General features: G+C 59.0%; 45 protein-coding genes and 2 pseudogenes (1 of these 47 running past the window's edge). 23 read left to right on the top strand and 24 right to left on the bottom strand.

Translation table 11 applies throughout. The annotated features are described in order from the left end of the window. The 3 genes from QWE_RS07270 to QWE_RS07260 all read right to left on the bottom strand — a co-directional run. Window positions 1-936, bottom strand: partial view of a carbohydrate ABC transporter permease gene (locus tag QWE_RS07270; RefSeq protein WP_006725456.1) — the 5' portion only. The gene continues 9 nt to the left of window position 1, outside the view; only the first 936 of its 945 coding nucleotides appear in the window; it begins with the start codon at window positions 934-936; its stop codon lies off the left edge, out of view. Then, a complete protein-coding gene (locus QWE_RS07265; RefSeq protein WP_006725455.1) occupies window positions 933-1,880 on the bottom strand; it encodes a carbohydrate ABC transporter permease in 948 nt (315 codons plus the stop codon). Before QWE_RS07265 ends, QWE_RS07270 begins: the two co-directional genes overlap by 4 nt. A 206-nt stretch (window positions 1,881-2,086) precedes the next feature. Next, a complete protein-coding gene (locus QWE_RS07260) occupies window positions 2,087-3,430 on the bottom strand; it encodes an ABC transporter substrate-binding protein (RefSeq protein ID WP_006725454.1) in 1,344 nt (447 codons plus the stop codon). Window positions 3,431-3,689: 259 nt separating this feature from the next. Here QWE_RS07260 and QWE_RS07255 point away from each other — a divergent pair, with 259 nt between their 5' ends. Then, window positions 3,690-4,712: a LacI family DNA-binding transcriptional regulator gene (locus tag QWE_RS07255; RefSeq protein WP_006725453.1), complete on the top strand. Its 1,023-nt coding sequence runs from the start codon at window positions 3,690-3,692 to the stop codon at window positions 4,710-4,712. A gap of 128 nt (window positions 4,713-4,840) precedes the next feature. Here the strand turns inward: QWE_RS07255 and QWE_RS07250 are convergent. Both QWE_RS07250 and QWE_RS07245 read right to left on the bottom strand, forming a co-directional pair. After that, a pseudogene (locus QWE_RS07250) lies at window positions 4,841-5,915 on the bottom strand (type II toxin-antitoxin system HipA family toxin); the annotation flags it as partial. Beyond that, on the bottom strand, window positions 5,905-6,240 hold the full coding sequence (locus tag QWE_RS07245) for a helix-turn-helix transcriptional regulator (RefSeq protein ID WP_052018094.1): 336 nt from the start codon (window positions 6,238-6,240) through the stop codon (window positions 5,905-5,907). The pseudogene QWE_RS07250 and the gene QWE_RS07245, both read right to left, overlap by 11 nt. A 970-nt stretch (window positions 6,241-7,210) precedes the next feature. Between QWE_RS07245 and QWE_RS07235 the strand changes: the two genes are divergently transcribed. Further along, window positions 7,211-8,152: a LysR family transcriptional regulator gene (locus QWE_RS07235; RefSeq protein ID WP_040299788.1), complete on the top strand. Its 942-nt coding sequence runs from the start codon at window positions 7,211-7,213 to the stop codon at window positions 8,150-8,152. Here QWE_RS07235 and QWE_RS07230 read toward each other — a convergent pair. From QWE_RS07230 to QWE_RS07195, 8 genes are all read right to left on the bottom strand, one after another. After that, window positions 8,149-9,102 carry an NmrA/HSCARG family protein gene (locus QWE_RS07230; RefSeq protein ID WP_006725449.1) on the bottom strand — a complete coding sequence of 318 codons (954 nt, stop codon included), beginning with the start codon at window positions 9,100-9,102 and terminating at the stop codon, window positions 8,149-8,151. The genes QWE_RS07235 and QWE_RS07230 overlap by 4 nt on opposite strands. 511 nt (window positions 9,103-9,613) lie before the next feature. Next, a complete protein-coding gene (locus QWE_RS07225) occupies window positions 9,614-10,543 on the bottom strand; it encodes a phosphotransferase family protein (RefSeq protein ID WP_006725448.1) in 930 nt (309 codons plus the stop codon). Further along, on the bottom strand, window positions 10,540-12,957 hold the full coding sequence (locus QWE_RS07220; protein ID WP_006725447.1) for a GcvT family protein: 2,418 nt from the start codon (window positions 12,955-12,957) through the stop codon (window positions 10,540-10,542). The genes QWE_RS07225 and QWE_RS07220 overlap by 4 nt, the downstream gene beginning before the upstream one ends. Window positions 12,958-12,966: 9 nt before the next feature. Beyond that, window positions 12,967-15,408: a GcvT family protein gene (locus QWE_RS07215; RefSeq protein WP_006725446.1), complete on the bottom strand. Its 2,442-nt coding sequence runs from the start codon at window positions 15,406-15,408 to the stop codon at window positions 12,967-12,969. Continuing rightward, window positions 15,405-16,313: a choline/ethanolamine kinase family protein gene (locus tag QWE_RS07210; RefSeq protein WP_006725445.1), complete on the bottom strand. Its 909-nt coding sequence runs from the start codon at window positions 16,311-16,313 to the stop codon at window positions 15,405-15,407. The genes QWE_RS07215 and QWE_RS07210 overlap by 4 nt, the downstream gene beginning before the upstream one ends. Beyond that, window positions 16,310-18,334 (bottom strand): ABC transporter permease, encoded by a 2,025-nt coding sequence (locus QWE_RS07205; protein ID WP_083872858.1) that lies wholly within the window; start codon window positions 18,332-18,334, stop codon window positions 16,310-16,312. Before QWE_RS07205 ends, QWE_RS07210 begins: the two co-directional genes overlap by 4 nt. 4 nt (window positions 18,335-18,338) lie before the next feature. Then, window positions 18,339-19,355: a quaternary amine ABC transporter ATP-binding protein gene (locus QWE_RS07200; RefSeq protein WP_006725443.1), complete on the bottom strand. Its 1,017-nt coding sequence runs from the start codon at window positions 19,353-19,355 to the stop codon at window positions 18,339-18,341. Window positions 19,356-19,455: 100 nt separating this feature from the next. Continuing rightward, on the bottom strand, window positions 19,456-20,421 hold the full coding sequence (locus QWE_RS07195; RefSeq protein ID WP_006725442.1) for an ABC transporter substrate-binding protein: 966 nt from the start codon (window positions 20,419-20,421) through the stop codon (window positions 19,456-19,458). Window positions 20,422-20,664: 243 nt separating this feature from the next. On the opposite strand from QWE_RS07195, the gene QWE_RS07190 reads away from it, so the two are divergent. From QWE_RS07190 to QWE_RS07180, 3 genes are all read left to right on the top strand, one after another. Then, window positions 20,665-21,420, top strand: a complete 756-nt coding sequence (locus QWE_RS07190; RefSeq protein ID WP_040299719.1) for a DeoR/GlpR family DNA-binding transcription regulator — start codon at window positions 20,665-20,667, stop codon at window positions 21,418-21,420. Between the two features lie 558 nt (window positions 21,421-21,978). After that, window positions 21,979-22,980 carry a TAXI family TRAP transporter solute-binding subunit gene (locus QWE_RS07185; RefSeq protein WP_006725440.1) on the top strand — a complete coding sequence of 334 codons (1,002 nt, stop codon included), beginning with the start codon at window positions 21,979-21,981 and terminating at the stop codon, window positions 22,978-22,980. A gap of 101 nt (window positions 22,981-23,081) precedes the next feature. Then, window positions 23,082-25,163: a TRAP transporter permease gene (locus tag QWE_RS07180; RefSeq protein ID WP_006725439.1), complete on the top strand. Its 2,082-nt coding sequence runs from the start codon at window positions 23,082-23,084 to the stop codon at window positions 25,161-25,163. Between the two features lie 82 nt (window positions 25,164-25,245). Here QWE_RS07180 and QWE_RS07175 read toward each other — a convergent pair whose 3' ends face one another. Both QWE_RS07175 and QWE_RS07170 read right to left on the bottom strand, forming a co-directional pair. Then, window positions 25,246-28,716, bottom strand: coding sequence for an AAA family ATPase (locus tag QWE_RS07175; RefSeq protein ID WP_006725438.1), 3,471 nt, complete (start codon window positions 28,714-28,716; stop codon window positions 25,246-25,248). Continuing rightward, complete coding sequence (locus tag QWE_RS07170; RefSeq protein ID WP_006725437.1) at window positions 28,716-29,984, bottom strand: metallophosphoesterase family protein; 1,269 nt, start codon at window positions 29,982-29,984, stop codon at window positions 28,716-28,718. The genes QWE_RS07175 and QWE_RS07170 overlap by 1 nt, the downstream gene beginning before the upstream one ends. A 422-nt stretch (window positions 29,985-30,406) precedes the next feature. On the opposite strand from QWE_RS07170, the gene QWE_RS07165 reads away from it, so the two are divergent. After that, window positions 30,407-31,333, top strand: a complete 927-nt coding sequence (locus tag QWE_RS07165) for an ArdC family protein (protein ID WP_006725436.1) — start codon at window positions 30,407-30,409, stop codon at window positions 31,331-31,333. A gap of 10 nt (window positions 31,334-31,343) precedes the next feature. Here the strand turns inward: QWE_RS07165 and QWE_RS07160 are convergent, their stop codons facing one another. Genes QWE_RS07160 through QWE_RS07150 form a run of 3 tightly spaced genes read right to left on the bottom strand, consistent with a single transcriptional unit; the run spans window position 31,344 to window position 33,632 of the window. Beyond that, window positions 31,344-32,579 carry a type II toxin-antitoxin system HipA family toxin gene (locus tag QWE_RS07160; RefSeq protein ID WP_006725435.1) on the bottom strand — a complete coding sequence of 412 codons (1,236 nt, stop codon included), beginning with the start codon at window positions 32,577-32,579 and terminating at the stop codon, window positions 31,344-31,346. After that, window positions 32,572-33,168 (bottom strand): helix-turn-helix domain-containing protein, encoded by a 597-nt coding sequence (locus tag QWE_RS07155; protein ID WP_006725434.1) that lies wholly within the window; start codon window positions 33,166-33,168, stop codon window positions 32,572-32,574. The genes QWE_RS07160 and QWE_RS07155 overlap by 8 nt, the downstream gene beginning before the upstream one ends. A 56-nt stretch (window positions 33,169-33,224) precedes the next feature. After that, entirely contained in the window at window positions 33,225-33,632 is a 408-nt protein-coding gene (locus QWE_RS07150) for a transporter substrate-binding protein (protein WP_040299715.1), read from the bottom strand. 365 nt (window positions 33,633-33,997) lie between these two features. Between QWE_RS07150 and QWE_RS07145 the strand changes: the two genes are divergently transcribed. The 6 genes from QWE_RS07145 to QWE_RS07120 are packed head-to-tail and all read left to right on the top strand — an operon-like array spanning window position 33,998 to window position 39,691. Then, window positions 33,998-35,020, top strand: coding sequence for a LacI family DNA-binding transcriptional regulator (locus QWE_RS07145; protein ID WP_006725432.1), 1,023 nt, complete (start codon window positions 33,998-34,000; stop codon window positions 35,018-35,020). A 37-nt stretch (window positions 35,021-35,057) separates the two neighbouring features. Beyond that, window positions 35,058-36,008 carry a substrate-binding domain-containing protein gene (locus QWE_RS07140; RefSeq protein ID WP_006725431.1) on the top strand — a complete coding sequence of 317 codons (951 nt, stop codon included), beginning with the start codon at window positions 35,058-35,060 and terminating at the stop codon, window positions 36,006-36,008. Further along, a complete protein-coding gene (locus QWE_RS07135) occupies window positions 36,005-36,823 on the top strand; it encodes an ATP-binding cassette domain-containing protein (protein WP_006725430.1) in 819 nt (272 codons plus the stop codon). Before QWE_RS07140 ends, QWE_RS07135 begins: the two co-directional genes overlap by 4 nt. Further along, on the top strand, window positions 36,820-37,821 hold the full coding sequence (locus QWE_RS07130; RefSeq protein ID WP_006725429.1) for an ABC transporter permease: 1,002 nt from the start codon (window positions 36,820-36,822) through the stop codon (window positions 37,819-37,821). Before QWE_RS07135 ends, QWE_RS07130 begins: the two co-directional genes overlap by 4 nt. A 5-nt stretch (window positions 37,822-37,826) precedes the next feature. Beyond that, window positions 37,827-38,891, top strand: coding sequence for a phosphotriesterase family protein (locus tag QWE_RS07125; RefSeq protein ID WP_006725428.1), 1,065 nt, complete (start codon window positions 37,827-37,829; stop codon window positions 38,889-38,891). 29 nt (window positions 38,892-38,920) lie between these two features. Then, a complete protein-coding gene (locus tag QWE_RS07120; RefSeq protein WP_006725427.1) occupies window positions 38,921-39,691 on the top strand; it encodes a glutamine amidotransferase in 771 nt (256 codons plus the stop codon). 27 nt (window positions 39,692-39,718) lie between these two features. Here the strand turns inward: QWE_RS07120 and QWE_RS07115 are convergent, their stop codons facing one another. Further along, window positions 39,719-40,630 (bottom strand): ribokinase, encoded by a 912-nt coding sequence (locus tag QWE_RS07115; RefSeq protein ID WP_006725426.1) that lies wholly within the window; start codon window positions 40,628-40,630, stop codon window positions 39,719-39,721. A 25-nt stretch (window positions 40,631-40,655) separates the two neighbouring features. Here QWE_RS07115 and QWE_RS07110 point away from each other — a divergent pair, with 25 nt between their 5' ends. The 10 genes from QWE_RS07110 (at window position 40,656) to QWE_RS07065 (ending at window position 50,643) form a co-directional block, all read left to right on the top strand. Further along, window positions 40,656-41,498 carry a BtpA family protein gene (locus QWE_RS07110; protein ID WP_006725425.1) on the top strand — a complete coding sequence of 281 codons (843 nt, stop codon included), beginning with the start codon at window positions 40,656-40,658 and terminating at the stop codon, window positions 41,496-41,498. A 1-nt stretch (window position 41,499) separates the two neighbouring features. Continuing rightward, a complete protein-coding gene (locus QWE_RS07105) occupies window positions 41,500-42,144 on the top strand; it encodes a TenA family protein (protein ID WP_006725424.1) in 645 nt (214 codons plus the stop codon). 12 nt (window positions 42,145-42,156) lie between these two features. Further along, the gene (locus QWE_RS07100) at window positions 42,157-43,419 is read left to right on the top strand and encodes a Zn-dependent hydrolase (RefSeq protein ID WP_006725423.1); all 1,263 of its coding nucleotides are present in this window, start codon (window positions 42,157-42,159) and stop codon (window positions 43,417-43,419) included. A gap of 157 nt (window positions 43,420-43,576) precedes the next feature. Further along, on the top strand, window positions 43,577-44,755 hold the full coding sequence (locus QWE_RS07095; RefSeq protein ID WP_006725422.1) for a carbohydrate kinase family protein: 1,179 nt from the start codon (window positions 43,577-43,579) through the stop codon (window positions 44,753-44,755). 35 nt (window positions 44,756-44,790) lie between these two features. Beyond that, the gene (locus QWE_RS07090; protein WP_006725421.1) at window positions 44,791-45,564 is read left to right on the top strand and encodes a glutamine amidotransferase; all 774 of its coding nucleotides are present in this window, start codon (window positions 44,791-44,793) and stop codon (window positions 45,562-45,564) included. Window positions 45,565-45,584: 20 nt separating this feature from the next. Further along, window positions 45,585-46,358 carry an ATP-binding cassette domain-containing protein gene (locus tag QWE_RS07085; RefSeq protein ID WP_006725420.1) on the top strand — a complete coding sequence of 258 codons (774 nt, stop codon included), beginning with the start codon at window positions 45,585-45,587 and terminating at the stop codon, window positions 46,356-46,358. Continuing rightward, complete coding sequence (locus QWE_RS07080) at window positions 46,339-47,376, top strand: autoinducer 2 ABC transporter substrate-binding protein (protein ID WP_240532511.1); 1,038 nt, start codon at window positions 46,339-46,341, stop codon at window positions 47,374-47,376. Before QWE_RS07085 ends, QWE_RS07080 begins: the two co-directional genes overlap by 20 nt. A gap of 17 nt (window positions 47,377-47,393) precedes the next feature. After that, complete coding sequence (locus QWE_RS07075; RefSeq protein ID WP_052018092.1) at window positions 47,394-48,371, top strand: ABC transporter permease; 978 nt, start codon at window positions 47,394-47,396, stop codon at window positions 48,369-48,371. Next, window positions 48,368-49,324 carry an ABC transporter permease gene (locus QWE_RS07070; RefSeq protein ID WP_006725417.1) on the top strand — a complete coding sequence of 319 codons (957 nt, stop codon included), beginning with the start codon at window positions 48,368-48,370 and terminating at the stop codon, window positions 49,322-49,324. Before QWE_RS07075 ends, QWE_RS07070 begins: the two co-directional genes overlap by 4 nt. 2 nt (window positions 49,325-49,326) lie before the next feature. Further along, window positions 49,327-50,643 (top strand): M20 family metallopeptidase, encoded by a 1,317-nt coding sequence (locus QWE_RS07065; protein ID WP_006725416.1) that lies wholly within the window; start codon window positions 49,327-49,329, stop codon window positions 50,641-50,643. 255 nt (window positions 50,644-50,898) lie between these two features. On the opposite strand, the gene QWE_RS07060 is transcribed toward QWE_RS07065, so the two are convergent. Genes QWE_RS07060 through QWE_RS07050 form a run of 3 tightly spaced genes read right to left on the bottom strand, consistent with a single transcriptional unit; the run spans window position 50,899 to window position 55,042 of the window. Beyond that, complete coding sequence (locus QWE_RS07060) at window positions 50,899-51,795, bottom strand: amino acid ABC transporter substrate-binding protein (RefSeq protein ID WP_040299784.1); 897 nt, start codon at window positions 51,793-51,795, stop codon at window positions 50,899-50,901. Between the two features lie 46 nt (window positions 51,796-51,841). Further along, window positions 51,842-52,738: an amino acid ABC transporter substrate-binding protein gene (locus tag QWE_RS07055; protein WP_006725414.1), complete on the bottom strand. Its 897-nt coding sequence runs from the start codon at window positions 52,736-52,738 to the stop codon at window positions 51,842-51,844. A gap of 48 nt (window positions 52,739-52,786) precedes the next feature. Next, window positions 52,787-55,042 (bottom strand): putative bifunctional diguanylate cyclase/phosphodiesterase, encoded by a 2,256-nt coding sequence (locus QWE_RS07050; RefSeq protein ID WP_100220863.1) that lies wholly within the window; start codon window positions 55,040-55,042, stop codon window positions 52,787-52,789. Window positions 55,043-55,451: 409 nt separating this feature from the next. Between QWE_RS07050 and QWE_RS07045 the strand changes: the two genes are divergently transcribed. Then, window positions 55,452-56,396, top strand: a complete 945-nt coding sequence (locus tag QWE_RS07045; RefSeq protein WP_006725412.1) for an RHE_PE00001 family protein — start codon at window positions 55,452-55,454, stop codon at window positions 56,394-56,396. Here the strand turns inward: QWE_RS07045 and QWE_RS25975 are convergent. After that, the gene (locus QWE_RS25975) at window positions 56,391-56,696 is read right to left on the bottom strand and encodes a hypothetical protein (protein ID WP_006725411.1); all 306 of its coding nucleotides are present in this window, start codon (window positions 56,694-56,696) and stop codon (window positions 56,391-56,393) included. The genes QWE_RS07045 and QWE_RS25975 overlap by 6 nt on opposite strands. Next, window positions 56,696-57,671, bottom strand: a pseudogene (locus QWE_RS07035) (IS66-like element ISRel19 family transposase); the annotation flags it as partial. The pseudogene QWE_RS07035 and the gene QWE_RS25975, both read right to left, overlap by 1 nt.

Here is a 57,671-nt window from a genome sequence, read left to right as displayed (position 1 = left end):
TACGGCTCCAAAGGTGATGCCGCGGAGCAGATGCTTGCGCAGCAAAACGGTGAAGACGACCACGGGCAGCAAGAACAGCGTTGCCGCAGCCGCAACGGCCGGCCAGTCGATCCCGCCTCCGACTGAGAGGATGGTGGGGATAAAGGGAGGTGCGGTCTGGGCATTGCCGCTCGTCAGAAGGACTGCGAAGGCATATTCATTCCAGGCAAAGATCAGGCAGAAGATCGCGGTCGAGGCGATACCTGTCGCCGCCTGCGGCAGGACGACCTTGTAGAAGGCCTGGAAGCGGGTGTAGCCATCGATCAGTGCCGCTTCCTCGTATTCGCGCGGGATTTCGTCGATGAAGCCCTTGAGCAGCCAGACCGACAGCGACAGGTTGACCGCCGTATAGAGCAGGATCATGCCGAGATGGGTGTCGGATAGCCCAAGCTGTCTGAACATCAGATAGATTGGGATCGCGACCGCAATCGGCGGCATCATTCTGGTCGAAAGGATGAAAAACAGAAGGTCGTCCTTCAGCGGTACCTTGAAGCGGCTGAAAGCATAAGCGGCGAGCGTTCCAAGGAAGATAGACAGGAATGTCGAGCCGAAGCCGATGATGACAGAGTTCAGGAACCTCTGTCCGAAGCGCGAAGGACCCGAGATGATCATGCCCCTGTCACGGGTGATCTTGTCATACCAGGTGGTGGGCGGCGGCAGTTTGGCAAGGTCTGCTGCGGATGGGCGCGATTGTGTCGTAAAGAGGTTCACATAGCCTTCAAGCGTCGGCTGAAAGACCACTTTCGGCGGATAGCTGATCGAGTCTGGGCCAGACTTGAAGCTCGTCGAAATGATCCACAGCAACGGGATCAACGTGATCAGTGCGTAAAGTCCAACCAGGATGCCGGCAATCCACTTGGAGACGGTCGACGGTTCGGTGACGGAATGTGCGCTCATCGTTCCTTAACCTTGTTCAGTGCCTTGACGTAGATGGAGGCGAGGCCGAAGACCGTGACGAACAGGATGATTGCATAGGCGCTGGAATAGCCGGTCCGCCACTTCTCGAAGGCTTCGCGCTTGAGGTCGATCGAGGCGAGCAGCGTTTCGTCCCCCGGCCCGCCACCTGTGAGAAGGACCACGAGGTCGAACATCCGGAAATTCTCGATGCCGCGGAACAGGACCGCAAGCATCAGGAACGGAAGCGCCATCGGCAGGGTGATCGTCCAGAACTGCCGCCACTTCGATGCGCGGTCGACCTCCGCTGCCTCATAGATGTAGTCGGGGATGGAACGCAGACCGGCAAGGCAGATCAGCATGACGAAGGGCGTCCACATCCAGGTGTCGACGATGACGATCGCCCAGCGTGCCCAGCCGCCGGGGCCAAGCATCGAGAAGCTGTCGGCAGGAATGCCGGTTAAGAATTCGACGGCATAGTTCACGAGGCCGATCTGCGGCTGGTAGAGAAAGGTCCAGAAATTGCCGACCACGGCGGGCGAGAGCATCATCGGGATGACGATCAATGTCGTCACCAGGTCATTGCCCTTGAACTTTCGGTTGATCAGCCATGCCAGGGAAAAGCCGATCAGCACCTGGAAGGTGATCGTCCAGATGAGGAAGTGGGCTGTTGTCTGCATGTTCGCCCAGGTGTCTGCGTCTGTCAGGATGCGCGTATAATTGCGCAATCCGACCCACTGCACTTGCGCATTCGGCTTGTTGGCGGCGAAGTTCGTAAACGACAGGCGGATCGTCCAGATCAGCGGGAAAATGTTGATGGACAAAAGCAGGAAGATCGTCGGCGCGACGAAAATCCAGGCAATGGCTCTATCGCTCAGACCCCGGATTCGTTTTGCAACCGGTTCTGGTGTCGCGCGGGCGAGGCGGGCTGCAGCTTTGTCGGTCATCGTCCGGATCCGTTTAACGTTTCCAAATGGGCAGCCGGGACCTTATGCCTTGTCGCAACGAGGCAAGGTTCTACTGGTGCCGGCAGGCTTCAAGGCTTTGAAAGATTGGTGCCGGCGGCAGCGCTGGCTTTGTGTCTCTCCCCCGGCATTGCCGAGGGAGAGGGCAGGAGGGCTAAGCCCAGTCAGGGCGCCAGGCTCAGCTTGTGTCAGAGCTTGCCTTCGTCCTCGAAGGTTTCCGTCCAGTCGGCGATCAGCCCGTCAAGCGCTTCTTTTGCGGTGCCATTGCCTGCGACGACATAATCGTGGAAGCGTTTCTGCGATGCCTGAAGCAGCGACGCATAGGCCGGCTCTGCCCAGAAATCCTTCACGATCGCCATGCTGTCGAGGAAGGTCTGCGCATAGGGCTGACTCTTGGCGAAGTTCGGGTCTTCGACCACGGCGCGAAGGCATGAAAAGCCGCCCATGGACCACCATTTGTCCTGTACATCCTTCTGGGCGAACCACTTGATGTAGGCCAGCGCGCCGTCCATGTTGTCTGTATTGGCGACCACTGAAATGCCCTGACCGCCGAGTTGGGCGAACTGTTCGCCGCCGGGGCCTGCCGGATTGACGAGATAGCCCGTCTTGCCGCCACCAACGTTCGGATCGGCCTCAAAGCCCGGCCAGGTGAAGGCGAAGTTCATCTGCATGGCCACCTGGCCCGATTTGTAGGCGTCGATACCTTCACCCATGTAGGTGTTGGATGTGCCCGGCGCGACGCAGCAGTCATAGAGCGACTTGTAGAATTCAAGGCCCTTCACCGCACCGTCCGAATTCACGAAGCCTTCCATATCATAGGGCTTTTCCGGGTTGTCGTACTTGAAGCCATAGCTGTAAAGCACGTCCATCACGCCCATCGTGATGCCCTCGGAGCCACGCTCGGTGTAGATGGAGGCGCCGTAAACGGTCTTGCCGTCGATCTCGCGGCCCTGGAAGAATTCGGCGACCTGCTTGAGTTCGTCGAAGGTTGCAGGCGGCGTCAGGTCGCGACCGTACTTTTCCTTGAAGGCCGACTGGATTTCCGGGCGTTCGAACCAGTCTTTGCGGTAGGTCCAGCCGACAACGTCGCCGAATGCCGGCAGCGACCAGTAGTTCGGGCTATTCTTCGGCCATTCCGAATAGCCCGTGACCGTTGCCGGTACGAAGGCATCCATGCTGATGCCTTCCTCGTCGAAGAAGTCGTTGAGCTTCACATACCAGCCGTTTTCGGCGGCACCACCAATCCACTGGCTGTCGCCGATCATCAGGTCGCAGAGTTTGCCGCCGGAATTGAGCTCGTTGAGCATGCGGTCGGCGAAGTTCGGCCACGGCACAAACTCGAATTTCATCTTGATGCCGGACGAGGCCTCAAAATCCTTGCTGAGTTCGACCAGCGCGTTTGCTGGGTCCCAGGTTGCCCAGCAGAGCGTCAGTTCCTTTTCATTGGCATGCGCCACAAGAGCGCCAAAGCTCATTGAAGATGCAACTGTCGCGGCAGCAAGCAGGCCTTTCACGTAAAGCGATGTCATCATGTCATCCTCCCAGCGCCGTCCGGTCTCCAACGGATGGCGAAACGCCCTTGCGGGCAAAATGCCGGCTCCGGACCCTCATCCCTGGCCGGCCTCCTCCAGCGGATCGGGCTGCGTTGAACGCGCTACCCTGACCCAAGAACAAAGCTAATTGATGTGCGCACCTCAAAGCAAGCCGTTTTTGAGGTGCGCACATCATTTCTTGCGTTTTGCCGCGTTTTGAAGGAAAGCTCTGCCAGACGGAAATCAGCAGGAAGTCACTATGCGTCCAACAGCGAAGGATCTGGCTGAGGCTGCGGGCGTCAGCCTTGCGACTGTGGACCGTGTCTTGAATGAGCGGCCGAATGTGAGCCCAAAGGCCGCCCGGCTGGTCAATGACGCGATCGAGCGGATCGGCTTCGTTCGCAACCCGGCAGCTGTCAGTCTTGCCCGGAACAAGCTTTACCGTTTCCTGTTCCTGCTGCCGGGCAGCGGCGATCTGTACCTCACCGAACTCAGGCGCCACGTAGAAGAGCTCACCGCTGCGCTGAAGGGCGACCTCACTGAAATCACCTGCCGCCAGATTGCGACAGACGATGCCCATGGCGTAGCAAAGCTCCTCTCCAGTCTGGACAAGGAGAGTGTTGATGGCGTTGCGGTGATGGCGCCCGAGTCTCCGCAGGTGCGCGATGCCATGGCCAGGCTTCTCGAGCGCAATATCAAGGTTGTGCAGTTTCTTTCGGGTCAGGAGAAACTGCCTGAGGCTGATTTCGTCGGCATTGACAACTTCGCGGCCGGCGCAACCGCTGGCAAGCTGATGGGCATGCTGGCCGGACCTCAGCCTGGGAAAGTCCTGGTGATTGCAGAAACCATGCAATCGCTCGACAGTATCCAGCGCCGTCTCGGTTTCGATCAGGTCATCAATCGCGCCTTTCCGCACCTGACCTGTCTGCCCTCGATCGAAACCCATGCGGATGAGGCGCGCACCCGGCAGGTGATCGGCCGCGTCCTGGCTGGCAACCGCGACGTTTCAGGCATCTATGTGCTGAGCGCAGAGGCTCGCGTGCCGATCCTTGCTGCAGCCGGAAATGTCGAACTGAGCGGGATTGCAGTGGTGGTGCACGAGCGTACGCCCTTTACCGAGCAGGCGCTTCGTGACGACCTCATCGATGCCGTTATCGCGCAGGATCCGGGCCATGCGGTGCGCAGCGCCATTCGCATCATGCGTGCCCGCTCGGATGGTCGCGAGCCGCTGGCGGCACAGGAAAAGATCCGCATCGAAATCCTTCTCAAGGAAAATCTCTGAGCGAGCAGACACAGAGATGGAGCCTTGTGCGCGCCAGCTACAACGACGCATCCAATCCCCAAACCTCTCAGCGGCTAATGAATGCGTTCTGTGCGTTGCTGTAGGCATCCCTGAGGGCGGAATGACCATGCGAGGCATGCCGCAAGCGTGCTGGCGCGAATGTCGCCCTTGATCAGCATGGCCTGTGTGGCCTCGCTGCCAGTGCGACTTTGCCGGCATATGTCGTATGCAGGCGTCAGCGTCAGCTGTCTGCCATCCCAGAATGCTGCGTGATTGCCGGCGTGGTCGTCGGTATTGCTGCAAAGGACATTGAAGCAGATCCGGCCATAGAGTTCCCGTAGCGTTTGCTTCGGCTCGCTGAAGCGGTGCCGATCCAGCTCTGCCAGATCTTCATAGGAGGCATAGCGTGCCATCATCTCATCGAGCCCAAGCAAAGTCAGTGCCGAGACCATGGCGCGACGTGTCCAGCCCATTGCACTATGAAGCCGGTCGAATCGTTCGATCAGCAGGACATCCTTGTGCGCGGCGCGGGTTATCGAGACAGGAGCAGTTTTGAGGCCGCAGGCTGACGCCAACCGCATCGCGATGAATTCCGCCTTCACGACGCTATAGGTGTGGTTGCTGGCGGAAAATTTTGCGATGAATTTTTTGTCGTTGTCGTCAATGAGTGCCTTCGGTCGCGTACCGTCAATTGATGTGCGTGGTTGAGTACCTGGTCCAGCACAGGTGTCAGCGCATCCACTTTTCAACAAGCGTCGCAGCTCCGACCAATTGGTCGAGCGCTGCTTGGGCCGCAAGGCGGGGAACGTACTCGGTCGCAGATGCCTGGAAATCGAGCGCTCCAATGCGGTCCGATCCGGATTGCAGCAAAAATGTCAGTTCACTCAAGTCAGGCACGCCCACGGCATCGGGCCTCTTCCCCGTCAGCCTGTTCATGATCACGCGGCGCCCAAAGGCGTCAGGTGAGCCATCACGGATTGAGCTTGGCATCTTCAGCCCGTTGGCAGGCGCGGTGATTCCCTCCTTTAGGCTCAGTTCTGGATCTTAGATCGAGATTGCCTTGTCGCGACGGCGATAACTTGCACCATAGGTGAAGAGTAGCCGGTCGCCATCGGAATCGAGACGGCCTGCCACAACTGGTTCTATCGCTCCCGGCAGCCAAATCCAGACAGAGGCTGCTGTGGCTTCTGCCTTAGAAGGCATCGTCAATATCCTCCACGCTGTGCCGAACGCTTTTTGGAAGGAGGGTCAGTTTTTCATCAAGTTGGGTGATGCGCTCTTTCAGCGTATTGCGTTCGTCGTAGTCGAACAGACGAACACCGACGATCGATGCGACTTCGAAAACGATGCCGATTTCGGGGCTTGGCGAACCCTTCTCAATGTTGGACAACGTTGTCCTGCTGATCCCCGCGCGGTCAGCCAGCTCTTGCGCCGTCAGTCCGCGTTCTGTTCGGTTGACGCGGATCAGCTTTCCCAGCGCGAGAAGAACGTCGCGTGTAACTCTGGCGTAACTCCTGATACGTGGCATCTTGTCCTGCCGTGTTCATTCTGCTGAACGTATAACGCTGTTATGTTCATAATTATGAACATCGTGGCGCGCAGCGGTTTGCTGTCAATTCGTGTTCATTCCGCCGAAGCAATGCCTCTTCAAAGGTCATAAATATGAACTGAAAGTGAGGTCGATCTTCAAGAAGCCGGCCACAGATACGTCATGTACGGAGATGTCCATTCGATCGCCCTGCCGCACGAACATGCGGGATCAGGCTGCGGTGTCTGACTGTGATCGCTAATCGCTTTCGGCAGACGGGAGCCCGCACCAGACGCCGCTTGCTGGCACAATGGCCGACCGACGATTTGATAGAACCGCGTAGCGCTCCTGCAGGCGTAGGCTTATGCGGCTGCCGATGGCATTTCGCGCAAGGTCACGCTGATTGGCATCAATTCCTGCCCATTCGCGCGCCTCAGCATCGGAGACGCTCTGCAAAACGACCTCGATGTGTCGTGTTATGCGGCTCAGGATCACTGCGGCGCCGTCTTTCTCAAAATGGAGCGAGGATGTCACGTGGTGAGCGACAGCCTCTGCCATGGACGGGATCAAGTGCAGATCGCGACGGCGGCTTTGTCCGCGGCCGGCATAGCTTCTGATTGTTGTGCGCCTGAGGCAGCCAAGGGCAATAACGACATGGAGTTCCAGGATCTTTGCGGGATCGTGTTGCATAAGAGGACGAGCCTTTGCTGCCGGTGAGAGCGGAAAATGTTCCTATTATGTTCTCACTTGGCGGCTGGTCAACAACTTGTTGCGCGATATTGGTTTGGCATGCATCTGGACTGCGCCGAATGAAAAAGCTTGGGCTGTTCGCTTCCACTATGGTCGAATGGCGCCCAGCCGCGACGACCGCTTTGCGCCCTTGCGGTCATCTGCAGTCGTCAGCAACACGGCTATGGCCAACGATCGTCTTCCAGACTACAAGGGAGCATTAGTAACATTCTGCCGAAAAATGGATAATAATCACGTTTCCCTGGATCGCATGCGCACCTTCGTGCGTGTTGCCCAACGTGGCAGTCTGTCGGCGACCGCACGAGAGCTGGGGATCGGTCAATCGACAGTAACTCGTCACATTAATGAGCTTGAGCAGGCGGTTGGGGTCCCGTTGCTTGGGCGCACGACTCGTCGCGTTACTCTGACGGAGGAAGGCAATCGATACTATACGAACTGCCTGCAGATCCTGCGCCTCGTAGAACAGGCGTCGGAAGAGGTCAGAGACGCTCGGCGGGTTCCTCTGGGCGCGGTGCGCCTTTCCTGCACCGCGGCGCTCGGCGTGCTGCACGTTACGCGCATCATCTTCGCTTTTCAGGACAAATATCCGGATATCCGGATAGACCTCAATCTTACAGACGAGCGCATTGATCTCGCACGCGAGGGCGTGGACATAGCTTTGCGCCTAGGACCCATCATCGACGGAGGAATGAAACTTGTCACAGTTGGGGCCAGTATCCGGAAACTCGTGGGGTCGCCCGACTACTTCTCCAACCATGGAAGACCCACGCGTCCGTCAGAATTGACGCACCACAACGGCGTCGTCATGTCCAACGTTGCCGGAAGCGATCAACTCTTTATCTCTGGTCCCGATGGGACACGTTTTATCGCACCCATGAACGGAACCTTACGCGTGGACCACGGCCTAGCCGCCCGAGCCGCTGTTGCCGCCGGCCGCGGCATAGCGCCGGCACATCTATGGCTAGTTCAGGATTTGCTCGACGCAGGCAAACTCGAAACTGTCCTTGACGATTACGACCTGGAGGCGGTTCCTGCGAGCCTGCTCGTTGTTCCGGAACGGGCAGGGATCACCCGCGTTCGATTGCTGGCCGATTTCCTTGTTGAAGAAATCAGGAAATTGCCCGGGATCACCTCGCACCAATCGTCGACCGGTTCGAGTTAAATCCCGAAGGACTGTTGGGTTCCCCGCCATCCTGTTGTTCTTAGGAATTGCTCCCAATTCAACGTTGACGGGTTCAGCCTGCGGCTCCATTCTAGGTCACTGGCCTCGCTGAAATAACCGTATTCGACGGCATATTGAACCATGCCAAGAAGCTCCTTCACTAACAGGTCGTTGCTGGCGAAAGCCGGAAAATTCTCGAGCAGCCCATCCCGAGTGAAGGCATTGCGATATTCGGCCCTGATACCTGTCACCCGCTGAAAGGTCTCCACCATCTCACGCGGAGAAATGATGTCGCCAACAATTGGAAGCGTCCTGCCAGCATAAATCGCCGGATTGGAGAAGATCTCCAGTACGACAGGGCCCGTAGCCGTTAACGGATCTACGAACGGAGCGCGGAAATTCTCGGGAAGATAGATCGGCAGGAGCAGCCTGTCTCCATCATAGCGGGGAACATAGTACTCTAACAAGTTCGTGTAGAAGAAAGCGAGCATAACGAAAGAGTGCGAAACGGGCAGGCCACGAATGTAGTCGGCGACCTTGGCCTTGTCGGTGAAATGCGGTGCATACTTCGACCCATTTGAAATCGCGTCAACATTCTCCAGTGTGCTGAAGACGATGTGCTGGACGCCGGCCGCCACTGCCGCATCAGCCAGCTGCCGGCCAAGGGGCGCCTCGCTCGTATCGGGTGGAGCGACAGGAGGGGTCATCAGGAAAACGCCCAAGGCGCCTTCGAAAGCGCGCACGAGGTCATTCGTGCGGCCAAGCTCCAGTGGAACATTGGCGATCTCTGCGCCCATATCCGCAAGTCTTCGTGCCGCCGGAGAATCGCTGCTACGGGTCAGTGCACGAACGCGGAAGCGTTGACTACCAAGAAGCGTCTCCGCGACGCTCCGGCCCTGCTTGCTTGTAGCGCCCACGATTGCGACCAATGGTTTCGCGTCTTGTGTCATGACTGCCTCCAATCTTGATCCGAGCGCCGTCGCTGCGATCGGTATAAGAGGAGATAGCTGATCGGGTTCAACAGCACTATGCGCTGTTGCCGGATTAAATTATGCCGATTTCCGGATAAATCTTTGAGCGTCTGGGTCACTCGACTTCGAAGGAATGAGTGAGGGCTTCGGGTCGACAGGCGTCATTATGGCGTCATAGCTCAGAAGCGGTCATTGACCGGTATGTCGGGGTTTCGACATCGTATAGTCCCATTCAAAAGCAAACGAGGGAACCATGCAACGCAGGGCGCTATTTCCGGCTGGGGCGCGGGCAACCGCTGACAAAATGAGGCTTTCGCCGGGTATCATCTCCGGTGACCAAGTTTTTCCAACAGGCATGACAGGTAGCGGGCCGGGCGGCGAGATGCCGAGAAATCTGGAAGACTAGCTTCGTCAGGCGTTTGAAAAGACTGCTGCGGTCCTCATTGGATAACCCGTCAACAATCGTGGGGCAAAAGGACCTTTTGGTCAGTCATGTGTCGGTCGACTTGGATGTCGCAACAGCCTCTAATGCCTCTGCGAACTGGCTTGTACCCATCAGAGATCTGCAACGGGCGAAGCGGTTGTCGGCATAGCTGCGGAAGTCGTCTGCAGGATTGTCGTTTGCGAGCTGTATCAAACCCCAGAGCGTCCATAGAAGGTCGCACATTGCCTTGTAGATGATGATGCGCCCACGCTCGGCGGCAGATGGCTCACCGCCGAAATAGGCAAGGATCATTTCTTCCTCCTGCTTGCTGTCAAATTCACCTTCTACACTGAGGTCGCCGAGATCCCACATCGGATCGTTCATGCCGGAATACTCCCAGTCGACAATCCACATCCTGTGGCCAGTGTCGATGAAGTTCTCGCATAACGGATCGCAGTGGCAGGCGACATTCGGCAAAGGATGGGCAGACAAGGCGGCTCGGACGGCTTCTGCAGCTTTGAGCACGTCGCCATACCCGTTCGGAAGAGCAACGGACTTTGTGGCGATGAGGCCGAGGTAGCTGTCGATCATCGAGAAGAGTTCGAACCGCGCGGGAAAGACCGCGCCGCTGGCGTGGAGTTTTCGAAATGCCTGGCCGGCACGCGCGGGAGCGCCCTCAATGCTGCGGAACAGGGCAGGGGTCATGGTAACGCCACCGCGTACGAAGCGGGAGACGAAGATGCCGCTCGAGGCGTCCGCATAAAGCACATCCGGGCCGACGCCAGCATGGGCGGCTGCCTCTGTCGCAATCATTTCGTTGATCCGGTCAATGTACTCCTCTGTGCCCTTGCCTGGGATGCGCAGGCAGTGATCGCCAACGCGGAAAACGAGATTGGTCAGTCCGCCCAGGCGTTCGACCGGGCCGTCGTGACCGGCCAGCAGGGGGATCCTCTTCACTGTCTCGCGGGCAAGCGCGATCTCGGCCTCTTCGCTCATGCCTTCAGCCTCTCCATTTTCGCATCGTAGAGGGTGCGGGCGCCCCGGCGGGCTTCATAGGTCCTGCCGAAGGCCTCGATCTGGAACTGCTCGCCAGCGGCGATCTCGCTGGGCAGGTAACCGAAGGCGATGGTCTTGCCGAGCGTATATCCGTAACCGGTGCTGGCCGTGGAGCCCACCACCTTGCCATCGAGCAAAACCGCCTCGCCGCCGTGAAAAGGCGCGTAACCCTCGACGGTATAGGAGACGAGCTTGCGCTTCACCCCGGCGGCCTTGATCGTCGCCAGAGCCTCCCGGCCGATGAAGTCGCCCTTGTCGAGCGCGACGCAGAAGCCGAGACCAGCCTCAAACGGATTGTAGTCGGGCGTGATGTCCCCGGACCAGTAGAGATAGCCCTTTTCCATGCGGGCCGCATCGATCGCCCGGTAGCCGACATCGGTGATGCCGAAGGATTCTCCGGCCGTCTTCAGCGTGTCGTAGACATGGGACGCATATTCCTGGTCGATATAGAGTTCATAGCCGAGTTCGCCGACATAACCGATGCGAACCGCAAGCGCCGAGGCTGAGCCGATGTCGATGCGTCTGGCGGCCAGGAATGGCAGCGCCTCGTTCGAGAGGTCGTCGTCTGAGGTGCTTTGCAAGACGTCACGCGCCCGCGGTCCGCAAATGTTGACGGTGGCGAAGCGATTTGTGACGTCGCGCAGGCAGACACCTGCCGGCAGGTGGCGGGAGACCCAGTTTCCGTCTCGGACCCCGAAGCCGGACCCGGTGATCAGGTAGAGCAGATCGTCGGCGAGATGAAGGATCGTCACGTCAGCCTCGATGCCGCCGCGCTCGTTGCAGAGCTGGGTGTACACGGCCTTGCCCGGCGGACCGGACAGATCATTGGCCGCGATCCGCTGCATGGCGGCCCAAGCACCTTGCCCGCTGATCTCGAACTTGGAGAATGAGGACTGATCGATCAGCGCCACGCCTTCGCGGATCGCCTTTACCTCGTCTGCAACGGCGTCGAACCAGTTCGGCTTGCCCTCGAAGGAGGGGATGTCCCGATCGTCGGCGCCCCCTTTTGAAAACCAGTTGGGGCGTTCCCAACCGAATTTGGAGCCGAAGATGGCGCCGTTCTTCGCGAGGGTCTCATGCAGGGGCGATCGGCGCAGACCCCTGACGGCCTGGACTTCCTCGCCAGGCCAATGGACCTTGTAATAGGCGCCATAAGCCTCGATGGCGCGTTGTTCGAGATAACGCCCCTGCGCATGCACCGCCCCGAAACGCCTGACGTCAAAAGGCCACAGGTCCATGCCGGCATCGCCGTGCAGGATGAGGTTCGAAAGCGCAAGGCCAGCACCGCCAGAGGCGGCGATACCGGCCGTAAAACCGCAGGCGACATAGAAGTTATCGAGCTCAGGAGCGAGCCCCATGATCGGCTCGCCGTCGAAGGAGACGGGGATCGGGCCATTGATCACCGTCTGGATGCCGATCTGGTTGAGTGTGGGAATGCGGGTGGCGGTGGGCAGGGCAAAGAGTTCCAGTCGCTCCCAGCTCGGCTCGAAGAGTTCGCGGCCGAAGTCGAGTGGGGGCTTGCCGCGCCAGCAACCTTTTGTGCCGTCTTCCCAGCCGCCGATGGCAAAGGAGCCGGTGTCCGGCTTCAGATAGAAATTGTTGTCGGGATCGCGCAAGGTCGTCAGATCCGGCGGCAGGGTGAGTTTCTTCTCCGTGAGGAAATACTGGTGTTCCACGACGCCCGCGGCCAGCGAGACGCCGGCCATCTCGCCAACGCGTTTCGCCCAGAGCCCGGCGCAATTGACGAGAATATCGCAGGAAATCGTCCCACCATTCGTCACGACGCCGACGGCCCGTCGGTTCTCGATGACGATCTCCTTGACCGTCACCCCTTCCTCGATCTTGGCGCCGTTCATTCGAGCGCCCTTGGCATAGGCCATGGTCAGGGAATAGGGATCGATATAGCCGTCACCGGGGATAAAGGCGGCACCCTCGATACCCTCCTTGACGATGTAAGGAAAACGCTTCGCTGCCTCATCCGCGGAGAGGGAGTAGCACTCGACGCCAAAGCTCTTTGCCTGGGTCATCGAACGGCGGATTTCGCTCCAGCGCTCTGGGCTTCCGGCAAGCCTGAGCGAGCCCACCTTCTTCCAGGCAATGTGCTGGCCCGTTTCCTCTTCCAGGCGGTCGAAGACCGCCACGGAATTCTGCATCAGCCTGGTGAGGTTTCGCTTGCCGCGAAGCTGGCCCACCAGACCTGCCGCATGCCAGGTACAGCCATGGGTGAGCATGGCCTTTTCGACAAGAAGGACATCGCTGGCACCGTCGCGGGCGAGGTGGTAGGCGACAGACGTGCCGATCGCACCGCCGCCGATGATGAGAATGTGGACGTGCCGATCTGCGCGAAATGACATGGGCATACCTCAGGCCTTGATCTTGTCCATGGCCGGGTCGAACATCGGCCCGAAGTGGAGGATGGCAGGTGTCTTTTCCGCCGCGACCACGAGCTCGTAACTTCCGCTCTTCAGATACTCATCGCTGACGCCCTCAGTGTTGCGGACATAGCCGTAGCCAATGTTCTTACCGAGCGTGTAGCCATAGCCGCCGCTGGTGAGATAGCCGACAGGCTCGCCGTATCTGAGGATTGTCTCGCGTCCGGCGAGCACGATCGACGGGTCGTCGACAGTGAAACCCATCAACCGCTTCTTGAGCGGCTGACCGGCCAGGCTCTCCAGCGCTCTGCGACCGAGAAAATCGGTGTTCTTGCGAAGTTTTACCGCCCAGCCAAGGCCCGCCTCGAAGGGCGTGTCGTTTGGTGTGATGTCGGAACTCCAGGCACGGTAGCCTTTTTCGAGGCGCAGGGATTCCAAAGCGCGGTAGCCGATCGGACGGATGTGATGGTCTTTTCCCGCTGCCATCAGGGCGTCATAGACATCGCCGAGAGCCTTGATCGGGATATGAAGCTCCCAGCCGAGTTCGCCGACATAGGTAACCCGGAGCGCCCGAACAGCGGCGCCGGCGATCTCGATTTCGCGGACATGGCCGAAGGGGAAAGCCTCATTCGAGACATCTGCGGTCGTGACGCCGGCAAGCACGGCTCGGGCCGATGGTCCCATAAGCGAAAGCGTGCCCCAGTCTTCGGTAATGTCTGAGAGCCTGCAGTCCAGACCGGCGGGAATATGGTCTGATATCCAGCCAAAATCGTGGGTGCGGAAGCCTGTGCCGGTAACGATGTAGAATTTCTCGTCGGCGACGCGCGCGACGGTCAGGTCCGCCTCGATCCCGCCTCGTGTGTTGAGGAGCTGGGTATAGGTCAGACGTCCGACGGGCTTCGCCACGTCGTTGGCGCAAATCCAGTCGAGTGCCTTGAGGGCATCGGGCCCTGAAAGCTCGTATTTCGCAAAGGACGACTGGTCAAAGACCCCGACTGCCTCACGCACATGACGGTGTTCCTCACCGACCGAATTGAACCAGTTCTGCCGGCCCATCGAATAGATGTCCTTGGGCTCCGTTCCGGAGGGCGCGAACCAGTTGGGGCGCTCCCAGCCCAGCTTGGAGCCGAAGACGGCGCCGGATGCCTGCAAGCGGTCAAAGAGCGGCGAGACGAGGCGAGGGCGACCGCTGTCGTATTCCTCGTGCGGGAAGGCGACGGTGTAATGCTTGCCATAGGCTTCGAGCGTCCGGTCGCAGACCCATTGGCGGTCGCGATGCATTGCGGCGAAACGCCTGATATCGACAACCCAGAGATCGAGCGGGGCCTCACCGTCGACCACCCATTGCGCCAGCACCCAGCCAGCACCTCCACCGGACGCGATGCCGAAGGCGTTGAAGCCGGCGCCGACGAACATGTTCTTGCATTCGGGGGCTGCGCCGAGGATGAAGTTGCCGTCGGGCGTGAAGCTCTCCGGGCCATTGATCATCTGCTTCACGCCAACCGTCTCGAGAGCAGGAACGCGTTCGACGGCCTGAATCATGTGCTGTTCGAAATGGTCGAAATCATCGTCGAACAGGCGGAAGGCCCAGTCGTTTGGCAAGTCGCCGGTGAGCCAGGGTTGCGGGTTGGGCTCATAGCCGCCCATCACAAGCCCACCAACCTCTTCCTTGTAGTAGGTTCGTCTGTCAGGGTCGCGAATTGTCGGGGCGTCGGTCGATAGTCCCTCGATCTTCTCGGTGATGATATACTGGTGCTTGACCGCCTGGAGAGGCACGTTGATGCCGGCCATTTCGCCGACCTGGCGCGCCCATTGGCCGGCACAATTGACGACCTTTTCGCAAGCGACGTCGCCCAGCGTGGTTTTCACAGCCGTGATCCGGCCGTCCTTCATCTCAAAGCCAATAACCCGAACATTTTCGACGATCTTGGCGCCATGCATGCGGGCGCCTTTTGCCAGCGACTGGGTGATGTCTGAGGGGCTTGCCTGCCCGTCCGTTGGCAGCCAGCTCGCACCGACGAGGTCATCGACATTCATCAGTGGCCACATCTGCTTCACCTCCTCGGGGGAGACAAGATGCATCTCCATTCCGAAACTGCCGGCGGTAGTGGAGAGGCGTTTGAATTCGGTCCAGCGGTCCTGGTTCGTGGCAAGCCGCAGGCAGCCCGTCATCTTCCAGCCCGTTGCGAGCCCAGTTTCGGCTTCCAGCCCCTTGTAGAGCTCGACCGAGTATTTCAGCACGCGGGTGATCGAGGCGGATGAGCGCAGCTGGCCGACAAGACCGGCCGCATGCCAGGTCGAACCCGAAGTGAGGGCACCCTGTTCAAGCAGCAGAACGTCTGCCTTGTGATCCCTGGCGAGATGATAGGCGGTGGAGCAGCCGATGATGCCACCGCCAATGACGACGATCTGGGCGTGAGAGGGCAGGGTCATGACGCATGGTTCCCGTAGACTGAGTTGTAGTGGTCGAGCGCTTCTTGGAGGCGCGTGAGGTTTTCGGCCGTGTAGCCGACATAGTCGGCGCCCGGTGCATCGAGGTAGAGTTCGGATGTCATGCTCCACATCGCCTCGCGCAAAAGGGAGGCGCATTGCATCGCGGCGAGCGAGCGGCGGATCTCGAGCGAGGGCACACCCCCGAAATAGGCGGTGAGAAACTCTTCCGACTGCTCGGGTGTCAGGCCGGCATTGGAGGTCGCACCGGCGAGATCGAACATGGACGTCGAGAAACCGGCATATTCGAAATCGATCAGCCAGAGCCTTTCGCCATCGTCGAGAATGTTGGAGGGCAGAAGGTCGTTATGGGCAAAGACGATGGGAAGCGGCGCCTGGACGGCTTCAAGCTCCTGCGCCAGCGAGAGAAATTGGTCCAGCTCCGGGATCATCCGGCTGTTGCCGGCTTTGAGCGTGCGGGCATAGTCGCGCACCACATGGAAGGGCCAGAACATGAAACCCGCGCCGGTGACGTAACGCGGCATCTCCTGGTGAAATCGTTGGAGAAGGAGCGCCACGCGCTCGCGTTCGGCTACGACGTCATTTGCCGAAAACGTCTTCGCGTCGAGGAAGGCAGACACCATGACGCCCGGTTCTGCATATTCCACGTTCGGGGCGAAGCCGGCCTCGTGAGCAGCGCGGGCCGTCATCAGTTCGCGGGCCCTGGAAACGTGATGGAAGGGATAGTCTGTTCCGAAGCGCACAACGTGGCGGCCAGAGGCATCGGCCACCAGGAAGCTTTCATTGCTGAGGCCACCCTTGAGCACGCAGATCTCCAGCGCTCCATTCCAGCAGGGCAGGGACGCGATGCGATCTTCGAGTCCTGGGGTCGGGGCAAGGTCGGTCATGCCATACGCTCCCTCAGACGAGCCGCGCCGGCAGAGATCAACCGATCGGCGATAATGGCGATGAAGGCAACGGCGAGCCCGGCGACAATGCCGCGGCCGGTATCGGCCTTGGTCAAGGCGATATAGACCTCCTGGCCGAGATCGCGGGTGCCGACCAGAGCCGTGATCACGAGCATCGACAGGGCGAACATGATCGTCTGGTTCAGACCGAGCATGAGTTCGGGTAGTGCGAGCTTCAGCTTGATCTTGGTAAGAATCTGAAGCGGCGTGCAACCCATGGCGCGTCCGGCTTCGACGACCTTCGGGTCGACGCGCTGGATCCCGAGTGCCGTGTAGCGGATCGCTGGCGCCACGGCATAGGCAACGATGGCGATCAGAGCTGTGAAGTCGCCGACCCTGAAGAGCATCACGGCAGGCATCAGATAAACAAAGGAAGGCAGCGTCTGCAGCGTGTCGATCACCACCTGCAGCCAGCGCCAGAGCCGCTCACGCTCTGCGGCGAGAATGCCGATTGGAATACCGATCAGGCAGGCGATGATCACCGCGATGCCACAGAGATAGACCGTCACCATCGCCTTTTCCCACTGGCCGGTGGCGGCGATCAGGAAGGAGAGGGTGGCGGCCAGGACAGCGAGCCGCAGCCCGCCGAGGCGAAAGCCGGCAATCGCCAGCACGGCGACGACACCCAGCCAGGGCAACTCGGCCAGGAAGCGCTTGATCGGTACCAGAAGGTGGATGAGGAGGGTGGTGCGGATCGCCTCGAGCACGTCGAAGAAGTTGATGTTGATCCATTTCACCACCTCGTTCCAGAAACTGCCGGTCGACAGGGTGAGGCTGTCGGGCAGGGTGGCGAGAGCAGGCGAGATCAGACTTGCGACGAGGCTGAAGACGATCACGGCAAGGCCTGCTGTGAGATACGGGTGGCGCTGCATCAGCCTGTCGTCGCTGGTCGACATGGCGGAGGGATCGCCGGCCTTTCGCGCGAAGGCCTGGCTCAAGCGATCCAGGGCGACGGCAAGTGCCACGATCGCGAAACCCGCTTCGAAGCCGGCGCCGATGTCGAGGCGGCGGAGGGCCGCCAGCACGTCGAAGCCGAGGCCGCCGGCGCCGATCATCGAGGCGATGATCACCATGTTGAGAGAGAGCATGATGACCTGATTGACGCCGACCATCAGCGCGTCGACGGCCGAGGGGACCATGACCTTCCAGGTCATTTGTCGTCGCGAGCAACCGACCATTTGGCCGAGATCACGGATCTCCGACGGCACGGCCCTCAGGCCGAGGAGAGTGATGCGCACCATAGGCGGCATGGCGTAAATAATGGTCCCGACGATGGCTGCCGTCGGCCCGAAACCGAAGAGGAAAAGGATCGGTACGAGATAGGCGAAGATCGGGATGGTTTGCATCAGGTCGAGAAGCGGCGAGATCGCCCGTTCTACCCACGCGAAGCGGTAGCCGGCGAGGCCGAGTAGAAGGCCGAGAACGACACCGATCGGAACAGCGACCAAGATGGAGGAAAGCGTCACCATGGCGCTCGACCATTGTCCGAAGGCGGCAAAGAATCCGAAGCACGTGACGACCAGGGCCGCCAACTTGGCGCCGCCTGCATAGTATCCCATCAGACCGACGAGCACGATGACACCCAGATAGGAGATCGGCGGCACGATCTGGACTGCGGCGGATCCCTGGCCCGAGAGGAAGCCGGTGGAGAGCAGGCTGAGCGTAAACGTGTAGGGAATGTCGATGAGGTCAGCGGTTAAGCGCGTGAGATCGGTGAAGGAAAAGAGGCCGAAGCTCGCTTCGTTGACCAGCCATTTCATCCAGCCGCTGATGTGCCGAGCTGCGGGGATTTGCCAGGCGCGAGGATAGTCGAAGGCCCATTTTCCGATCGACGGGCCGAGCCACCAGGCCATGAGCATAGCAAAGGCGGCGAGCGCCAGGGCGATATCCACGAAGCGTTTGCCAGACGCTGGGCTTCCGGTCTCAAGGGCTTGCAATGTCGGGGCGGATAGCGCGCTCATCGGCTCAGCCCTGCATCATGACTTCGACGACATCGCTGCGTCGCAGGAGACCAACCATCCGACCATCGGCATCGACGACGCCGAGTGTGTCCCCGGCTGAGGCGAACAGGGGGGCGGCTTGCGCGATGGAAGCTAATGGCGATGTGGTGGCCGCTGGCAGGGGTCCGGTTGCGGTCTTCATCAGCGAGGCGACCTTGACGACCTTGGAACGGGCGACATTGCGGGTGAATTCGGCGACGTAGTCGGTGGCGGGCGCCAGAACCAGCTCTTCGGGCGTGCCGGCCTGGACGATCTCGCCATCCTTCATGATCGCGATGCGGTCGGCGAGCCGGATCGCTTCGTCGAAGTCGTGGGTGATGAAGACAATGGTCTTCTTCAGCACCGACTGCAGGCGGAGGAATTCGTCCTGCATTTCGCGTCGGATCAGCGGATCCAGCGCCGAAAAGGGTTCGTCCAGGAACCAGAGTTCCGGTTCGACCGCAAGCGAGCGGGCAATGCCGACACGTTGCTGCTGGCCACCGGAAAGTTGGCGCGGATAGGCGGTCTCCTTGCCGGCGAGACCGACCAGTTCGACCATGCGTCTGGCGCGACCCACTCGCGTCGGCCTGTCGACCCCCTGAACCTCCAGCGGGAAGGCGACATTGTCGAGCACCGTCAGATGCGGCAGAAGCGCAAAATGCTGGAAGACCATGCCCATCTGATGGCGCCGGATCTCGATCATCCGCGCTTCGCTGGCCGAAAGCAGGTTTTCCCCGTTGAAGATTATTTCGCCCGATGTCGGCTCGATCAGCCGAGACAGGCAGCGCACCAGCGTTGATTTGCCAGACCCTGAGAGACCCATGATCACAAAGATTTCGCCGGCTCTCACCTCAAGATTGACGTCGCGGACGGCGCCGACCAGGCCGGCGCTTGAGAGAGTCTCGGCGTTCGGCTTGCCACCATTCGAGGACACGGCATCGCGGGCGCCCGCACCGAATATCTTCCAGACATTGCGGCAGACGAGTTTGGCTTCAGTCGACATGGCAGTTCCGCTGGATCGCAGGACGGATGGCCCGCAGGGGCCGCTCGAAAGAAGGGTCACCCGCGCCGAGGGAGTGCGCGGGCGACCTAAGCCAGTCCGGCTATTTCTTGATCCATTCCGACCATTTCGCCTCGTTGGCGCCGACCCATTCGGCAACGACTTCCTCGACCTTCTTGCCTTCGAGGTCGACCTTGGTGATCATCTCACCCATTTCGTCGTTGCCGACATTGAAGGCCTTGATAGCCTCATGAGCGCCGGGCCACTTGTCCTTCAAACCAGACCAGGCGACCTTCCAGATCGGACCGAAGGGCTTGCCGCAATCATAGGCCATGTCCGGGTTGGAACCCCAGGCGGCGTCCTCGTAACATTCCTTGGTATATTGCGGGAACTCGACCCATTCTCCCTTGTATTTGGCCGGCGCCCAATGCGGCGCGTAGATCCAGAGGAGGATCGGTGCCTGGCGCTGATAGGCGCTTTCAAGCTCCGCAAAGAGCGCCGCATCGGTTCCGGCATGCACGACCTCGAAGGGCAGGTCGAGCGCTTCGACGCGCTCGTCGTCAAATCCACCCCAGGTGACCGGACCGCCGAGATAGCGGCCCTTTGGTGCTGTTTCCGCCGTCGAGAAGGCTTCGGCACAGGCTTCAGCCTTCAGTGCTTCCCAATTCGGCAGGCCGGGGCATTTTTCCTTCATGTATTCGGGAAACCACCATTCTTCCTTAGCTTGCATGCCGGTTTCGCCGAGGTTCTCGACCTTGCCGGTTGCGGTTGCTGCATCCATCGCCTCGCGGCCGGTCGTTTCCCAGATTTCCATGGCGACATGGAGGTCGCCGGATTCGAGGCCGGCAAACTGGGCCAGATAGTCGGCCTGAACAAACTCGACGGAATAGCCCGCCTTCTTCAAGACCTCGCCCATGATCTGGGTGGTGATCAACTGGCCCGTCCAGTCATGTAATGTCAGTTTGATCGGATCGGTGGATTCCTGCGCTGATGCCGGTGCGGTGAAGAAGGCGGCACTCATCAGCAATGCGGCTGCGATAGTTCTCGGCATGCGGTCATGGTGAGGCATTCGAGTTCTCCCAGTAGAGCCCGTTGAGATTGCTTATATCTGGCAAGGCACCCGGTCGCCGTTCCCCGTACTTTTCGTATCTGATGACGACCGCGTGTATGGCTGCAGTCTCGGGTCAAGCGCGAGAGCTTGTCAATCCGAATCTGTGGCATTTTGTGTTTTTGTGACCGATTATGTGGTGTCTGCTTGAAGCTGGTGCTATCGCGAGCTAACGATGCGGTGACGAGCAGGATGGAGATTGTCATGCCCCCTTCAACACGGCAGCGAGAGATCTTGCGTCTTCTGGATCGCGAGGGAACCGTGGCGCTTTCGGCCCTCGCGCGCAAACTCGGTGTATCGCTGGAGACCATCCGGCGGGACCTGAAGCCGTTGGCAAATGGTGGCAGCCTGATCAGGATGCATGGCGCAGTGAGCCTGGCTTCCATGGTCGGCGAGGCGCCGTTCGAACGTCGGATGCGCGAAAACAGCGAGGCCAAACGGGCGATAGCCGCCTTTGTTGCGGCGACAATTCGCGATGGTGACTCGATCATGATGGACACAGGCACGACAACGAGCTTCCTGGCGCGGGAGCTCCTGGGTCACCGGCGTCTGACGGTCGTGACAAACTCTTCCGACATCGCGCGCACGCTTGCCACGGTGAACGACAACAAAGTCTACATGGCCGGTGGGGAGTTGCGCAGCGACAATGGGGCGGCGTTCGGGAGTACGGCTATCGACTTCATCAGCCGATTTTCCGTGACCCACGCGATCATCTCGACCGGTGCCGTCAATGCAACGGGGATGATGGATTACGATCTGGATGAGGCGGAATTTGCCCGCACGGTTATCACGCGCGGTCGACGCACGCTGGTTGTGACGGACCAGAGCAAATTCGGACGCGAGGGCCTGGTCCGTGTCTGTGGCTTCGAAGCGATCGCCGAGCTGGCGACTGATGTACAGCCTCCACCGGACATTGCCGAGGCCATGGCGGCCGCGGGCACCTGTCTGTTGCTTGCCTGAACTCTAAAGCTCTTTGTCTTGGGCCGGCAGCCGAACTTCCGATCGGGAGCGATGTTTCTGTGCGCCTGGAAGGCCACGTGTTGGAAACTTTGAGATCAGGACCAATCCACCTCTCTGTGGCATTCAGGATCCGGCAATGTCTCAGTTGGTCTGCACGTTTGTGAAACTCGATGATTTTCAATGAAAATCGATTATTATCTTATTGGTCGCGTGAATTTTGATCTCTGATCCCCGGTAGGCCCCCAAGCTTGGAATGGCGCGGTGAGGCGTCAGATTAGCAGAATCATGACCGGGCTGATCACATCGCCAAAGAAACCAGCCGACCAAAAGGTCTTGGACTGGTCCGACCATTCTCACTGTGCCGCCCGTTTAAAAACCTCGAATGAGACTGCCCAGAAGCCTTTTGTCCGACCATGGGAGTGATCCCTGATCTGGGCACCAGGTCATATGATGACTGACCACAGGATTGAGCGAGGATACCGTTCAGCGTTGCCTTGCACCGATGTATGAAGGGTCATAAGCTGCTCGGAAATCAGAAGGGAAGAATAGGGAGATTCCATGAGACACTACAAATCCATCTTTGGCGCGGTTCTGGCGGTCGGCTTGGCAACATCTGCAGGTGCGCAGGACATGTCCTTCTTCCGCATCGGCACAGGTGGCACAGCTGGAACCTATTACCCAATCGGCGGATTGCTTGCCAATGCGATCTCCAACCCACCCGGTTCGCGCAGTTGCGAGGAGGGCGGCTCTTGTGGTGTGCCGGGTCTCGTCGCTTCGGCTCTGTCATCCAATGGGTCGGTTGCCAATATCAACGGCATCGCCGGCGGTACCTTGGAATCGGGATTTGCCCAGTCGGATGTGGCGACCTGGGCCTATACCGGTACGGGTATCTGGGAGGGCAAGCCCGCCGTTGAAAATCTTCGGGCGATTGCCAATCTCTATCCGGAGAGCATTCACCTCGTGGCCAGCGCAGCCTCAGGCATCAACAGCGTTGCCGACCTCAAGGGCAAGCGCGTCTCGCTGGACGAGCCAGGCTCTGGCACCCTGGTTGACGCTCGCGTCATTCTGGAAGGCTATGGCCTTTCCGAGGCTGACATCATGCCTGAATATCTCAAGCCCGATCAGGCGGCCGACCGCATGCGTGACGGCGCCATGGATGCCTTTTTCTTTGTTGGTGGCTATCCTGCCGGCGCCATTGCCGAACTTGCGAGCCAGCATGACGTGAAGCTGGTTTCGATCTCGTGTGAGGACGCACCAACGATCTGCGAGAAGTACACATTCTTCGCATCGGACACCGTTCCCGGCGGCACTTACGAAGGCAACGCCGATGACGTGAAGACACTCGCCGTTGGCGCACAGTGGGTCACCGGCGCGGATCAGCCAGAAGATCTGATCTATGGCATCACCAAGGCCTTGTGGAACGAAAACACCCGCAAGCAGCTCGATGCAGGCCATGCCAAGGGCAAGGCGATCACCAAGGAAACCGCGCTCAACGGCGTTGGCATTCCGCTGCATCCAGGTGCAGAAAAGTTCTACAAGGAAGCAGGGCTCCTGAAGTAGGACAAGGCCGATTGCTCATCCAATGAGAATGATCTTCGAAGGGCCGCGCAGTCGATGCGCGGCCCTCTGTTTCGGAAGCTTTAGAAAATCCTGGTGGGACGATGAGCGTGGATAAACAAGAGCTGGATCAGGGCAAGTCGGTCCGTCAATTGACTGCGGATGAATTGCAGGAGATCGAGGAGACATTCGATCCTGAGCTCCGTTTTCGCCGGCTGGTCTGGCCCCTGACCGTCATCACGGCGACGGTCCTGTTCCTCCTGTCATGCTACCATTTTTATACTGCAGGCTTTGGTATCCCTCAGGCAACAGTGCATCGGGGTCTGCATCTCGGTGTCACGCTTTTGGTCGTCTTCCTGAGCTTCTCGGCTTTCGGCAAGAAGGAGATGAAGCCGGGTGCCTTCACTCCCTTAGGTTTGCCGCTCGTCGACTGGATACTCGGCATCGCCGGCCTGATCGCCGCTCTCTATGTTCCCTGGATCTATAGCGACCTTGCCTTCCGCGTCGGAAATCCCTTGCCGATCGACGTCATCATGGGGACTGTCCTGATCGTCGTACTTCTGGAAGCGGTCCGTCGCTCCATGGGCTGGCCGCTGCCGGTGATCGCTCTCCTGTTTATCGGCTATGCCTACTTCGGCAGGGCGATGCCTGGCATTTTCGTGCATCCAGGCGCCAGCTGGTCCGGCATCGTGAACCACCTCTACCTGACGTCTCAAGGAATTTATGGCACCGCCCTTGGTGTCATTGCGACCTATGTTTTTCACTTCGTGCTGTTCGGTGTGATGGCAACCCGGATTGGTTTGGGGCAGCTCTTCATTGACGTGGCATCGGCCCTTGCTGGCCGGTACGCTGGCGGTCCGGCCAAGGTATCGGTTCTCTCATCGGCCCTGCTGGGGTCGATTTCGGGATCGTCGATCGCCAATACGGTCACAACAGGCGCGCTGACCATTCCGGCCATGATCCGCATCGGCTATCCCCGCCACTTTGCCGCGGCCGTTGAAGCGGCAGCTTCGACAGGCGGTCAAATCACGCCCCCTGTCATGGGCGCCGTGGCATTCCTGATGATCGAATATCTAGGCCTTCCGCTCACCACCATTTTGACCGCGGCCCTGGTGCCGGCTTTCATGCATTTTTTCGGCGTGCTCGTTCAAGTGCATCTGGAAGCCCGGCGGCTCGGCCTGCGCGGTCTGTCGGCGGCTGAATTGCCGAATGCCTGGAAGGTCCTCAAAGAAGGCTGGCTTTCGGTCGCGCCACTCATCGTTCTGATTGCAATCCTGTTGTCTGGACGTACGCCGTTTTCTGCCGCCTTCTGGTCGATAACGGCCTGTATCGCGGTTCTCATCATCCAGCAGGTTCGCGCAAGTGGTGTAGCCGATGGCCTGCGCGGAGCAGCCCATGGGGTTTGGGAAGGCTTCATCCTTGGCGCCAAGCAATCACTCTCCGTCACCGCTGCCGCAGCACTTGTGGGCGTTGTCATCGGGGTGGTGACGCTAACCGGCGTTGGTTTCAAAGTCGCCTATATGGTCACGGGCATTGCCCAGGATTGGGCCAGTTCCATTCACAGCTTGCTAGACTTTCTGCCCTTTGAGTTGATGGGCGTTCCGACGCTGACGCTGCTGTTCACCCTGATCCTGACGGCCATTGTTTGTATCCTGATGGGATGCGGCATTCCAACAACGGCGAACTACATCATCATGGTTGCTGTTGCCGCACCAATCCTGGGTCTCCTGGGCGTAGAACCGCTGGTCGCGCATTTCTTCGTCTTTTACTATGGGGTGCTCGCCGATGTGACGCCGCCGGTTGCGATGGCGGCCTATGCCGGCGCAGGCATCGCCAATGCCAATGCCTTCAAGGCGGGCAATACCGCCTTCAGGCTAAGCATGGGCAAGGCCTTGGTCCCCTTCGTGTTCGCCTTCCAGCCAGCCTTGCTGCTGGTGACCGATAACTTCACCTGGACCGCGTTTTTCCTTGCATTCGGTGGCACAATCCTCGGCATCTGGGCTTTGGCTGCGGCGGTCTCCAACTGGCTGTTCGCACCGCTCCATTGGTACGAACGCGCCGGCCTGGTTCTTGCTGCCATCTTGCTGGTTGCGCCCGATTTGATCGCAACATTGATTGGCATTTTGCTGATGGCACCGGTTGCAGCAAGGCAGTTGCTGCAGAACCGTCGTCGCTCGTCAGGTTAAGCTTTGATGTAGCCTGCTCTCAAGATCGTACCGGCGCAGAACTTCGCCTCATCAGGCAATCGGGCTTGGGCGCTTCAAAGTCTCAGTTGAGGTGATGGATCGTCACGTCGGGTACCACCCGCTGGGCGATCTCGCAAAGATGCCAGTGATGGGTCAGGTAGATGACCTGCCCCACCTTCGCCATCTCGCTCAGAAGCCGAAAGACTTCTTCCGAGCGCGGATTGTCGAAGCTCTCCATAATGTCGTCGGCGACGAAAGGCACGGGCGGTCGGATCGCCGCAAATTCCTCGTAACCTGCCAGCCGCAGCGCAAGATAGAGTTGGAACTGCGTTCCGGTGGACATGGCATCTGCCAGTTTTGAGCCGCCATCCCGTGTGACGCCGATCAGGATCTCGCGGTCACGATCCGGTTGGGTCGTCAGACCGGCATAATTGCCGCCGGTGATCAACCGAAATGCGTCAGACGCGCGGCGCATCATCGCACTGCGATGTCGATCCCTGTAAAGATGCAGCGCCTGGTCCGCGGCAAGTGTGCCGGTGCGAAGTATGAGATGCCTGCGGGCATGGTCTTCAATTTCAAGAAGGAGGGTGCGGCGCCGTGCCTCGATGCGAGCGACCGCGTCATCGCCGCCAACGGCATCCAGCTTTTGCTGTGCCAGAGACCTTTCAGCGTAGAGCTGCTTGGACTGTTCGGTCAAATCCTCAATCCGTCGCTCCAGCTCCATGCTATCGCGTTCCAACTGGTCGGCCTCGATTTCCCCCAGCCGTGTCGCAGCCTCGTCGAAGCTTGCCATTCTCAGCGCGTCCATGATCTGGTGGCGCACTTCGGTGATGCGCTTTTCCAGTTGATCACGCTCCCTGACCTGAGCCAGCAAGGCTTCGACCTCGGCAAGCCCGTCCACCTCGAAGAAGCGGGTCATCTCGTTTCGGCGGGCTTTATGTACGGCCAGCTCCTCCTCGAGGCCAAGCCGCTTCTCTTTCAGCTTTTCGAGTTCGGCCTGTTTGCCATCACGAAGCCGGTCGGCCAGCTTCGCTGCCTCAAAGCGCTGCGTGAGTGCATTGGCTGCAGTCACTATATCCTTGGTTGGAGTTTGCTCTTTGCATTCGATCAGCAAGCTTTCCATCGCTTCGCGAAACTGCACCTGATCACGCTCCATTGCCGCGACACGGCTCAAGAGATCCTGTCGCTCTTTCAAGACAGAGGGGAGGGTGCCAACAGCGGTTAAAATCGCTCTGACTGCCGGGATCGAGCCGGCCTTGTCGGCGAACCATGTGCGAGACAGCGTGTCGATCCAGTCCTTGTGCCAGGCGTCACTCCGTAGCTCTGCCTCGTGTTTGTCACGCTCCCGTTCCCTGATGTCACGCTCAATGTCGGCGACCGCCTTTTCAAGTGTGACCCGTGCCGTGCGTTCGGCCCGGGCTTCGGAAAGAGCGCCGGCTGCGGTCTGGACAAGCGCTGCGACCGACGGATCTGCGGCCTCGATGCCGGCTGCAGCAAGGCTGGCAACCACGGCTTCGACCAGTTGCTTGAGCTCGGCACGCAGCGGCTCGATAGCCTCCTGGCTCTCGTTCATCCTGTGCCAGGCGGCAAGCGCTGCGGCCCGTCGTGCCATCCACGTTTCGAGCGTGACCAGGCCCTCGCTGGCGCTGACGTCATGACTGATGACCTCGGGCAAGAGTGCTTTGATCTTTTGTACGAGTTTGTCGTGCTCGTCTTGCGCCTCTGCCAACAAAGCGAGTTGTCGCTCCAGCGCCACGTTAGCTGCCGCCTCACTCTGGCGCAACTGGCGCAGCTCAGCCAGTTCTTTGGCCCGCGACAATCGTGAGGCCGATATGGCGTCATCACGAAGCATCCGGGCTTCAAAGAATTTCGCGCTCGCGGCATCCAAGGAAGCCAGATGCGTCTGCCAAGCTGCATCGCGTTCGGCGCGAAGTTTGGCAGCCTCTCCGTCATCCAGCATCGCGTCGCTGGCACAGGTCGCAAGGCGCGCCTTTGTTTGCGCAAGTTCCACCTCAAGGTCGCGGATCCGGCCCTCTTGGTCAAAGATGCGTCTCTCGATCGCGACTGCCTGACTGCGCCAGAGTTCGATCTGACGCGGTTCGGTTGAAGCGGTGCGCTTGAGTACCTCCACGTCTCCGGTCCAGGGTGCCAGCTGCGCAATCGTGTTTTCGTAGCTACGACGTAATTCAGCGAGATTGCGTTCTTCCATGACAAGCCTGGCTGGAAGATCAGAGCCAGTCAGTTGCGCGTGTGCCGCCTCGAGGCGGCTGAGATGGGCGTGATTGATATGCGAGGCAATGCCCGCGCTTTTGTTTTCTGCCCGGAGACGTTCGAGATTTTCGCGTGAGCGCATGAGTTCCCGTTCGGCGGCCGTGCGCTTCGCATCGACGCCGGAGCGCTCTTCAATGAGATCCCTCAGTGTGCCAACCAAGGAGGCTGGCAAAAGAAGAGCGGCCGGGTCCGGGTGTTCCGGCTGCTCGAGATCGCTGAGAAGCCGGGCAAGGGCACCTTCCTGCTCTGCCAGTGCAAGTCGGCGCTTGGGCAGGTCGGCTTCCGCAGCCAGGTAGCGCGCGCGCCCTTGATCCAGCGTGTCCATATGCGCCGCAATGGTAGCGGCCTTGTCATCAAGGACAATCTCTTCGATTTCTTCGACCAGTTGTCGGGTCGCCCTGTCGGCGATCTCAACGATTGCGGAGAGACGGATCTCATCTTGCAACAGTTTTGGCAGCAGGTTGAACCATTCAGAAGGCGGGCGCGGCACGTCACCGAGCGCAGCCAGTTCACCATTCAGCCTGGTGAGCTCACGCTGAGCCGGCAGGGCGTTCAGCAGGCGCGTCAGTTCCTGATACCTGGCTTGCGCTTCGCCAAGCTCCCTCGTTGCCGTTCGGTAGGCCATATCGGCTTGGTCATGGCCTGTCTTTAAGCCTGCATAAGTCGACGCCAAAGTATCGATCGTGTTGCGCTCGACCTTCAGTGTGTCCAGCGCCCTCTTGAGTTCGGCAAGCTTGGTGCTGGACGATCGCTTCTTGTAGATCTGGTTCGCCTCGTCGGCCGCTGCTGCCAGTGACTTGCTGAGCCCTGCCAGCCCAGAGCTTGCTGAGAACAGCAGTTCTCCAAGCTCGCCTTTGCTCTGGATGATGGCATTGCCGCCCTCCTTGAGGGACTGGTCATCGAGTGAGAACATCGTCCGATAGGCCTCCCGGCCGATGCCGCCGAGCGCGCCCAGGAGCAGTGCCTCATTCAAAGCCTGACCACGCTCGTCGACGAGGCTACCGCTCCTTTGCTTCAGCCTTGCGACCTCGTGCTCAGCCCCATCGAACTCGAGACGCGCCCCGATCTTCATCGTGTTGTAGGGATGCAGAAAATTGTAAGGGCTGCGTTCGCCGATGCCATAGAGCAGATCGAGGAAGGCTGAAAAGGTTGTCGATTTCCCGGCTTCATTCAGTCCGTAGATGATATGCAGATCTGGTATGCCGGGTCGCGCTGCACCGAAATCGATGGAATGGTCGGTGAATTTTCCATAGCGGCTGAGATCAAGTCGGCGAAGGCGCATCAGTTGCCTCCTCGCTCGGCCGCCATCATCCGCGCAGCGATATCAATTGACCCCTCGGCCAAAAGGCTGTCCACGAAACGCTCGAAGGCAGCTTCGTCGCGCCCGGCGAAGTCGCGACATTCGGCTGGAAGGTCGCTCAGAAGCTCACGGACCATATCCCTCACTTCGTCGCGGAAGCCGCTTCGAGTGGTCACTTCCTCGCGCATCAGAGCACCAAGTTCAACGACGGGATTGGCCGCAAGGCTGTCGGGGGCTGACTGAGGCGTGTCAATCGCCAGTTCCAGCTTCTCGATCCAGGTCTTGCCGATCCGATCTCCGCGTTGCTCAGCCTCGGCCAGCATGAGATCGAGGTCGCGGCGGATCTGCCAGGCAAGAGGGGTCTGACCGGTCAACCGCAGCCGGGCAACGAGGTGCGCTGATGCAGTTCGCTCACGCTCGGCCGCCAGTCCCGTTTCGATTGCTCCGGCCGCATCGCGCCATTCCACAACATCTGTGAGATCGACCTCAACACGTTGAAACTGGGCTATGCTGGTCAGCCGCTCCTCAACCGTGATCGTTCGATCATCTGCCACGGTCACAATCGATACGGACTTCGGGCCAGCCTCGTTGATGTCGCGCCCCTGGGGCATGCCCGGCATGATGACTGTGGCTTTCCCGGCATGGTGGGTGCGTTGATGGATGTGACCAAGCGCCCAGTAGTCGAAGCCGGATGCGTGAAGATCGATCACATTGCAGGGCGCATAGGCGTCATGGCCAACAGATCCTGCAAGACTGGTATGCATGATGCCAATGTTCACCGCATCCAGCACCGGTGGTCTGTATCTCGGCAGCAGCGTTTCAGGCGCGTGTGGCTTGGCGAAGCTCAATCCGTGAAGTGCGATCGGCAGGCCCCCAGCGGTGATTTCAATCGCCTCAGCATTGCCTCCGAATATCTTGACCGTGTCCGGCAGGACCAATTCCTTGGCAATCTTCGACAGAGCATCGTGATTGCCCTTGATCAGATAGGTGCGGATGCCCGCCTGATGAAGTTTTTCCAGCTGTCCTGCGAGAAACCGCGCCGTCTTCATCGATGTCTGATCGCCGTCATAGAGATCGCCTGCGATGATCAAGGCGTCGACCTGTTCATCGAGGCAGAGATCGATGATTGCGGTCAGCGCTTGACGGCTCGCATCGCCAACAAGCTCCGCAAGCTCGGCATTGCGCAAAGCCAGCGAGCGGAGGGGGGAATCGAGATGAATGTCTGCTGTATGGACGAAGCGGAATGGCAAAGCGTTTCTGGATCCGTGCATTGGCGGTTGGTGTGGTGCAACCTTTCTGTTCTTCTCGTTGCCGAACGTCAACATCAGGCTGTGGCTGAAACCGGCTCAAGCGCCATGCGGTCTCAAGGCCTCGTCGGTTGTTCTGTTGCTCATGTCATGACGCTAAGCTCTACGCGTGCACATGACGAGATGCTTCATGATGTTTGCCCAAAAATTCGATGCTTGCTGATCAAGCTTCGTCCCTGTCGCAAGAGCCACGGCCATAGCTGCCTTCTTTAGGCGTTCCTGACAGCCCCTCCCATCCCATGCAACGGTATGCACCGTCTTTTCGCTTCGCCCGCCCCTTCGGGGTGCATGGGCTGTTCTGGCCTGTCTCTCCGGACGCCATCAGGCCGCGATGGTCGCGGTCTCCACAGCGAAAGGAGACAATCATGTCGAAATCATCGTCATCCAAATTCGATGTCCATCAGGAAGTCACCAACCGCATCGTCGATGCTCTCGAAAACGCAGGCGAGTTCCAGCTCCCCTGGATCGCCAACACAGCGACAAGCTTCGCACGTCCCGTCAATGTCGCATCGCGCAAGCCCTATAACGGCGTGAACATTGTCAGTCTCTGGGTCGCGGCCCAGGCTTCAGACTATCCCTCCAATGTCTGGGGCACATACCGCCAGTGGCAAGAGGCCGGTTGCCAGGTGCGCAAGGGCGAGAAATCCTCCCTCGTCGTCTTCTACAAGACTTTCGATGCCGAGCAGGTCAATGACCAGACCGGCGAGGCCGAGCAGGCCGAACGTAAGGTTCTGCGTGCCAGCTGGGTCTTCAATGCCGCCCAGGTCGATGGTTTCCCTCTTGATCAAGTGGATATCCCGGATCTGCCGGCATTCGATCCGATCGCTCTTGCCGAAGCCTTCGTCAAGGCAACCGGTGCCGTGATCGAAGAAGGTGGTGACAAGGCCTGCTATGTTCCCTTGGCTGACATGATCCGCATGCCGGAGCGTCGCCGCTTCACGGACACTGCCACCACGAGTGCTGCTGCAGGATTTTACAGCACGCTATGTCATGAGCTGACTCATTGGTCAGGCGCAAAGAGCCGACTTTCACGCGATCTTTCCGGCAGATTTGGCACTGAAGCCTATGCCATGGAAGAGCTTGTCGCCGAACTGGGGGCTGCCTTCCTGTGCGGCGATCTCGGTCTGGTACCCGAGCCGCGTCTCGATCATGCCCAGTACATCAAGCACTGGTTGACCGTGATGAAGTCCGACAAGAAGGCGGTGTTCACCGCAGCGTCGAAAGCCTCTGAGGCCAGCAACTGGTTGATGTCTCTGGCTGCCAAGCGTCACGACATAGAGGATGCGGCGTGAGCCGCATTCTTCACTCTTTGCCGGTGACGACAGGCAGCGTCTTAAGATGCTTGTCGATGGCCTCGACAACATCTTGGTGCATAGGAAGGTTGGACTTTTCGGCCTCCCATCGCTCCATGAAAAGCGCGACGGTTTCCTTGGCCGTATCAAGGACGAGTTTCTTGGGAAGGTTCGCTTTCGCAGACAGGTGGGCCAGCTCGTCCGTTGTGAACCCGGTGAACTCCTTCGTCCGGCTGAAGGTCAGCGCGGACTTGTCATTGGCGATATATGGGATCGTGGACACGAAGTCATAAGCAGGTGCAAGGCGGGCGTTTCGTCGATCAGGATAGATCAGCGACCAGTTTTTCAGATGCATGTCGCCATTGCCGATCAGGACATTGAATGTCAGGCGGCGAATGAATTCGGCCACATCGTCCTGATCGGATTCAGACGCGACCACCGATATCAGATTGCGGTAACTGGCTTTCTTGTACTTGTCCTCAGGGTAGACGTTAAAGACCTGCGCGAAATCCTCGATATGGGTCACGCTGCCATCCTCATTGCGATCGAAGCGCTCGATGACAAAGGCCTGTTGCCCGATCTTCTCAATACCGTCCGGCAGATTGCCGATCGATCGCACATCGATCAGCCCGATCGCTGGCACGTGGATCCCGACCATCCTCGCAAGGCTCATCATCGAGAATTCGTTTTCCGGAACGTTTGCAAACTCGCGCGAGGGGAGTTTGACGATCCGGTTGCCGCCGACGCCGCTGGTCGGAATGGTCAAGCCACCGCTGGCGCTTTGAACCGCCGAGAATTTGAGCTGCACACCCGCCAATGAAAACCGCATGGCATCTTCGGCAGCTTCCTTTGCGGCTTCGCCTTCCAGGATGTTGTGTGCTTCGTCCGGCCATTCTTCACCGTCTGCCGGGACGACGGTGATCGCGCCGGGCAGGTCTTGCCCGAGCACCCACAAGAGGAAGAACTCGCGGTCAATATGGATGTCAGCCCTGTCGGCCAGATACCGGCGCAGATGCCCCTCTGGTAGAAGGTTCGAGAAATAGGGCATCAGCTTGATTTTATACGGCCTAAAGTCCGTGATCAGGTCGCCGAGGCTATCCTTGAACTGGAGGCCGAGGGTCGGTCTGTCTCGGTTTTCGACATAGGCATCGTTGAAGGCAAAGAGCGTTTTTTCGGTTCCGACATAGGTGATGGTGCCGATGTCTTCGCCATAGAGGCGCACACTCAAAACAGATAGATCAGGCATCGTCATCCTCCTCATCTAACGAGTAGGCGGGACGATTGGCGCTGCGTTGTTCGCTCGTCGGCTCGAATTGGGCGATCTGGTTGCGGAGCGCTCTCATGCTGCTGGTCGCGTCCAATATGCCCTTCCAGTGCTCTGTCAGTTTGGCGTGGGCGATCATTTGGCGCAGTGAGCGGAGATTGCCCAGAAACCGCGTGTCTATCTGGAGACGCTGGAGTGCTGCCGTGGCTTTGCGCAGCTCATCCAGCTCCGGCAAGGTCGGCGCCTCGATCTGAAGGGCGCGAACCGCCTTTTGCAATCGCTGCATTTCCTTGTTGATCGCGGGCGGTTGGTTCACTTTGCGATCGGTGGTCTGACGCGTAATCGATTTGATCGCAGGCACCGCCTTGCGTGGTACCAAGGCGATCTCCAGATCCAATGCGCTGGCGATCGCGACGAGGCTGGACAGGCGCAGATCAACGCTGTTGGATTCGATCCGCGAAATCTGCGCTTGCGGGACGCCAGCCAACCGGCTCAACTCACGTTGGCTGAGCTGTTTTGCTTCTCTGGCTTCGCGTAGGCGATCCGCGATCTCCTGAGTCTCATATTTCATCGATGTTTATTTCTGCATCATTTTTCTCATTTGATGTCTTTTGCGATATCACATGATCACCGTTTTCTCAAGGTGATGTAGTATGGCGCATCAAAATCAAACTCTGATGCGTTATAATGCATCAGAATTTGACTTTGGGCGAATTGAGGGCGCTCCTCAAAACAGCTCCGAGCGGAGCCATGTCGTTCCATGACCGGCAGGACATCCTTGCGGCTCCACGATGTGATCTTGCCGATCACATGGCGCCAGCCTTGTTGACGAATGGCCGCGTCAGCCAGCGAGGCGTATTGTTCTGCGCGCCCCCTAGGGGCTGCAATCTTGGGTTCAAGGCGAAACGGGTCGTCCGTGCTTGCGTTGGCCTCGGAGGCCGCGGCCAGGGTGCCGTCCACTGCCTCGCGTCCCAAGGAAGCATAGGGGAGTGTGGTGGAATAAAGGATCGGGATCGGCGCGGTTTCGCGCGTCATCGAGACCATCTCCCCGATGCTTATTTCTGCCTTCGCAGCAAGATACCCCTGCTTTCGGGTCGCTCGCACCGCTTGGGACTGCGTCAGATGGATGACACAAAAAAGCCCCGGACCGCTTTCGTTGCCGTGTCGGGCTTACTTGCCATCGGCTGCCTGAGCCAAGTTCTTCCCGGGCGCCATGTTGTGACTTAGTTTTCGCCACTGGGAAATTTCGCCAAAAAAAGAAGCAGTCACCTCGGCGTGTCCTTCAAATTTGTTCTTGACAAGCCAAAAGCCGGTGGCACTGTAAAGCGGTTTAGTAAAGCGTTTTACTAAACCGCTTTACTAAGCGGTTTACCTGATCGGCAATAGGGGTGTTGAACGGGATGGCAAGGACGGCAGCGACAAGCCTGAAGGACGTGGCGGAAGCCGCCGGCGTTTCGGTGGCCACAGTCTCCCGCCTGCTCAACGGCACGCTCCAGCTGCCGCCAGAGACCAGAGAGCGGATCGAGACTGCGATCCGCGACTTGCGCTACGAGCCCAATCCTCATGCGCGCCGCCTCAGCCGCGGTCGCTCCGATACAATCGGTCTCGTCGTTCCAGATATCGCCAACCCATTCTTCGCAACGCTTGTTGCTGCAGTGGAGCAGGAGGCCGACAAGCGGGGGCTGTCGTTGTCGCTGCATGTTACGCTCAATCGTCCCGGGCGCGAGATTTCCTATGTGACTGCGCTTGCCCGCAATCATGTCGACGGACTGATCTTTGTGACCAATCACCCCGACGATGGCGTTCTGGCCGGTCTGATCAATCAGACTGGCAAGGTCGTGATCGTCGATGAAGACGTGCCCGATGCTGTTGTTCCGAAGCTCTTCTGTGACAACGAGGAAGGCGGATATCTGGCAGGGCGCCACCTTGCGGAGCATGGTCATCGGCGAATTGTCTACATCGGCGGTCCGCAGGACATGATCAGCACCCGCCGTCGTTACAGGGGGCTGGAGAGGGCGCTGCTGGAGACAGGTATGCCCTTCGACGTTGCCCGCTACGAAGGCAGTTTCTCCGTCGAGTTCGGCCGCGAGGCAGCCAGGCGCTTCATCGCAGAAGGAATGCCGGCGACTGCAATCTTTGCCAGCTCCGACGAGATCGCGATCGGACTGGTTGAAGTCTTGCGAGCTCAGGGCGTCTCCATCCCGGATGAGATCTCTGTGATCGGCTTCGACGATGTCGGGCCGCTCCATCTCTTTTCACCATCGCTCACTGCAATACGCCAGCCGGTCAGGGCACTTGGCGAGCGTGCGCTGGCGCTTCTTCTTGAAACGAATTGGCAGACTTCAGAAAGCCTGGCTTCCGAGGAGTTGCTGCCTGTCGAAATCGTCGTGCGGCATTCCGTTGCACCGCCGGCGAAACCATAAAAAGCAACGAAGCTGAACCGAACCAGAGGACAAGAACATGACACATCTGACACGCAGAACAGTGACTGCCGCACTCGCAGCAACAGCATTTGCAAGCATTTCATTCGGCTCGATCGCTCACTCGGCCGAAAAAACCTTCGCACTCGTTCAAATCAACCAGCAGGCCTTGTTCTTCAACCAGATGAACGAGGGAGCGCAAAAGGCTGCGGAAGCTGCCGGTGCGAAACTGGTGATCTTCAACGCCAACAACGATCCGGCCGCACAAAACAGTGCCATCGAGACCTACATCCAGCAGAAGGTCGACGGTCTCGCCGTCGTCGCAATTGATGTGAACGGGATCATGCCTGCCGTCCAGCAGGCGGCCGCCGCCGGAATTCCGGTGGTTGCCATCGATGCGATCCTGCCTGAAGGGCCGCAAATGGCACAGATCGGTGTCGATAACGCCAAGGCTGGTGCCGATATGGGCGCATTCTTCATCGATTATGTGAAGAACAGCATGGGCGGCTCCGTGAAGTACGGCGTCGTCGGTGCCTTGAACTCTGCCATCCAGAATGTCCGGCAGGAAGGTTTCGAGACTACGGTGAAGGCTGCCGAAGGTGTGACCACCGCTGGCGTCGTCGACGGTCAGAACGTCCAGGACACGGCACTCGCCGCAGCCGAGAACCTCATCACCGCCAACCCGGATATGACGGCCGTCTATGCGACGGGCGAACCCGCATTGATGGGGGCCATTGCTGCCGTGGAGAGCCAGGGCAAGCAGGCTGACGTCAAGGTCTTCGGCTGGGATCTGACCGCCCAGGCCATCGCCGGGATCGATGCGGGCTATGTCACCGCAGTCATCCAGCAGGATCCTGCGGCCATGGGTGCGGCAGCCGTCGACGCTCTGAAGACGATCTCGGATGGCGGCACGGTGGAGAAGACGATCTCCGTTCCGATCACCATCGTCACCAAGGAAAACGTCGAACCGTACCGGGCCATCTTCAAATGATCTCTGACAGACAGCACCCAACCGCTGTCGCAGGGTCGGGGGGAGGAGAAATCCTCCCCCATCGGTCCGGCGAAGGCGCGGTTCGCCAGCCCCGTATCTCACTCAAGGGCATCCGCAAGAATTTCGGATCGCATCAGGCCTTGCGCGGGGTCGATCTCGATATCTATCCCGGCGAGTGCTTAGGCCTGGTCGGGGACAATGCAGCCGGAAAATCGACCCTGACCAAGGTGATTTCCGGGACCTATATCCCGGATGACGGGACGATCACCGTCGACGGCCAAAAGGTTCAATTCAGCGGACCCGCCGATGCGCGTGATCGCAACATCGAGATGGTGTTTCAGGACTTGAGCCTTTGCGACCATGTCGATGTTGTCGGTAACCTCTTCCTCGGGCGAGAACTGACCAAGGGTCTGTTTCTCGATCGGACTCGAATGATGACCGAGGCGCGTGCAATGCTGGATGCGCTCGAAATTCGGATACCAAGGCTCAATGCAAAGGTCGAGAAACTGTCGGGCGGCCAGCGCCAGGCAATCGCGATCGCGCGCGCTGCATCCTTCAATCCCAAGGTCCTGATCATGGACGAGCCGACCTCGGCTCTGGCCGTGGCTGAAGTCGAGGCCGTGCTCAATCTCATCAACCGGGTAAAGGCGAAGGGTGTTTCCGTCATTTTGATCACCCACCGGCTGCAGGATCTCTTCCGCGTCTGTGACCGCATCGCCGTCATGTATGAAGGCACCAAGGTTGCTGAACGCAATATCGCCAACACGGACCTCCAGGACCTCGTGCAACTGATCGTCGGAGGGCAGAGACATTGACCGCCTATACTGAACGCGCGTCCGGCTCGCCGATCGCCGACTTCGTGTCTGAACATGCACAGGTGATGTCCATTGCCGTCTTCTTCATCGCCTGCCTCCTCTTCTTTTCGGCCATGACCGATACCTTCCTGACCTTCGGCAATATCTTGAATGTCGTCCGTCAGGCAGCACCGATCCTGATCGTGGCAGTTGCCATGACGCTGGTCATCATCACCGGTGGTATCGATCTGTCCGTCGGTTCGCAGGTTGCACTCGTGAATGCGGTCGCCGCGATCTTGCTTGCCATTGGCTATCCGTGGCCCTTGGTTCTCGCCGGCATGATCGGTTTCGGAGCGCTGCTCGGCATCGCGCAGGGCTGGTTCATCGCCTATCAGGGAATTCCGGCCTTCATCGTGACGCTGGCCGGTCTCTCTATTCTCAGAGGCTTTGCCCTCTGGCTGACACAGGGCTACTCAATCCCCATCAAGGACGCCCCGGGCTTTTTCTGGCTTGGTCGTGGCGAGCTCTTCAGCATCCCGGTCCCCGCACTGATCGCGGTGCTGGTGGCAGTGATCGGCTATATCATCATCGCCTATACCAAGTATGGGCGGCAGGTGGTCGCGGTCGGTTCCAATCTCGAAGCGGCACGGCGTGTCGGCATGCCGGCCAAATGGATTGTTGCCTCCGTCTACATGGTCTCCGGTATCGCTTGCGCCGTGGCGGGGCTTTTGATCGCCGCTCGGCTTGGCTCAGGTTCATCCAATGCTGCGGTCGGGTTCGAACTGCAGGTGATCGCGGCCGTGGTTCTCGGTGGAACATCTTTGATGGGGGGACGCGGGAGCATTCTGGGCACGGTGCTTGGAACATTGACCATTGCCGTCATCGGCAACGGCCTGATCCTGATGCATATCTCGCCCTTCTTCACTCAGATCGTGACGGGTGCCATCATTCTCGTGGCTATCTGGCTCAACACCAAGATCTTCACAACCAATTTTCGCTTCGGCGCAAAGACGAGGTGAAGGCAATGAGCGAATTATCTGAAGGTCATACCCGCTCGGGCAACGTCATGACGGTGGCTGGTGCCATCCCTGCCTCCGGGCTCGGTGTCACCCTGATGCACGAGCATATCCTCAATGATTGCCGTTGCTGGTGGCACGCTCCCAAAACGCCAGAACGCCAGTATCTGGCTGACAGCTTTGTGTGCATCGAGATCCTGTCCGAACTGCGACAGGACCCCTTCGTCAACAAGCACAACATCACGCTGGATGACGAGCCTCTGGCGATCGTTGAATTGAAGGATTTCGCCGCGCATGGCGGTCGGACCGTCGTTGAGCCGACTTGTCAAGGGATTGGACGAGATCCCAGAGCGCTGCGACGCATCTCCGAGGCGTCGGGTCTCAACATCGTCATGGGTGCTGGCTATTACCTTGGCTCCTCACATCCGGCCAAGGTGGCCGACATGTCGATCGACCAGATCGCCGATGAGATCGTCCAGGAGGCGGTCGTTGGCGTGGACGGCACCGATATCAAGATCGGACTGATCGGTGAGATTGGTGTTTCCTCGGACTTCACGGCACAGGAAGAGAAATCACTGCGGGCAGCAGCGCGTGCGCAAAGGCGCACGGGACTGCCGTTGATGGTGCATCTGCCGGGCTGGTTTCGCCTTGGGCACAAGGTGCTCGATGTCGTTGAGGAGGAGGGGGCAGAGCTCCGTCATACCGTGCTTTGCCACATGAACCCCTCGCATGACGATCTGACCTATCAGCAGGAGCTCGCGATACGCGGAGCCTTCCTGGAATACGACATGATCGGCATGGATTTCTTTTATGCCGACCAGCAGGTGCAATGCCCGAGCGACGAAGAGGCTGCGCGTGCGATCGTCAAGCTGGTCGAGAGGGGGCTTATCGACCGTATTCTGCTCTCCCACGATGTCTTCGTGAAGATGATGCTGACCCGGTACGGTGGCAATGGATACGCTTACATCCTCAAGCATTTTCTGCCGCGACTGAAGCGTCACGGCCTGAGCGATCGCCAGCTCGAGATCCTCATGCGTGACAATCCAAGATCGGTCTTCGAGGCGAAAGCCTGACCGACAGACGACAAACCATGGAAGACAAGATGACAAAGAAAGTTCTACTCGTCGGCGAAAGCTGGGTCAGTTCGGCCACCCATTACAAAGGGTTTGACCAGTTTGGCAGCGTGACGTTCCATCTGGGTGCAGAGCCACTCGTCAAAGCGCTTGAGGGCAGCGAGTTTGATCTGACCTACATGACCGCGCACGATGCCGTGGAAAAATTCCCCTTCGATATGGAGGGGCTGGACGCCTATGACGTGATCATCCTTTCGGACATTGGCGCCAACTCCCTGTTGCTGCCGCCAGCCGTCTGGCTGCATTCCAGGACGGTGCCGAACAGACTGAAACTGATCAAGGCATGGGTTGAAAAAGGCGGCGGCCTGTTGATGGTCGGCGGCTATTTTTCCTTCCAGGGTATCGACGGCAAGGCCCGTTGGCGTCGCACACCCGTCGAAGATGTGCTTCCGGTGACGTGCTTGCCCTATGATGACCGCGTCGAGATACCGGAGGGAACGGGGGCCGTCATCGTCAAGGCGGACCATCCAACGGTGGCGGGTATGGAGGGCGAGTGGCCCGTGCTTCTCGGCGTCAACGAGGTCGAGGTGCGGGACCGCGCCGATGTCGAGGTGATCGCTCGTCTGCCTGACGAGCAGGGCAGCCATCCTCTGCTGGTTACGGGCAAGTTCGGCAATGGAAGAAGCGCTGCCTGGACGTCCGATATCGGTCCCCACTGGCTGTCGCCCGCATTTTGCGAATGGGAGGGCTATGGCCGACTGTGGAAGAACATCCTGGGTTGGCTTAGCGAAAAGGGTTGAGAACGCTGTGGTTCATCAAAGCGGGTCTCAGCCCGCGAGAATGGACCGCATCTCTTCACTGGTGGGGAAGGCTGACCGTGTGCCGCGGCGGCTCACGGTCAAGGCCGAAGCCGCTGCCGCATGGCTGATGGCGCGTCTGTCGAGTTCGACGCCGCGCAAGGCAGCCGACGCCAGAGCGACGGCCATGAAGGTGTCGCCGGCACCGGTGGTGTCGATGGCCTTGGCAGAAACAGCCGGTATGTTTGATACGGGTTTACCCTGGCTGGCGAGCAGCGCGCCATCCCCGCCAAGTGTCAGGACGACGTGGGCGACGCCGGCCTGGAGCAGCCAGTCAGTCGCAGCACCGTTTGAAGAACCAGTGAGGCTCTCTGCTTCGCCCCGGTTCAAGAAGGCGATGTCCACCAATTGCCAGAAGGCCCCGAAATACGGCCTCAGCGGCGAGGGGTTGAAGGCGGTCACCAGCTTGCGACGGCGGGCTTCCTGCAAAAGGGCACGCGTGGTTGCCTCGCTCAGGTTGCCCTGCAGGACCACAAGGTCGCCGGCCGTGGCACCGTCAAGGGCCGTGACGGCTTCTTCTGGCGCAAGTGAGCCTGCTGAATCCGTGGTGGTGACGATGGCGTTTTCGCCATCCGGGGTCGTGAAGATGATGGAAAAGTCGCTGGAGCGACCGGCCAAGGTGATGAGCTTGGTATCGACTGGCTCTAGCGCCAGCTGATTGCGAATGGTCTGGGCGCGGAAATCCTCGCCCACGGCCGAGACCAGGGTGGTGGGCAGACCCGTGCGGCCCATGACCACCGCCTGGTTTGCACCCTTGCCACCAAGGTCACGCGTTTCTTCGCGACCGAGGATGGAAGCCCCGGCTTCCGGCATGGTCGAAACGGATATGGTCTCGTCGACAGCGACGTTACCGATCACATGAGCACGAACATTGGCAGGCATTGCTGGCCTTCGGAAGGAAATGAAAATGCAGACGATTTCGGATAACAATTCAAGCGCCATAAGGGAAATATTCGGCACTGACAAGGCGCTGATCGGGATGATCCATTGCGCGCCCTTTCCCGGCGCGCCGCGCTACCGGGGAACGTCAGTCGACGCAATCTACGACGTCGCCATGCGTGATGCTGAAGCCTTGATCGAGGGCGGCCTGCATGGTCTGATCATCGAAAATCATGGCGATATTCCTTTCTCCAAGCCTGACGACATAGGGCCTGAAACATCCGCCTTCATGTCGGTCGTCGCCGATCGTATCGGGCGTGCGACCGGCGTTCCCATGGGCATCAATGTGCTTGCCAATGCCCCGATCCCGGCTTTCGCCATCGCCATGGCCGGTGGCGCGCGCTTCATTCGCGTCAATCAGTGGGCCAATGCCTATGTCGCCAATGAAGGCTTCATGGAGGGCCGTGCGGCCGAAGCCATGCGCTATCGTTCCGCCTTGCGTGCCGAACATGTGAAGGTTTTCGCTGACAGCCATGTCAAGCACGGTGCTCACGCCATTACGGCTGACCGCAGCATCGAGGAGCTCACCCGCGACCTCGCCTTCTTCGATGCCGACGTCATCATCGCCACAGGTCAGCGGACCGGAAATTCGGCGACGGTGGAGGAGATCGAGACCATCGGTGCGGCAACCCATCTGCCTCTCCTGGTCGGGTCCGGTGTCACGAAAGACAATATTCTCGAAATTCTCAAACGGACCAATGGCGTGATCGTCGCCTCCTCCTTGAAGGAAGGCGGTGTCTGGTGGAATCCGGTTGAACTTGCCCGGGTGAAAGCCTTTGTCGAAGCCGCGCGTCCGGGTCTGGAGACCTGAGATGGTGGAAACGCTTTCCGAGCAGATCCTACGTGAGAATGCTGAAGTCTTGGATGCGATGCTTGGCCATCGCTTCGTCGAGGACATCAAGGCCGATCGGCTTCCGACTGAGGTTTTCGAGCGCTACCTCGTCTTTGAAGGCGCCTTCGTCGACACGGCGATCTCGATCTTCGCCTTCGCCGCTGCCAAGGCCGAGACGATGGCGCAAAAGCGCTGGCTGATCGGTGTTCTTGATGCGCTCGCCAACCAGCAGATTGCCTATTTCGAGAAGACCTTTGCTGCGCGTGGCATCGATCCTCAAGCCTTCGATCATGCGATACCGGAAGTGGCGGCGTTTCAGGACGGCATGTTGGCGATTGCGCGTGACGGCGGTTACCTCGACACGGTCGCTGCGATGTTTGCAGCCGAGTGGATGTACTGGACCTGGTCGAGGCAGGCGGCGGCGCGGCAGATCAGCGATCCCTTGCTGAAGGAATGGGTGGACCTGCACGCGCATCCGGATTTTGCAGCTCAGGCACTCTGGTTGAAGGCTGAACTGGATCGGGCGGGGGAGGGCATGAGCGAGACTGAGCGGTCGCGTCTGAGCGCCATCTTTGGCCAGGCACAGTCGCTGGAGATAGCCTTCCACGACGCACCCTATCTTTGAGGAGGAGCCCCCATGCTGACAATCAATGGCGGACGGCTCCTGGCCCGCCTTCAGTCTTTTGCCGAAATCGGCGGTACAGCCAAAGGGGGCGTCAATCGCCAGGCCCTGACCGAAGGCGACCGGCGCGCGCGGAAACTTCTTGCAGAGCTTGCTGTTGCGAGGGGATTTGAGGTTTTTCAGGATCCGGTGGCCAACCTTTTCTTGTGGCGCAAGGGGCATGATGCGACGCTGCCTCCCTTGCTGATTGGGAGCCATCTCGACACCCAGCCAGCAGGTGGTCGCTTCGATGGGGCGCTGGGGACGCTATCGGCCTTTGAGGTCCTGGAAAGTCTGGAGGATCAAGATGTTCAGTGCGAGCGCTCGGTTGTCGTCGTCTCCTGGACGAATGAAGAAGGCTGCCGTTTCTCGCCAGGCTGCATGGGATCCATGGCGTTTTCTGAAGGCATGATCCCCGCCAACTGGGGTGACAAGGTCGCCACGGACGGAGCGGGATTTGCAGAAGAATTGGCGCTGACGATCGCAAGCCTGCCAGAGGTTGCCATGCTGCCGCTCGGCTTTCCAATCGATGCCTATCTCGAAGTGCATATCGAACAAGGGCCGTCGCTTGAGGCGGCCGGTATCCCTATCGGTGTCGTGAAAGGCATCCAGGGGACACGGTGGCTGGATGTGACGGTTGCGGGCCAGACAGCCCATGCCGGCACGACGGGCCTCGCCTGGCGTCGCGACCCACTTCACGCTTTGACGGCTGCCCTGTCGAGCCTCTACGCAGCCGTCATGCCCGGCGATCCGGATGCCCGTTTCACCATTGGTCGGATTTCGGCCGAGCCAGGATCTGTCAACGCGATTCCCGAGGAGGTTCGCTGTACAGTCGATATTCGGCATCCCGATCCAGGGCGGCTGGACGAGATCGAGGAACTCGTGAAATCGCGGATCGGTCAGGAAGCGGAGAGCCACGGCTGCCGTGCTCAGTTCTCACGTGTCTTCGATATGCCGCCCTGCGTGTTCTCTGAACCATTGCGCGAGGTGATCAAGGATGCTGCGGCCGTCTGCAAGGTCGAGAGTATGCCGATGCTGTCCGGGGCGTTTCACGATGCGCTGTTTGTCAACCGCATCGCGCCAGCGGGGATGATCTTTGTGCCTTGCCGCGATGGGCTCAGTCACAACGAAGCCGAACATGTGGAGCCATCAGGAATCATTGTCGGCTGTGAAGTGTTAGGGCAGGCGACGCTTTCGTTGCTCGAGGGTCGCTTTTCGGTCGCCGATCAATCGGATTGAAATATTTTCAATAATCCAATTTTGGGAATTCTGTTTCTGCATATTCGTCATTTTTGGGAATGCTTCGGGAAAATTTCCGGGAATTATAGATTGTCGTTTCTTTGACCGGTTCAGGATCCGCTCATACGCTTGAAGCGCTTCAATTGGCGAGAGAACGATGAAAAAAGGCCGTCCCACAATCACGGATGTAGCGCGTGCCGCCGGAGTTTCGGTCGGAACCGTGTCGAATTTCCTGAACGGGACAGTGCCGGTCAAGCCGGCGACAGCTGAGAAGATCCAGGCGACGATTCAGAAGCTGGCCTATCGACCGAGCGTGTTCGCGCGATCGTTACCCCTGCTGTCGGCCCAGACGACTAGGGCTGCCGAGGGGAATCCGCGACTGCTCGTCGTCGGACATATCTGTGTGGACTATCTCTGCAGAGTGCCGGTTTTACCTCATCGTGACGACCGCGTGGCCGCCAGTCACATCGACAAGGCACTGGGTGGGCCGGCAGCGAACCTGGCGGTTGCGGCGGCTGCGGTTGGTGCACCCTTTCTTCTGCAAGTCGACCTCGCGACGGCTGTCGGCGACGATGCGGACAGCGAATGGGCGATGGCTGAGCTCCTGTCGCACGGGGTCAACGTGCTGCCGATCCGGCGTCCAGCCAAGAACCGCCTGCCGCGTGCAATGGTCATCATCGAAGCCAATGGTGGCCGAACCATCATCCACGAGACCTTCGAACTCAGCGAAATCGATCTGACCACGAACATGGACATCACGCCAAGTGAGGTCCGGTCCTGCCTGCATATCGAGGGCTTTCACTATGAACGGATGATGGCGTCGATCGGCCGCTTTCACGACGCTGGATGGACCGTCAGTTTGCACGCTGCTGGCCTGCCTGAGGCATCACGCAATCCTGCCGCCTTTGAGCGTTTGATCGCTCAGGTGGATCTCACATTTATCAACGACGAGATCTTCAGGGAGATCTATTCCATTCGCACGCCGCTCGCATCGATGATTGACGAGGCGGCGCGCCTGATAATGCGCGTCAAACGCCGTGGAGACGTCGTCCTGACGATAGGTGAGTTCGGTGCGGTGGTTTTCCGCAAGAGCGGCGGTCCGCCGATCGAGGTGCCTGCATTGCCGGTCAGCCGCGTCGATGCGACCGGTGCCGGCGACGCCTTTGCCGGCATTTTCCTGAGCCTTTGGTTGCACGGCCGCCCCTTGGTCGATGCCGCACGCTATGCCGCAGTCGGAGCCAGTCTGACTACGACAGCTGAAGGGGCTCAAAGTCGGACATCCACCGCCGCCGAACTTGAAGCCTTCCTTTCGGCCGTAGAGGCCAAGGCTGGGTGAATATCAATGCGAGCTAAAACGATAAGGAGATTATCATGGTGACGAAGGTTCTACTGGTCGGGGAAAGCTGGGTCAGCTCAGCGACCCACTACAAGGGGTTTGACCAGTTCGGCAGCGTAACCTTCCATTTAGGCGCTGAGCCGTTGGTCGCTGCACTTCAAGGCGACGCCTTCGAAGTGACTTACATGACCGCGCATGATTGCGTGGAGAAGTTCCCGTTCACACTGGAAGGTTTGTCTGAATACCAAGTCATTTTGCTTTCCGACATAGGCGCGAACTCCTTGTTGTTGCCACCTGCAGTCTGGCTTCACGGTAAGCCGGTGCCCAACCGCCTGAAGCTCATTCGTGAATGGACCAGAGCTGGCGGCGGCCTGGTCATGGCCGGGGGCTATTTCTCTTTCCAGGGCATTGATGGGAAGGCGCGCTGGCGCCGAACGCCTGTAGAAGAAGCCTTGCCCGTTACCTGCCTTCCTTATGACGACCGGCTGGAAATCCCGGAAGGATTCCAGGCTGTCCTTACTCAAGGCTCAACTCATCCTATCCTGCACGGTCTCGAAGGGGATTGGCCGCTGCTTCTTGGAGCCAACGAAGTCCTGTTGAAGGACCATGAGGATGTCGAGGTTCTTGCTACATTGCCGAACGAGGAGGGGGGGCACCCACTTCTGGTGACTGGTCGTTTTGGCGAAGGTCGGACCGTGGTTTGGACCTCCGATATCGGTCCTCACTGGCTGCCCAATGACTTCGTTGAATGGCCCGGTTACGCAACGCTCTTCAAAAACATCTTGCGATGGGCAGGTCAGGCGCGGTGATCCGCACGGGGGGAATTAACATGACCGTTCCATTCCTGCAGGCGACTGGGATCACCAAGAGATTTGGCGCGCTCACAGCTCTCAGAGACGTCGACCTCGAAATCAACTGCGGCGAGGTCCTCGCTTTGCTCGGAGACAACGGGGCCGGCAAGTCGACTTTCATCAAGATACTTGCAGGTGCTCATCCCCAAAGTGACGGCGAGCTTTCGGTGGAAGGTCAACCGGTCACCTTCTCCTCTCCGAAGGACGCCGCCGGCTGCGGTATCGCAACGATTTTCCAGGAGCTGGCACTCTCGGAAAACCTTTCGATTTCAGAAAACGTCTTTCTCGGGCGCGAGCTGAAACGTTCGGTACTCGGGGTGCCATTCTTGCGGCGTAAAGCCATGCGCGAGCGTGTCGATGGTCTGTTGCGCGAGTTGGACGCCCATATCTCGGATCCAGAAGCAACGGTCGGCAGCCTTTCTGGCGGTCAGCGCCAGGCGGTCGCGATTTGTCGGGCGCTCAATCTCAACGCAAAGCTTGTCATCATGGACGAGCCAACCGCAGCTCTGGCCGTTGCCGAGACGCGAAAGGTCCTTCAGCTCACTCGCAGGCTTGCAGAACGCGGCTGCGCAGTGGTGCTGATCAGCCACAACATTGCCGATGTCTTTGAGGTTGCTGATCGCATGGTGGTTTTCCGTCGCGGCAGAAAAGTCACCGAAAGGCGCAAGGAAGCCACCACCCCCGAGGAAATCGTCTCCCTCATCACAGGCGCTCATCCCGACGTGCGGGCGCTTGAACAAAACAAACCATAAAGCGCGTCCCATCCTTCCAGAGAGGTCCACAATGTTTCCGACTATCAAGAAAGTTCTACTTGCCTCATCATTGTCTATCGCACTCGGCTCAACCGGCTTTGCACAGGATAAGCCGACGGTTGCCTTTGTGCCGCAGCTGATCGGCATTCCTTACTTCAACGCGATGGAAGCTGGCGGTAAGCGTGCTGCCGAAGAACTCGGCGTCGAGTTCATTTATTCCGGCCCCGTCGACACCAACCCCGTCGATCAGTTGCAGATCGTGCAGAACCTGATCGATCAGGGAGTGAACGCCATTTCCGTCAGCGTGCTCGACGCTTCGTCAATTGCCCCCGTGGTTGAAGCCGCTAAGGCAAAGGGCGCCAAGCTCTTTACCAGCGACAGCGATGCGCCTGACAGTGGTCGGGCCTTGTATGTTGCTCAAGCGACGGACGAGGGGCTGGGCACCGCCATCATTGACGAGATGGTCAAGCGTGTCGGTGAAGACGCCAAGATCGGGATCGTTTCGGGTGAGGCGACGGCTTCCAACCTCAATGCGTGGATCGGGTTCATGAAAAAACGCGTTGAGGAGAAGTATCCGAACGTGACGCTTCTTGAGCCGCAATATGCCGGCGGGACTGCGCAACGGGCCGCTCAGATCGCCGCTGATCTGATGACGGCAAATCCTGATCTGAAGGGCATCATCGCGGTTGCTTCGTCCACATGCCCTGGTGTCGCCCAGGCGATCGAGACTGCGGGCAAGATTGGAACTGTTGTTGGGACCGGCTATTGCAGCCCGAACACAGCGCGCGCCTACCTCAAAAGCGGGTCATTCGGTTTCTCCGTTCTTTGGGATCCCGAGCAGCTTGGATATCTGACCGTGTGGGCGGGCAAGCAGTTGATCGACGGGACGTCTCTTTCTGCGGAGAACAGTGTACCCGGCTTTGCCTCGCCGGTGACCTTCAATGCCGATACGGGAATTCTTCTGCTCGGCCCCCCGGCCATCTTCACGGCTGAAAACGTCGATCAGTTCGACTTCTAAGGCCGGTGAAATCTGTGATGCGACAGTCAATAACACGTCTCTTCGCCATTGGCGGACGTGAATGGGCGCTATTGTTCGCGGCCATTCTCGCTTCGATCGTCTTTTCTGTCGCGTCACCATTCTTCGCGACTGCCGGAAATGCCGAGACCATCGCCCGCAACAGCACCGAATTGATGCTGGCTGGGCTCGGCATGACCCTGCTGCTTGCGATGGGCAGCATCGACGTCTCTATCGGCATCCTGATGGGGCTTGCCGCTATTGCCGTCGCGCATGCCCTTCTGGCGTCCGTGGCGCCGGCACTTGCCCTGCTTGTCGGGCCTGCGGCCGGCGCTTGCCTCGGCCTGTTGACAGGGATTGTCATCGTCCTGGGCCGTGTACCGGCCATCGTTGGCACCCTTGGACTGCTGGGGATCTATCGTATGGGGATCTTTGCCATTTTGGGCGGGCAATGGCTCTCCGGCCTGCCGGTCGGGTTGACGGAACTACTTTCAACTGCAGTATTCGGGCTTCCTCTGTCGGTCATCGTCATTGCGCTTGCCTACTTTGTGATATGGGTGGCGCTTCGCCGTACCCCCTATGGTCCGCACCTCCTGTCGATCGGTAATGCGGAAGAAAAGGCCCGCCTGTCTGGCGTTCCGGTTACCAGGGTCATGTTGTTTACCTTCGTGATCAGCGGGGCACTGACCGGCCTGGCAGCGAGCTTCTATGTAGCGAATTACCGAAACGTCGAAATGGCGATCGGCAGCACCCTGGCGCTAGATGCGATCGCAGCAGTTGTCCTTGGCGGAACCAGCATCATGGGTGGTCGCTGCAGCCTGCTCGGCACAGCGCTCGGTGTCATCCTCCTTCGCATCCTTCAAAATGGACTGTTGTTGATGGGGGTCCCGTCTTTGTGGCAGCCGGTGGTGACCGGGGCGCTGCTCATCGGTGTGCTTGCCCTGGACATGCCCTTATCGCGTCTCGGCGAACTGAAAATGAAGTGGATGTCGCGATGAACAAGCCGTTGAAGTTGGCGCGCGCCAACCGCATCCTGATGTTGCTCGCCCTCTTATGGGTTTTCGTTGTCCTGCTTTTCGCAGCACTTCGGCCGACCATGTTCAGTCCGTCGACCGTGACCACGGTATTGCAGTTCTCGACAATCCTTGCGCTCGTTTCCCTTGGGCAGTGCCTTGTCATTCTTGCCGGCGGGGCTGGTATCGACCTCTCGGTCGGCGGCACGATGTCACTGTCCGTCGTGCTCGCCATGATGTCGATGAAGCTCGGCGTTCCGCCTGATCTTGTGCCTCTGGTTTGCATCGCATGCGGGACGTTGCTCGGCATGTTCAACGGCTTCCTGGTCACGCGACTGAAGATCCTTCCGCTGATCGCGACGCTTGGCACTCTCTTCATCTATTCGGGTATGGCGCTTGCATTGACAGGGGGCGCTGCGCAGTCGGGTGCCCCGGAATGGCTGCTCCCCTGGGGGCGCGGTGTCGTCATGTCGCTGCCGCTGCCATTCATAACACTTGTTGTGCCGGCTTTTGCCGTTGCAGCGCTGCTGCTCGTCTACACCGCATGGGGGCGGTGGCTGATCGCCATGGGCTTTAACGAGCGTTCAGCACGCCTGGTCGGCATTCCCGTCGATCGTGCCCGTCTCCTTGTCTACGGTCTGAGCGGGCTTCTCGCTGGGCTGGCCGGACTTGTTTCTGTTGCCTGGCTGGGAAGCGGAAGGCCCAACATCGGACAAAACCTGGAGCTGGAGTCCCTCACTGCCGTGATGTTGGGCGGTGTCGCCATCAGCGGTGGAGTTGGTGGCGTAGGTGGTGTCCTGGCGGCCGTGATCCTGCTTGTCACCCTCAAGACCGGGCTCTTGCAGCTCAATGTCAACACCGTCTGGCAAGTCGGTATCGTCGGCGCGTTGCTGATCACAGTCCTTCTCATCGAACGTCTTACAAAACGCTGGAGCTAAGCATGTCATCCATAGAAAAACAGATCGCCGATCACGTCGACTCGGCGCGAGATCGCATTGTCCAGACGTTGAGTGATCTCGTCGCCTTTCCTTCGATCGTGAAGTCGAACCCCAAGGACGCAGGCCCAGGTGAGCGCGACTGCCAGCTCTATCTGCAAAAGAGGCTTGAGGCTTTGGGCTTTGAGACGGATCTCTGGGATCCTGACGGCCCTGCACTCTATGCAAAGTACGAGGGGCGGCCAGGTGCCAACAAGGGGCGCACTTTTGAAGGTCGGCCCAATCTCGGTGGAACCCTGAAGGGAACGGGCGGTGGCCGCTCGATCATGCTCACCGGCCATATTGACGTGGTGCCGCCAGGCGCTGCCGAGCACTGGTCCACCGATCCCTTCGTTCCGGTTCTGAAGGACGGCTTCCTGCACGGCCGCGGCACGGTTGACATGAAGGGCGGCGTTGCCTGCATGCTGATGGCGGTCGAGCTGCTGAAGGAGTTGGGCATCGAACTCAGGGGCGATGTCGTTTTCACCACTGTCGTGGATGAGGAAATCGGCGGAATGGGTTCGCTTGCCATGGTCGATCGCGGCTTTCGAGCGGACGCCGGCATCATGACTGAACCGACGGCCAATCGCATTGCGCCGCTCTGCCATGGTATCCTTTGGGGCAAGATTATCATCGACGGGATTGGCGGCCATGCCGAGTTGACGCCCAATGCCTGGTATACAAGCGGTCCTGTTGATGCGGTCCAGCTTTGCCGTCAGATGCTTGACGGGATCGACATCATCAATCGCCGTTGGATGTTCGACCCGAAGAAGAACCATCCTCTTATGGACCTGCCCAACCAGATCATCGTCACACAGGTGACGGCAGGCGAGCATCCTTCCTCCATGGCTGGTCGTGCCGAGATCATCATCGATGCTCAGTATTTGCCGAGCGAAAAGGACGAGTTTGGGCTTGGCGGTCACGTCAAGCGGGAGATCGAGGAGCACGTCCACAACATCTGCCAAGCAGACCCTTATCTGCGTCAGCATCCCGCCCGCCTTGAATGGATTCTTGACGCCGATTGTGCCGAAATCCCCGCTGACAATCCCTTCGTTTCTGTTTTCCAGCAGGCAACTGAAGCTGCCGGACTTTCGCCTGCCCTATCTGGCTTTGGTGCCCATAGCGACATCGGACTTCCTACAGGACTTGGCAACACGCCGACCGTCAACTTCGGACCTGGCGATCCCGCGCAGGCGCACCAGCCAAACGAACGCGTTTCCGTGCAAGACCTTGTCGACTGCACCAAGGCTATCGCCGTTGCTGTGACAAAGTGGTGTAGCTGAGTTTACAACTTGGTTCCCGGCCGCTTTTCATGGAGCGGTCGGGGCCTTCATCATGAAGGGGCCCGCCGTGTTCACTGAAAGTGTAATCACCCAATTGGGGAGCTCGTGCAGCATGACAGGGCGCCCGACAACGAGCTTGCGAAGGGCTCTAACTGGAGTTTTCGTCGGCCTATCAGGCGAGGGGCTCATACTAGCATCAGACGACCTTGGTCATGAGACCACATGCTTTTGCTTCAAACCTTCCTGCAGTCCCACTTAATCGGTAGGGTCTTTTGGATTGTCGAAAGCCGCCTTGAGTTCTGCTGACATCGGTACGCGCATGTTGATGCCTTCAGGGGGGACCGGGGAGGTAAACCACTTCTCGTAGAGCGCTTCAATCCTGTCCGATGAATAGATTTCCACCAATGCAGCGTTGATGGCCTCCCTGAATTCGGTGTCCTCAAGCCGCACCATCAGGCCGTAGGGCTCTGGCCATCCCAGCGCATCGCTGGACAGCTCGTAATCATCTGGATTGGAGGATTTGGCTACCATGGCTGCGAGAAGTATGCCGTCCATGACGAAGGCCGCGGCGCGCCCCTCCGTGACCAGCTGAAAAGCGTCCTTATGGGTCTCGACGGGAATGACGGCGATATGCAGTGATCGCTCACGGTTGATCGTATTCAATTGACCGATATTCGTTGTGCCTGAAGTCGCGACCACCGTGTGACCTGCAAGATCATCGATCGTTCGTAGATTGCTTTTCTTCAGGGAGACGAATTGGGTGCCGGTGATGAAGTGGGGATAGGAGAAGCCGACGCTCTTGCGCCGCTCGGCATTGTTGGTGCTCGCAACACACTCGATATCGATGTCTCCATCACGAAGCATGGCAACCCGATTACGCGGTGTACGTTCTACAAACTCGACTTTGACCTCGGCCAAATTCAGTCTTTGTCTTAGCCTTTCGACGACCTCCAGACAGAGTTCCGTCGAGTAGCCGGTGACCGTCCCGTCCGGTTGGCGATAGGAAAAGGGGAAGTTCTCGGCGCTATGCCCGATGCGCACGATCCCGGTCTTTGCAATCTTGGCCAGGGTCGGTTCGTTGGCCTGCGCAAATGCCGCCACCGGTAAAAGCCATGCTGACAGGACTGCGATGGCGGCTCTCCGAAAGATCATGAACGGTCTGCGCTTCAAGATTTGCTGCGTCATCTCTCGTTCCTTATCAATCAAGATAGTCGGTTGGAGCGTCGAAGGCGGCTTTCAGGGAAGGCGATAGTGGCAGCTTCAGGTTCATACCGTCAGGCGGGATCGGCGACATGAACCAGGTGTTGTATATGGTTTCGATCTGCGGACCGGTGAACACCCGCTCCAGCGCAGCATTGACGATTGAGCGGAACTCCTCGTCGCCATGGCGAACAAGTAGCCCATAGGGCTCCGGTGGGCTCAGCGTCTCCTCGGACAGCGCGAATTTTTCTGGCTCTGGCGCCTGCGCAATCATGGCCGCGAGCAAGATTCCGTCCCAGACAAAGGCTGCAGCACGCCCGTCGCTGACAAGTTCAAAGGCTTCGGAGTTGGTCTTGGTCGGGATGACGCCAATGTTCAGCTGCTTCTCGCGGTTGATGGCATTCAACTGCTCTATGTTGACGGTGCCGGAGGCTGCTGCGACCGAACGGCCGGCGAGATCTTCGATCCTCGCGATCCGATCGTCACGTCGCGTCATGTACTGGGTGGCCGTTGTGAAATGCGGATAGGAAAAGCCTACGATCTTGCGCCGCTCGGCATTGTTGGTGGTCGCCGCACACTCGATGTCGATCTTTCCACTCTTCACAAGAACGAAACGCGTGGCAGAGGTCGCCGGCACATAGTCGATGCGCAACTTCTCGAGCTTCAGGTGCTGCCTGACCTGATCGACGACGGCATGGCACAGATCGATCGTGAAGCCGACGATCTTTCCTTCTGGGGTCTGAAACGAAAACGGGGGCTCTGCGACCCGGTAGCCTAGCGTGATGACGCCGGTTTCCGCGATTTTTCGCAGGGTCTCACTATCGCCCTCGGCCGCCACTGGCAGCGGCGCAACGAGTGTCGCAAGTGTCAACGCAACGGATGCCAGTCTGCGCATGTCATTCTCCCATAGGTCCCGGGGAAATGAATTGCCCCGGTCGATCGTTCATGCATGCTTCTGTCTGCCATCCACCGGCTTCATAACGTTGAACTCGATCTGCGAATGTGGGTGGGGGCGTGCAAAGAAATAGCCTTGGGCATTCGTACAGCCTGCAGCTTTGAGGATGATCAGTTGCTCTTCGGTCTCGACCCCTTCCGCTGTCACTTCCATACCCAGTTCTCGAGCGAGATTTGTGATGGCTGCAACGATCGCGCGTGAGGTGGAATGGGTTGGCAGGTTTGCAACGAACCCGCGGTCGATCTTGATCTTTTTAAACGGCATCTCGGCGAGATGGCTGAGCGATGCATATCCAGTGCCGAAGTCGTCGAGCACGACTGCAATACCCAGTCCTGCGATCAACTCGAGAGCTCTGCGGCTGTCGGCCCCGGCCAGCACGGCGGTTTCGGTCACCTCCAGCTCCAGGCGTGAAGCCCGAAGCCCCGAGATTTTCAACGCCCTGGCGACCGTGTCCACGATGTTGCCTTGGCGCAATTGAATGGGTGACAGGTTGACCGCAAGCTTCATGGTCTTTGGCCAAGACATCGCATCCGCACAAGCGCGCTCCAGGACCCATGCGCCGAGCGGCACGATTATGCCGGTCTCCTCGGCCAAAGGAATGAAGCGGTCCGGCGAGATCAGCCCGTGATTGGGGTGCCGCCACCGGACAAGCGCCTCAAAGCCGTCGACCGTGTCGCTTCCAAGCTTTATAAAGGGTTGGTAGTGGATCTCGAATTCGCCGCGCTGCAGCGCGAGCCGAAGATCGATCTCCAGTGCATGTTGATCCTGGACCACCATGTCCATGCCCTGTTCGTAGACCACCAGGGTACCGCGCCCTTCAGCTTTGGCCCGATAAAGGGCCAGGTCGGCGTTCTGCAGCAGCTGGCCGGGCGTGTAACCATCTGCAGGGGCACAAGACACGCCAATGCTCGTGCCGACGATCACTTCGTTTCCTTCGAGGACAACACCTGCTGAGATCGACTGCAAAAGGCGCAGAGCCAATTCTCTGGCATCCTCTATTGCGTCTCCGTCGACAAGCTGGATGATCGCGAACTCATCCCCTCCCAGCCGGGCTGCCAGGTCGCCTTCGCCAAGCAATGCCCTGATCCGATTTGCGATCGTCACCAGTAGCTGGTCACCGCAACCGTGTCCCAGGGTGTCGTTGATCACCTTGAAACGGTCGAGATCCAGCAGGAGAACGTTGAAAGCGCGTTGTGTATCGAGGGCTTCGCTCAAGGTCTTCATCAAGAGTGCGCGGTTGGCGAGCCCGGTCAGTGCGTCGTGGTGGGCCATGTATTCGAGTTTCACAGCCATGTCGCGGATTTCCCTGAGGCGTGCACGCTCGACAACAGCTTCTCGCAGCGCTTCGATGGCCCTTGCCATTGCGCCGATCTCATCGGTGCGGTCCTGAAAAGGTGTAGCGCTGTCCGTCACCTCGCTTGCGATCTTCAAGGTGGCTTGAACCAGCGTCGGCACAGGCCGGAAAAGGCGTCGGGCAAAGACCGCAACGAAACATCCTGTCATCAGCAGGACGGTCAGGACTGCAAGCAGGGCTTGGCGGAGTAGAGCGTCTCGTGTCTGATTGAGGACTGAGGCCTTGCCGATCGAGACCGCAACAGCGCCAAACAGCTTGTCGTCTGTGCTGACGATGGGCAGGAGGCCGAGAAAATGACGTTCCCCGGCAATCGTTGCAAATCCACTTGTCACCTTCCCAGCTTGAAGGGCGCCAAGAAAGAGTGCTTCATCTCGACGGATCCACGCAGCGTCGCCAGGTGAGACCCCTGTCGAGGCTGCTATGTCAACAAATCGCTGAGTGTCTTGGTCAAAGTGGAAGAGCCAGGCGTCGTTCTTTGTTTGAGTTGCCACCATGGCCAGAACGTCTGTGGGCGTGAACCCCGTGAAAAGGATGGAATCATCGTTTCCGACCGGTTCGCTCGACACGATCTGCTCGACCTGGCCGCTTTCGTCGGCCTTTATCACGACATAGGTGTAGATGTTCCGGAGGGTCGAACTGGCGATCTGGGCATTGATGCGCGCCTGATTGTGCCATTGTTCGTTGGCTGCATCCACGAACATGGACCAGCCGACCATTGCGCCCAGTCCATAGGAGGCAAGCGCTACCATCACGAAGGCCAAGGTGATTTTGGAAACGAGCGACCGTTTCCAGGCCGCGGCCCTTGCAAGACTACGGCGCAAAAAGGGGATCCGTACTATCGGCCCTGTTCCCACCTGGGGTATGTCCGCTTGACGCGTCCTGTCGATCATTCCCCAGATGCCGCCTTTGCCGTGATCAAGTACCTTATCGACCTGGTTCGAAGTAATCTGAGATTAGATCTAAGTGATTTCTAAATGGAGAATGAATCGCTATTTAAGGTTGAATTTTTGAGGTGTCGTTTATTTTTCCTTAAGGCCGGAGGCGGTCGCGTGGCGTGGCGCTAGGGTTCAAACGGGTGATCGAAAATTGATTAAAATTTGCCCTGGGTTATCATCCATAGTATTTTTTGTTCATTGTTTTGCATTTTAGTTGCAATGGTGATTTTGCATATCTCATCATTATTTGATTTCCGATAAGGGTTACTTATCGGAAGCAAGAGACCTTGAGGTTATTTATACAATGTAGGGAACCATAACGTGCCTGTAGCTTTCAGTTAATGAATCATTTACCATAAATTCAATGTCTTACGATCTCACCAGATTGCCCATCCAGAGCCTGTTGCGGCCGATTTCCGAGGCAGCCGTCGCGCTTGCCCGTCTTGATGAGCGCATTGCCCGTTCTGCCGTCGGCGAGGGCTTTCTCGAGCGCTCGCATTTCCTCGACGCCCATGCCTCGCTCTGGGTCGACGGTGAACTCGTTCATCTCGAGGACCTCGTCCTGCACGACGCTCTCCGTGACATCCGCGCACCCACCCATGAACTCACCATCGCCCGCGACATCTTGAAAACCCGCCGCCGCATCGCCGCCCATCCACCCGCCTGGGCGCTGTCGGGCCCCGGCCTCGCCTCCCTCCGCGGCCGGCCGTGGGCCGGAGCATCATTGGGTGGAGACGGGGAGGGGGTGCCCGACGCGAATGTGCAGGTGTCCAGTGATCCTGGTGGGGGACAGGAGGCAGAGGATTCCGTTCTCGATGGCTTGGGTGATGCGTTTGCCGCGATCGATGCGGCTCTTGCCCGTTCGCAGGCCGCGATCGAGGATGCGAAGAAGCCGGGCCGCGTAAAGAACGCTCCGGAGAAGGATCCCTTCGTCTACGATCTCGATTGGGATGAAGACGAGCGCCTGGAGGAGTGGCATGCCGTACTGGCTCGGTCCCATGATCTGCCGCCGGTATTGCAGGCAATCGTGGCGCTTGATGCCTGGAACGAGATTGCCGTCCTGCAGCATGCGCCCTGGCTTGGACGATTGCTCGCCGCCTCCCTTCTGCGCGAGGGTGGCGTTACCACCGGTACCCATCTTGCGGCGATCAATCTCGGCCTTAAAGCCATCCCCGTCGATCGACGCCGGCATCATGATCGCGAGACGCGGTTGCTGGCGATCTCAAGGGCGCTGAAGATTGCCGCGGAGACGGGGCTGAAGGGTAAGCGTCCGGCGAAGGCATTTTTCGAGTGTGTGGGGATGCTATAGGCCGCGTTTCATCTCATCGACCATGATGCGGTCGATTATTTCAGGATCGCATTGTGTCTCGATGAGGAACTCGCGGATACCGCCTTCCCACGTCCTGATGTCGGCAAGTAGGCTTTGAAGCTCTTCGATGCCGTTCTCGGTCAGACCCTTCGTGCCATCCTCACTGCCATCACTGACATAAACCAGTTCGCCTTCGGAGATGTTGTCCGAGTTCGCGGTGATTTCCTCGATCAGTTCGAGGTTCTCGCTGATCATGCCGGCGACTTGGCTGAGTGTGTAGATGAACCTCGAGCGAGCCATCAGGCGGCCTCGTGCCGAGCTTTTGCCGGCGTCCAGTTCCAAGGCAGCAGGTCTTCAAGTCGATCCTTGGGGTGATCCTGGATCCGGGTCAGGACATCTGTCAGATAGACCTCCGGATTATGGCCTTGCAGTTTGACCGTCTCGATGATGGTCAGAATGTTGGCGATGCGCTCACCGCCCTTGTCCGAGCCGGCAAAAAGCCAGTTTTTCCGGCCGATTCCGAGCGGACGCATGGCTCTTTCGGCGATGTTGTTGTCGATTTCAACACGGCCATCATCGATGTAGACGCTCAAGGCGGCCCATCGCGACAGGGCGTATCGCATCGCCTCGGCCAGCTTCTGCTTCTGCGGCAAAGTTGAGAGTGTCGCCTCGATCCAGGCCTTGAGTTCGTCAAGAACGGGCCGGGCATGGTGTTGGCGCAGGGTACGCCGCTCGTCAGCCGACATGCCGCGGATACGGTTCTCGATATCGTAGAGCGCTCCAATGCGCGAAAGCGCTTCCTCCGCGATCGGCGACGGCTTCAGCTTGATCACATCATGGAACTTGCGGCGCACATGCGCCATGCAGGCGGCCTCAATGATCTGGTTGCCGTAGAGTTTTTTGTAGCCTCCATAACCGTCGGCATGCATGACGCCGCTGAAGCTTGCCAGGTGGTCAGCCGGATGCGCCCCCTTGCGGTCAGGGCTATAGTAATAGGCGATGGCTGCGGGAGTGGCGGATTGATAGCCACTGCCGTCGAAGACGTAGACCCAGACCCTGCCGGTTTTTGTCTTGCCCCGTCCGGGGTCGAGAACATCGACCGGGGTATCGTCCGTATGTATTCGGTCGAGTGCTGCAATATGGGCCCGGATCAACAAGACGAGTGGTGTCAGTAAAGCAGATACGCGGCCGACCCAGTCGGCCATCACGGACCGGGAGATGTCTATCCCCAACCGGTCGTACATCTCGGACAGGCGGTAGAGGGGAATGTGATCG

The sequence above is a fragment of the Agrobacterium albertimagni AOL15 genome (assembly GCF_000300855.1).
Taxonomy (GTDB): domain Bacteria; phylum Pseudomonadota; class Alphaproteobacteria; order Rhizobiales; family Rhizobiaceae; genus Allorhizobium; species Allorhizobium albertimagni.
The sequence above is the reverse complement of the archived record's forward strand: the minus strand, read 5'-3'. Positions and strand labels throughout refer to the sequence as shown.

What these genes read in the sequence shown, in the direction of transcription:
- QWE_RS07045 (WP_006725412.1), top strand. Translation starts at nt 55,452, where the DNA reads ATGTCTTACGATCTCACCAGATTGCCCATCCAGAGCCTGTTGCGGCCG.
- QWE_RS07105 (WP_006725424.1), top strand. Translation starts at nt 41,500, where the DNA reads ATGGTGGAAACGCTTTCCGAGCAGATCCTACGTGAGAATGCTGAAGTC.
- QWE_RS07115 (WP_006725426.1), bottom strand. Translation starts at nt 40,630, where the DNA reads ATGCCTGCCAATGTTCGTGCTCATGTGATCGGTAACGTCGCTGTCGAC.
- QWE_RS07110 (WP_006725425.1), top strand. Translation starts at nt 40,656, where the DNA reads ATGCAGACGATTTCGGATAACAATTCAAGCGCCATAAGGGAAATATTC.
- QWE_RS07245 (WP_052018094.1), bottom strand. Translation starts at nt 6,240, where the DNA reads ATGCCACGTATCAGGAGTTACGCCAGAGTTACACGCGACGTTCTTCTC.
- QWE_RS07165 (WP_006725436.1), top strand. Translation starts at nt 30,407, where the DNA reads ATGTCGAAATCATCGTCATCCAAATTCGATGTCCATCAGGAAGTCACC.
- QWE_RS07060 (WP_040299784.1), bottom strand. Translation starts at nt 51,795, where the DNA reads ATGATCTTTCGGAGAGCCGCCATCGCAGTCCTGTCAGCATGGCTTTTA.
- QWE_RS07065 (WP_006725416.1), top strand. Translation starts at nt 49,327, where the DNA reads ATGTCATCCATAGAAAAACAGATCGCCGATCACGTCGACTCGGCGCGA.
- QWE_RS25975 (WP_006725411.1), bottom strand. Translation starts at nt 56,696, where the DNA reads ATGGCTCGCTCGAGGTTCATCTACACACTCAGCCAAGTCGCCGGCATG.
- QWE_RS07155 (WP_006725434.1), bottom strand. Translation starts at nt 33,168, where the DNA reads ATGAAATATGAGACTCAGGAGATCGCGGATCGCCTACGCGAAGCCAGA.
- QWE_RS07215 (WP_006725446.1), bottom strand. Translation starts at nt 15,408, where the DNA reads ATGACCCTGCCCTCTCACGCCCAGATCGTCGTCATTGGCGGTGGCATC.
- QWE_RS07070 (WP_006725417.1), top strand. Translation starts at nt 48,368, where the DNA reads ATGAACAAGCCGTTGAAGTTGGCGCGCGCCAACCGCATCCTGATGTTG.
- QWE_RS07180 (WP_006725439.1), top strand. Translation starts at nt 23,082, where the DNA reads ATGAGCGTGGATAAACAAGAGCTGGATCAGGGCAAGTCGGTCCGTCAA.
- QWE_RS07205 (WP_083872858.1), bottom strand. Translation starts at nt 18,334, where the DNA reads ATGAGCGCGCTATCCGCCCCGACATTGCAAGCCCTTGAGACCGGAAGC.
- QWE_RS07260 (WP_006725454.1), bottom strand. Translation starts at nt 3,430, where the DNA reads ATGATGACATCGCTTTACGTGAAAGGCCTGCTTGCTGCCGCGACAGTT.
- QWE_RS07200 (WP_006725443.1), bottom strand. Translation starts at nt 19,355, where the DNA reads ATGTCGACTGAAGCCAAACTCGTCTGCCGCAATGTCTGGAAGATATTC.
- QWE_RS07055 (WP_006725414.1), bottom strand. Translation starts at nt 52,738, where the DNA reads ATGCGCAGACTGGCATCCGTTGCGTTGACACTTGCGACACTCGTTGCG.
- QWE_RS07225 (WP_006725448.1), bottom strand. Translation starts at nt 10,543, where the DNA reads ATGAGCGAAGAGGCCGAGATCGCGCTTGCCCGCGAGACAGTGAAGAGG.
- QWE_RS07265 (WP_006725455.1), bottom strand. Translation starts at nt 1,880, where the DNA reads ATGACCGACAAAGCTGCAGCCCGCCTCGCCCGCGCGACACCAGAACCG.
- QWE_RS07160 (WP_006725435.1), bottom strand. Translation starts at nt 32,579, where the DNA reads ATGCCTGATCTATCTGTTTTGAGTGTGCGCCTCTATGGCGAAGACATC.
- QWE_RS07085 (WP_006725420.1), top strand. Translation starts at nt 45,585, where the DNA reads ATGACCGTTCCATTCCTGCAGGCGACTGGGATCACCAAGAGATTTGGC.
- QWE_RS07120 (WP_006725427.1), top strand. Translation starts at nt 38,921, where the DNA reads ATGACAAAGAAAGTTCTACTCGTCGGCGAAAGCTGGGTCAGTTCGGCC.
- QWE_RS07095 (WP_006725422.1), top strand. Translation starts at nt 43,577, where the DNA reads ATGAAAAAAGGCCGTCCCACAATCACGGATGTAGCGCGTGCCGCCGGA.
- QWE_RS07210 (WP_006725445.1), bottom strand. Translation starts at nt 16,313, where the DNA reads ATGACCGACCTTGCCCCGACCCCAGGACTCGAAGATCGCATCGCGTCC.
- QWE_RS07125 (WP_006725428.1), top strand. Translation starts at nt 37,827, where the DNA reads ATGAGCGAATTATCTGAAGGTCATACCCGCTCGGGCAACGTCATGACG.
- QWE_RS07050 (WP_100220863.1), bottom strand. Translation starts at nt 55,042, where the DNA reads ATGATCGACAGGACGCGTCAAGCGGACATACCCCAGGTGGGAACAGGG.
- QWE_RS07190 (WP_040299719.1), top strand. Translation starts at nt 20,665, where the DNA reads ATGCCCCCTTCAACACGGCAGCGAGAGATCTTGCGTCTTCTGGATCGC.
- QWE_RS07150 (WP_040299715.1), bottom strand. Translation starts at nt 33,632, where the DNA reads ATGACGCGCGAAACCGCGCCGATCCCGATCCTTTATTCCACCACACTC.
- QWE_RS07255 (WP_006725453.1), top strand. Translation starts at nt 3,690, where the DNA reads ATGCGTCCAACAGCGAAGGATCTGGCTGAGGCTGCGGGCGTCAGCCTT.
- QWE_RS07100 (WP_006725423.1), top strand. Translation starts at nt 42,157, where the DNA reads ATGCTGACAATCAATGGCGGACGGCTCCTGGCCCGCCTTCAGTCTTTT.
- QWE_RS07140 (WP_006725431.1), top strand. Translation starts at nt 35,058, where the DNA reads ATGACACATCTGACACGCAGAACAGTGACTGCCGCACTCGCAGCAACA.
- QWE_RS07145 (WP_006725432.1), top strand. Translation starts at nt 33,998, where the DNA reads ATGGCAAGGACGGCAGCGACAAGCCTGAAGGACGTGGCGGAAGCCGCC.
- QWE_RS07175 (WP_006725438.1), bottom strand. Translation starts at nt 28,716, where the DNA reads ATGCGCCTTCGCCGACTTGATCTCAGCCGCTATGGAAAATTCACCGAC.
- QWE_RS07220 (WP_006725447.1), bottom strand. Translation starts at nt 12,957, where the DNA reads ATGTCATTTCGCGCAGATCGGCACGTCCACATTCTCATCATCGGCGGC.
- QWE_RS07230 (WP_006725449.1), bottom strand. Translation starts at nt 9,102, where the DNA reads ATGACACAAGACGCGAAACCATTGGTCGCAATCGTGGGCGCTACAAGC.
- QWE_RS07195 (WP_006725442.1), bottom strand. Translation starts at nt 20,421, where the DNA reads ATGCCTCACCATGACCGCATGCCGAGAACTATCGCAGCCGCATTGCTG.
- QWE_RS07075 (WP_052018092.1), top strand. Translation starts at nt 47,394, where the DNA reads ATGCGACAGTCAATAACACGTCTCTTCGCCATTGGCGGACGTGAATGG.
- QWE_RS07185 (WP_006725440.1), top strand. Translation starts at nt 21,979, where the DNA reads ATGAGACACTACAAATCCATCTTTGGCGCGGTTCTGGCGGTCGGCTTG.
- QWE_RS07135 (WP_006725430.1), top strand. Translation starts at nt 36,005, where the DNA reads ATGATCTCTGACAGACAGCACCCAACCGCTGTCGCAGGGTCGGGGGGA.
- QWE_RS07235 (WP_040299788.1), top strand. Translation starts at nt 7,211, where the DNA reads ATGGATAATAATCACGTTTCCCTGGATCGCATGCGCACCTTCGTGCGT.
- QWE_RS07090 (WP_006725421.1), top strand. Translation starts at nt 44,791, where the DNA reads ATGGTGACGAAGGTTCTACTGGTCGGGGAAAGCTGGGTCAGCTCAGCG.